Genomic DNA, 57,499 nt, shown 5'->3' on the forward strand with positions numbered 1-57,499 from the left:
TAGCACCCCACCGTGATCGTTGCCTCGTCTATGACACAATAGTAATGGATCGGGAAACAGTCGTTTTATATAATGAGTGACGATCGCAGACCGCTGTTGTTCGTGTTGCTGGGCAGCGCGGTGCTTGTGACGGGTGTCCTCCACCTGTCGTTCGTGCCGCGCTATCTGCCCGACGACGTGCTGTTGACCGTGCTGACCCTCGGCACTGGCTGGGCGACGTACACGCTCGTGTTCTACGCGCTCGGGCGGGTGGTCGCTGCACCTGCCGGACAGGAATTTCCCAATATGCGCGCTGCGGACATCGGAATCGCTGTCCTGCTCGTCTCGCTGCTGTTCTTGTTGGTGTTCGACGCGGTCGGCGTCCCGCTCGAGGGGCTCGTCGGCGTCTACGCCCTGCCCGCGCTCGGCATCTACGTCGGCCTCGCGCTGATCGGCTGGTCGATCGGCCGCCGAACGGAGGCGATCAACGAGATCGCCCGGTAAGTCCGGTCGGCCACCGGACCGCTTACGACGCGTCCTCGTCGGGGTGTGCCCCCGAGTTCGCCACCAGCACCGGGATCTCGCCGAATCGAACGACGTGATCGGTGACGCTGCCCATCGCCAGCCGGTGGACGCCGCCGCGACCGCGCGTGCCCATGACGATCACGTCGGCGTCGATCTCCCGGGCGTACTCGAGCAGTTCGCTCTCGGGTGGACCTTCGAGGACCGTGCCGGTGACCTCGAGGCCCGCCGCCTCGGCGCGGTCGACGATCGCGTCGACGTGTTCCTGGGCCCGTCCGCGCATCGCGTCTTCGGCGCTTGCCGCGTCACCGGGGAGTCGGAGGTCGCCGAGCGGGCCGGTATCGGCGACGCAGGCGACGTGAACTGTCGCGTCGTGGACGGTCGCGAGTTCGATGCCGGTCTCGGCGGCCGCCTCGGCGTGGTCGCTGCCGTCGGTCGGAATCAGAATCGTATCGAACACTGATCGACCCTACGGCGAGACGCGTAAAATTCCTGCCGGAACGGGAGACTGTCGGGTGGATTCGTCCGGTGCGAACGACGATCCTGACGGATCGTGAGCGCTCAGATGAACGCGAGCGGCACCATGACGAGGATTCCGGCGGCGATGCCGCCGGCGAGTTCCGGCTTGCCGCCGCTTGGGAGCCGCTCGCCGATATCGAGCGCTTCGGGGACGAACTCCGTGAGGACGAGGTAGATCATCGCGCCGGCGGCGAAGCCGAAGCCGTAAGGCAGGACCTCGCGGGCGTAGCTGACGAATCCGAACGCGATGACGGCACCGATCGGCTGGGGAAGACTCGAGAAGACCGCCCACCAGACCATCTTCCACTCGGTGACGTCCATCGACCGCAGCGGGATCGAGATCGCCGTTCCCTCGGGGATGTTGTGAATCGAAATCGCGATCGTCATGAACACCGCCAGCAGCGGCACGGTAAAGCCGAGGAATTCGGCCCCACCCTCGAGCCCGAGGTCGGCAAAGGAGACGCCGACGGCGATGCCTTCGGGGAAGCTGTGGACGGTCAACACACCGAGAATGAGCACGAGTTTCTTGAAGTCGGCTTCCTCGTACTGTCGCGGGTCGATCTCGGCGTCCATCAGGACGTCGTGGGCGATGACGACCAGCGCGACGCCGGCGATCATGCCGATCCCGATCTCGAGGGGCGTTCCTTCGGCCAGCCCCTCGTCGATGAGCCCGAACGTCGACGCCGAGAGCATGATGCCCGAGGACAGCCCCCAGAGGACCACGTTGTACCGGTCGCTGATGTCGTCGAAGAAGAAAAACGGGATCGCGCCGAGACCGGTCGCCAGCGCCGTGACAAAGCCGGCGACGAAGACGAGCACGAGGTTCTCCAGCAGTACCATCTACCGAAGTATTCGCTCCGATGTATAAATCGGCGGCGATGGCAGCGGCGGATTTCGTTGTGGTTTCGCCGGGTTCGAACCGGATGAGCGAACTCGAGTGCTCCCCCAGCCGACCGGTACCGTCAACAGCCAGCCGCCGAATAGGTCGTGTATGTCACTGTGGCGCTCACGTCGAACCGGTTACTACATCCTGCTGGTAGCCGTGACCACCGTCATCGCCACGTTCCTCTACAACTACGGGATGGCGACGCTGGAGAACCGCCCACAACCGCTGTACCGGTCGCTCGAGGTCGTCTTTCAGACGTACACGACGACGGGCTACGGGGAGGATGCACCCTGGAGTACGCCCCACATGAACCTGCTGATGATCGCGCTCCAGCTCACGGGGATCGGGCTGATCCTCACCGGGGTCGACGTCTTCGCCGTTCCGTGGCTCCGGAACGCCCTCGAGACGACGGCGCCGACGACCGCTCCCGACGTCGCGGACCACGTCGTCATCTGTGAATACACGTCCCGTGGCGAGGCGTTCATCGAGGAACTCGAGTCGCGCGACCGGGAGTACGTCGTCGTCGAACCCGACGAGGAGACGGCGATGGACCTCCACGAGGCCGACCACCGGGTCGTTTACGGCGATCCGGAGTCGACGACGGTACTCGAGAACGCGGGGATCGAGCGGGCGACGGCGGTCGTGGCCGATTCGGCCGACGACATGAACGCGAGTATCGTCCTCTCGGCTCGCGCAGCGAACCCCGACGTGCGGATCGTGACGCTCGTCGAAGAGCAGCGCCTCGGGGAGTACCACCGGATCGCCGGCGCGGACGAGGTGCTTTCGCCGCGTCAGCTGCTCGGCGAGAGTCTCGCACACCGGGTGCCGACGGCCGTGACGACCGCGGTCGACGAGGGCATCGAGATCGGGAACGATCTGGAACTGGTCGAGCTGTCGATCGCCGAGGGGAGCGAGCTGGCCGGTCGGACTGCCGGCGAGATTCGGCTTCGAGAAGCGTACGGCGTGGACGGCATCGGTGCCTGGTTCGGCGGCACGTTCGAGAGCCCGATCCCGAACGATCGGGAACTCGATACCGAGACGCGACTGCTCGTCGCGGGGGAACCGGATCGGATCGACGAACTCCGGGCGAAAGCGACGTCGACGGTCCTGCCGTTTGCGGCCCAGCACGCCATTATCGCCGGCTACGGTGAGTCCGGCGAGGCGGCCGGCGATGCACTCGCGGAGACGAACACGCGCGTAACCGTCCTCGACACCCTCGAGATGGAGGGCGTCGACGTGGTCGGAGACGCTCGTGACCCGACGACGGTCCGCGAGGCAGGGATCGACGACGCCTCGACGGTGATCGTGACCCTCGACGACGATACGACCGCGATCTTCGCGACGCTCGTCGCGCGAGATCTGAACTCGTCGGCTACGATCGTCGTCCGGGCGAACAACCCGGAGAACGTCCAGAAGTTGTATCGCGCCGGCGCCGACTACGTCCAGTCGCTGGCGACGGTCAGCGGTCGGATGCTCGCCTCGACCGTGTTCGAAGACGAGGAAGTCTTGGCCGTCGACAGACAGATCGACGTCGTGAGAGTTCCTGTCGGCCGGTTGGCAGGCCAGACGGTCGTCGACGCGACTGTTCGTACTCGGACGGGCTGTACCGTCCTCGCCGTGCGCAGAGACGGTGAGACGATCACGGACTTCGATCCGGCATCGTTCGTCTTCGACGCCGACGACGAGGTGATCCTCGCGGGGACGGACGACAGCGTTCGATCGTTCGAAGCGCAGTTTCTCGCCTGAATCCGCCACTGCAGCGTCGACGAACTACAGGAGAGAGCCGAGATCGAGATTCAACTGCTGTTTCGCGAACCGGGCGAGCAAGGACACGTCGTCCGTATCGAACAGGCGTGCGATGGCGCGGATATCGCCTTTGTTCGCTCTGGCTAGCGTGTCGTTGTCGAGTCGCTGCAGATCCCGCATGAGCTTGTCGTAACGTTCGTTCGAGGCGAGATAGAGGAGTTGGGTCATCAACAACCGCCTGTTCGCGTTGGGTGCGACGTCACGGTGCCAGAGGGTCTCGTAGACGTCGAGGTTCTCGGCGGTCGGTTCGACGCTGTCGTGTTTGAGACAGCTATCGGCAGTGGCGGCGGCCGCACGACCGGACAGCATACACTTGTGGATACCCTCTCCCCACAGCGGATCGATGGAGGGCACGGTGTCGCCGATCGCCATGAACCGATCGGTGTGTAACTGGTCGGGTGCCTGAATGTGGGCCGAGCCACGGTGTTGCTTGCCCTCGAGTCGCGTGGCGTTCCGGAAGCGCGGGTCCGTCTCGAGCCAGTGGTCGAGGTAGTCGTCGATGGTGAAATCGTTCCGGCTGTACTGGTCGTGACTGCCGTTCTGGATGTAGCAGAGGCCGACCTTGGCGGTGTCCTCGCCGGTGTGGAAGATCCAGGAGTAGCCGCCAGGAGCGATATTGTGGTCGAGGCGTAGCATCATCGCGTCGTGGAGGTCCGCAAAGCCAGGGCGGTCGATGTCGATCCCTTCGAACTCGTACTCGATGCCGATGGCGTGGTTCTCGCGTTTGAGATCGACGACGCCGAGTTGCTTCGCGAGAGGCGCGCTCGGCCCGGTCGCGTCGATGACGATGTCGCCGTAGACCTCCTCGTCGCCGTTGTAAGTGACGCCGGCGATCTCACCGTTCTCCATGATCGGCCCGGTGACGCGGGCGTCGAACCGGTACTCGGCACCGTCCTCGTGGCTGTCTTTGACGAGGAAGCGTTTGAAGTCGGCAAACTCCAGCACCGCACCGGTCTGCTCGCGAACGTAGTGTTCCGTCGGGGACTCGAGGACGACGCTGTCGGTATACTGCATCACCACGTCGTCGGGGATGCCGAAGGCGGCCATCATGGAGTGGAAGGTCCCTGCGGTGGACTTGTTGCTCTGGCGGGGGAACTCCTCTTCGGCCTCGGTCTCGAGGACGACGACGTCGTACCCTCTGGCGGCGAGATCGCGGGCACATTGTGCGCCGGCGGGACCGGCACCGGCGATGACTACGTCGTAGCGGTCGTTCATGTAATCTGGACTGTAGTGGTCCCTAATTAGTTTGTCCTGTTGCGGTCGACGGTGTGATACGGTCTGCTGTCACTGGTTCCCGACGCACCCGCAGTACGGTCGCGATTGCGCCGGTATTGACGGGCAGCGGCCCGTATGACGGCTACCGCACGATCGTTACGGGTACGGGGGCCTGTCGAGCGACCCGTTCTGCGACGCTGCCGAGCAAGACTCGCGAGAAGCCGGACCGGCCGTGGCTGCCCACGACGATCAGGTCGAGCTCCTTGTCCGCCGCGTAGTCGACGATGGTGTCCGCCGGCTGACCGACGGTCACGTCCGTCTCGATCGAACAGCCACGCTCCGCTGCCCGGTCTTTGGCTTCCGCGAGTAACTCCTTGGCGTCCTCGCGCTGGCGTTCGAGCAGGTCCGACGGACCCACGTGTGCGATCTCGCCGTAGCCGCTGCTCGTCGGATCGACGGCGTGGATGACCGTGATGTCGTCGTCGGCGTGTTCCGTACATGCGAACTCGAGTGCCGCCCACCCCGGCTCCGAGTCGTCGAGGGCGACCAGTAAGTGCATACTGATACGTACGCGGACCAGTTACTTGAGTGTCAGCCACACACTGACCCGGATCGGGCGACCGATACCGCACGCGTCGGCTGACGACGGGGTCAGCGACTCGCGTCGGCTGTCGGCACGGCGGTCGCGATCGACCGGAGCCACGCCTCGCGGTCGTCGGCCTCGATGGCCGCGGAGGCGGCCCCCGTCGCGTCGACGCCGCAGTCGAACGCGCGGGCGACGTCTTCGGCGGTTCGGATGCCGCCGCCGACGAACGTCCGCGTCTCGGCGGCCTCGTCGGCGACCGTCTCGACGAACGTCTCGATCCGTTCGGGATGCGTTCGGACCATCCCCTCGTCGGTGGCGATGTCGGCTGGCCGTTCGAACAGCAGCCAGTCGGGGTCAGCGGCCAGTGCCATCCGGGCCGTCGTGAGCCCCTCGACGGCGACGATCGACTCGAGCCCCAGGTCCCCACAGCGGTCGACGGCGCGGGCGACGGCCGTGAAGGCGGCCTCGTTCTCCGGGTGGGAGACGAACACCGCGTCGGCACCTGCGTCCGCGACCGCCTCGAGGGTGACGTCGCCTATCCCGCTCTCGGCTCGTGGGACGGCGGTCTGGGCGACGATCGGCAGGTCGGTCCGTTCGGCGATGCGCCGGAGATCGGGAAGCTGAGGTGCGACGGCGAAGCGACTACCGGTCTCGTCGCGGACCCGCTCGATCGTCTCGGCGAACGCGAGCGCGTCGTCGCCGGTCGTCCCTGCGTACGTCTTGTAGTTGACGAGGAAAACGGGGTCTGCGAGCCCCATCCGTCTATTCGGAGTAGCCTTCCTGCAGGAACGCGCCTTCGGTCTCGTACATCGAGACGAGTTCCTCGATGAATTCTTCGGGTGTCTCACCCTCCTCGCAGTGGCTTTCGAGTCGATCCATCAGGTCGTCACTGATCTCGAGTGTCTGAGTCATGGATTATCGTCTGCGGGAAACCCGCGTCGGTCGAAGTATCGGCACCCGTCGTCAAATAGACCAGGGGCGCGCGCGACGGATCCCCCGTCTGGACACGAGCGGGATGACCCTTGACCGACAGACCAGCACGGGACGGCCGTCGACTTACCCGGCCGGTCGGCGTAGCCGTCGACATGACGGCACCACTGACCCACGACGACATCGGTAAAACAGTCGTCGACGCCGACGGAAAGGAACTCGGGATTATCGCCAGCGTCGACGACGACAGCGCGGCCGTAGATCCGAACCCCAGTCTGGTCGAACAGGGACTCGCATCGGTCGGCTGGGAGAGCGAGGACAGCGAGGACTACGTCGTTACCGAGGACATGCTCGAGCGGGTCGACGACGAAGTCGTCCTGCGCGGCCGACTCTAATACTACCGGACAGCAGTCAGTGCGGAGTCGATCGCGACAGCCGGCCGTTGCCGGCGGCGTCCGACCGATCGAGCGTCACATAGTTCTGTCCGGCAGTAGAACTCGAGGGGGACAGTCTAGTCGACCGAGCGGTCCTCGAACGATTGTTCGCGCCAGGTCGTCCAGTCGTAGAGGCGTTCGAGTTCGCCGCCCTGCTGGCGGATCGCCACGGCCGTATTGAAGAGGAACGCGGCGACGAGCGTCGTCCCGACGAGCCAGATGGCGTCGGCGAGTGCCTCGTAGCCGGACAGGTGGTTCGTCAGCAGATCGACGAACACGACGGCAGTGACACAGACGATCGCCGGCAGCAGGTGGCGGGTTAGCGCGGCGAAGGTCGTCCCCTCGTGGACGCGGACGGCACGAACGCCGTAGAGCACCGCCCACGCGGAGGTAACGACCCAGCCGACCGCGACGACCAGCCGCGTCGCGGAGGTCTCGACCAGGAACGCACCCCACCACGCGGCGACGAACCCGCCGATGACGACGTAATCGGCCCACGCGGGCAGCAACGGTGAGCGATCGCCCGCGGCCGGCTGGTCGTAGTACATCGCGCGGATCGACAGCGCGAGAAAGAGAATGAAAAAGAGGATCGCGCCGTCGACGAACCGGCCGATCCAGGCGGGCTCGAGCAGTATCGAGGCGATGCCGGCGACGGCGTAAACGATCGCCGCGCCGACCGCGACCAGCAGATACCACTGCTCGGTGGTTGCCTCGACCGCGAGGACCTCACGGATGTAGATGACCGCATAGTAGAGCAAGACGACGGCTGCGACGCCCATCGCGAGGTACGCGAACAGCCGTCCGATCGCGACCGTCGTGGCCGGATCACTGGCATCGAACGTGATCGACGGGATCGGAGCGAACATTATCGAGCGGAACTGGCGCCCGAACGGGTATAAGCATACGTCCCTGTTTCCGCCGCTCGGGAAGAGATCGGCCGATTGCCAGCGAAAAGAGCGATCACGAGACGGGGTCGATCCCCGTTCACGGATCCTCGTCGTAGAGGTCGGGGTTCTCCTCGCCAGCGACGTTGATTCCGGCGAGTGCGCCGCGGCGGGCCGCCCGCGTCAGTGCGTGGTCGACGATCTTGACCGGGCCGGGAACGGGGAACTCCATCTCGGCAGCGGTGGTCGTCCCGGGGGCGACCGGCGCGGTCTCGATGTTCTGATCGGGCTCGCTCAGGAGGTCGCCGTCGCGATAGTAGCGGCTCCAGACGTTCCCGATCGGGTGCAGCGAACTTAGCAGGTTCGGCCCACCGTTGGCGAAGTAGACCCGTGCAGTCTCGCCGGTTTCGGCTTCCATCGGGCCGACGCCGTCTTCGGTGAAGCCGTAGGCCTGGCCGTTGAAGACGACGTAGGTCGGCTCTTCGTCGAGCATCGCGTCGAAGTCGAAGCTGTGGTGACCCTCCTCGCCGACCTCGCCGTCGGTGTAGATCTCGTGCTGGCCGAGGTAGTACTCGTTGTCGACCTCGGGGAGGCCGTCCTCGGGTTCGACGAGGATCGAGCCGAACATACCGGCGCTGATGTGCTGGTCCATGTTCGGGATCGCGCAGTGGTAGATGAACACCCCGGCGTAGTCGGCGGTGAAGCTGATCTGCATGGGGTCGTCGCCCGGTGCGACCGTGGTCGCCTCGGCTCCGCCGCCGGGCCCGTAGACCGCGTGGAAGTCCATGTTGTGTGCGGCCACGTTGAGGTCTTCGGATACCTCGAACGTGAGATTGACCTGATCACCACGGCGGACACGGATCATCGGTCCCGGCACCTGCCCCTCGAAAGTCATGTAGTCGAACGTGACGCCCGGCTCGATCTCGGCGGTCACCCGCTCGGTTTCGATCGTCACGTCGTGTTCGCGGGGCTCGTTCCAGTCGACCGGTGGCGGTATGTCCGTCGGATCACGCGCGATCCGGTCGACTTCAGTGTCTTTCGCCGTCGGTCGTCCATCCTCATCCGTCTCCTCGTTGGTTTCACCACTGTTCTGCTGTGCGTTGCCACCGAGACAGCCAGCCACTGCCACTGCGCCGGTCGCTCCGATCGCCTGCATCGTCTGCCGTCGGTTGAGTTGCGTTTGAGTCATTGTCCTCACTTGGGTGTAGTAGTGGACATTTGATCAACAGTCACGATGTCTCCCACAAGATAGTAATCCATTCGGCGTTACCCCGCATATCGTGGTCAATTAAGTACTCTTCCGGTCGCCGGAGTCGGAACTTCTCAAGAGCGTCTTGACAGCCGACTCTCCCGAGAACTGCTGCCAGCTGTCGCACCTTCTCAAGGTTCTCGGCGACCCCGTACGGTTGCTCGTTTGGATCGTTCGGAGGACGTGCGCGCCACGGCCGCTGGTGGTCCGCTATTCGGTCTCCGACTCGGCCACTGCTTCGAGCATCGTCTGGCGCTCATCGAAGTACGCCGGTGCATCGACGTCGGACTCGAACTCGACGACACGGATTAGGGCATCCTGTCCATCCTCAGCCTTCGCCGAGAGCTCCTCTGCGAGGTCCGTGTAGCCAGCCGCGACCTCCTGAAAGGCCCGCATCCGGGCCTGTTTCGCCTCGACGAGGAGTTGCTTCTCCTCGAGTGTTTCCTGTCGCTGCTCGATCGCCGCGACGTCGACCCCGTTCGTGTCCGGAACCTCCGCGGTCGACGGCGTTTCGGTTCCGGGGACTTCGTCGGGCAGTGCCTCGAGTCGCGATCGGAGGTCTGCCATCTCCTGATCGATCTCGTCCAAGAGTTCGTCGGCTTCTTCGCCCAGCTGCTCGACGCGGCCCGAGAGCAAGCCGGCCTGCGTCCGGCAGTACTCGACGAATTCGTCGACCGCGAGTGTGTCCGCGGCGTCGTCGCTCATAGCCACCCTTGGGACTGCCGGCCGAAGTCACTTTGGTCCGGCCGCGAGCGCAGGCCATGTCTGTTGTACTGTCGGGCGACCAACCTGTATACCGATCGCGGCTCGCGTGCGATCGGCCCGTCAGAGACTGGTATCCGGCAGTATTAGGACCGGGCTCTCCCGAGTGGTGTGTATGAGAACCCACTACGCGCTTGCAGGAGCGGTCGCACTACTGGCGCTCGTTCCAGCGCCGGCCGCCGCACAGCGTGGTCTCAGAGACACCCTCGCAAACCCCACAACGCCCGGGGAACTCGCGCTCGCGTTCGGCGTCTACGTCGCCGTCACGCTCGTCGTCGGCGCGATCGTCCTGACCGTCGACCGCTCGTCCGTGCGGTCGATCGAGACGCGACTCCGCGACGACCCCGTGAGCGCGGGCGTGATCGGGATCGGCGTGCTCGTCGGCGGGTTCGTCGCGTTCGCCGCCATGGGGGCCGTCGTGGCGCTGCTCGTCGACGCCGGCGCGCCTGCCATACTCGAGGGTGCACCGACAGTCGTGGGGATCGGCGTCTCGGTCGGGCTGACGGTCGTCAACACGATCGGGATGATCGTGGCCGGCCTGGTCGTGCTCCGCCGGCTCCGTGACGACCCGGCACCGAACCCGTGGCTTGCGCTCGTCGTCGGAGCACTCGTCGTCCAGCTCCTGTATCTGGTGCCGTTTCTCAATCTCGTCGTCGCCATCTTCGTCGTCGCCCTCGCGACCGGTGCGATCGTCGGCCAGTGGTGGCAGGGTCGAACCGCCGAGTCGTCCGATTCAGAGCCGTCCCAGCAGACGGCCGACAGCTGACGCCGAATGTTGTGTGGCAACACTGGACACGCTATTTGCCTTTCAGACTCGTTAAGTCCGTCCGGCCACTGATACGGATACAATGAATCTGGAACCGCGTCGACAAGAGCAACAGTCCACAACCGTGCACGAACGATGAGCAAGGACACCATCGACGTCCGCGGGGCGGAGGAACACAACCTCAAGGACATCGACGTGACGATCCCACGCGAGGAGTTCACTGTCGTCACCGGCCTGTCGGGCTCGGGCAAGTCCTCGCTGGCGTTCGAGACGGTCTATGCCGAAGGCCAGCGCCGGTATATCGAGAGTCTCTCGGCGTACGCCCGAAACTTCCTGGGGCAGATGGACAAACCCCAGGTCGAGACCGTCGAAGGGCTCTCGCCGGCGATCTCGATCGATCAGAAGAACGCCGCGAACAACCCCCGCTCGACCGTCGGGACGGTCACGGAACTGCACGACTACCTGCGACTCCTGTACGCTCGCGTCGGCACGCCCCACTGTCCGGAGTGTGGCCGCGAGGTCGGCGAGCAGTCGGCCCAGAACATGGTCGAACGCATCCTCGAGTTGCCCGAGGGAACCAAGGCCAAACTCGCGGCACCCGTCGTCCGCGACCAGAAGGGGGCTTTCGAGGATCTCTTCGAGGAACTCGTCTCGGAGGGGTACGCCCGCGTCGAGATCGACGGCGAGGAACACGATCTGACGCTCGACGACCCCGATCTGGACGAGAACTTCGACCACACGATCGACGTGATCGTCGACCGCGTGAAGGTCTCGGTCGAGGACCGGCCGCGCATCATCGACAGCGTCGAGACGGCGCTCGACGAGGCCGAGGGCGTCCTGAAGGTCATCCTCCCGGATGCCTCCGAAGAAGTCGCCGCGGATCTGGGCAAGGAGGCCCGGCGAACCGGTGCGCTCGGCGACGAGACGGAAGAAGACGATCGCTTCGTCGTCGAATTCTCGAAGGACCTCGCCTGTACGCACTGCGGGATCGACGTGCCCGAGATCGAGACCCGCTCCTTTTCGTTCAACTCCCCCCACGGAGCCTGTCCCGAGTGTGAGGGGCTGGGCGAGACCAAGGAAGTCGACGAGGACCTCGTCGTCCAGGACGAATCCAAACCGCTGAAACACGTCTTCGAGCCCTGGAGCTACAACCGGTCGTACTATCAGACGCGGCTCGACGCCGTCGCCGCGCACTTCGACGTCTCGCTCGAGACGCCGTTCGAGGAACTCGACGACGAGATCCAGCGGGCGTTTCTCTACGGTACGAACGAACAGGTGCTGTTCAAGCGAAACACGAAAAACGGCACCCGCCGGAAGAAAAAGCGCTTCGAGGGCGTCATTCCCAACTTAGAGCGCCGGTATCTCGAGACCGACTCCGACTCGACCCGCGAACACATCGAGGACTACATGTCGGTCACGGAGTGTCCATCCTGTGATGGCACGCGCCTCAAACCCGCCTCACGAGCCGTGTTGGTCGACGACACGTCGATCACCGAGATCAACGCGATGAGCATCGGTGACGCCCTGGCGCACTTCGAGTCGATGGAAGCCGATCTCACCGAGCGCGAGAAGGTGATCGCCGAGGAGATCTTAAAAGAGATTCGCGCACGACTCGGCTTCATGGTCGAGGTCGGCCTCGAGTACCTCACGCTGGATCGCGAAGCCTCGACGCTTTCCGGTGGCGAGAGCCAGCGCATCCGGCTGGCGACCCAGATCGGCTCCGGGCTCGTGGGTGTGCTCTACGTGCTCGACGAGCCCTCGATCGGACTCCACCAGCGGGACAACGACCGGTTGCTCGATACGCTCGAGGAACTGCGCGACATCGGCAACACCCTGCTGGTCGTCGAACACGACGAGGAGACGATGCGCCGCGCTGACAACGTCATCGACATGGGGCCCGGTCCCGGAAAGCGCGGCGGCGAAGTCGTCGCCAACGGTCCCGTCGAGGAGGTGAAGGCGACCGAGGAGTCGATCACCGGCGACTACCTCTCCGGGCGTAAGCAGATCCCGGTCCCCGACGAACGGCGCGATCCAGACGGTGCGCTGACGATCCGCGGCGCGCGACAGCACAACCTGGCCGATCTGGACGTCGACATCCCGCTTGGCTGCTTTACGGCGATCACCGGGGTGTCGGGTTCGGGCAAGTCCACGCTCATGCACGAGGTGCTCTACAAAGGACTGGCCCGGGAAATGAACGACAACACGAGCGTAATTCCAGGTGACCACGACGCCCTCGAGGGCCTCGAGGAGATCGAGACGGTCCGGCTGATCGATCAGTCGCCGATCGGCCGCACGCCCCGGTCGAACCCCGCGACCTATACCAACGTCTTCGACTACGTCCGCGAGCTGTTCGCCCAGACGAAACTCGCGAAACAGCGCGGCTACGAGAAGGGCCGCTTCTCTTTTAACGTCAAGGGCGGCCGCTGTGAGGAGTGTGGCGGGCAGGGGACCGTCAAGATCGAGATGAACTTTCTCTCGGACGTCTACGTCCCCTGCGAGGAGTGTGACGGCGAACGCTACAACGACGCCACCCTCGACGTCACCTACAAGGGCAAGACCATCGCCGATGTCCTCGAGATGTCGGTCGAAGAGGCCTACGACTTCTTCGAGTCCTCGAGCCAGATCCGCCGCCGGCTCCAGTTGCTCAAGGACGTCGGTCTCGATTACATGAAACTCGGCCAGCCCTCGACGACGCTCTCGGGCGGCGAGGCCCAGCGGATCAAGCTCGCCGAGGAACTGGGCAAGAAAGACTCCGGCGAGACGCTCTACCTGCTCGACGAGCCGACGACCGGCCTCCACAGCGCGGACGAGCGCAAACTCATCGACGTCCTCCACCGGCTGACCGACAACGGCAACACCGTCGTCGTCATCGAACACGAACTCGACCTCGTCAAGAACGCCGACCACATCATCGACCTCGGCCCCGAAGGTGGCGAACACGGCGGCGAGATCGTCGCCACCGGCACGCCGGAAGACGTCGCGCGTCTCGAGGACTCCCACACCGGCCGCTATCTGCGGGACCTGCTGCCGAAGATCGATCTCGAGGGGCCACGCGGCGAGCGTGTCGAGCCGGTGACGGCACCGATGGACGACGATTAAGCGGCCGACCACGACGAAGTCAGAACGGCTAACTGCGGTCCCGCCGAACCGTCTGTCAGATGACCGGACTGAAGGCCGTCGTTCGCCGCGGGTTCGCCGGCGGTGGGGCCGCGACGCTGCTGCTGGCCGGCCTCTTTGCGGTCGGCGGCGGAACTGAGCCGATGACGCTGCTGCTAGCCGGCTGGCTCGCCGTCGTCGGGCTGTCGTTGCTGCTGGCCGGCCGCCGGGAGCGGCTCACCGTCGGCGGTCGAACCGTCGGCTGGCCCCGCGTTGCCGCGGTCGGTATCTGTGTCCTCGCGGTTGGTTCGGGTGTATTCGGACTCTCGAGACTGCGCCAGTTCGCTGTCGGGAGCACAACGTGGCTGCTCACCGGCCTCGTGACGCTGTTCGTGCTGGGGTATCTCGCCTGGTTCGCCCTCGAGTGCTGGCGCGGTGGCTGGCAGCTCGACGATGCGATGTTTGCCGTCGAGTGACCGCACGGGGCCGCGACCCCGTTGCCAGAGTCGCCCCGAGACACGTGATCGGCAGTACAGCCAAGGCCGTTGCCGATCAATCACTACCTATGGCAGATGATGACACCCGAGACGACGAGCCGACGCCGATCGAGGAAAAACGGACGGACTCGTTCGATCTCGAGTTGTCCGAACGCGTCGAGATCGGTGTGACACGGGGTGAGACGGATCTCGAGATCGGTCCGCCACGTGACTATCCCGATCGGGCCGATGTCTCGGTACGTCCGGAATCGACAGAGGGCCACCGCGTAATCGTGAGCATCGACGCGATGGTGGGGGACCACGGGACGGGCCACGCCGATATCGCGTTGACGCCAGCGGAAGCTCGCATGTTCCGGGATCAACTCGACGAAACGGTGCGCTGGATGACCGAAGACGAGTCCGACGACAGTTGAGTGCAGCGGCTGGCGGCATAGGTCGGCTGTCGACGAAAACAGCGTGGCGATCCGATGCCCGGCGCCTTATTCCTCGGGGCTGGGCGACTGTACGTGCGAGATGTAGCCAGCCAGATCGGACGTCGTGACCATCCCGATCACGCCCTCGTCCTCGTCGACGACGGGGGTGTGGTGAAAGCCGTGTTCGATCATCACGTCTGCCACGTCGCGGATACTCTCCTGGGCCGTCGTCGTGATGACGTCGGTGGTCATGTACTTCGAGACCGGCGTCTGGTCTTTCGGCTTCTGTTCGGCGACGATCTCGACGAAGTCCGTCGTCGTCAGGATCCCTTCGAGGTGGTTGTCGTCGTCGACGACCATGACCGACCCGATTCCGTTGTCGAGCATTTCCTGGGCGGCCTCCTCGACGAGTGCATCCGGCGAGACGGTGTGTAGCGACGTGGACATGACTCGAGCGACGAAAATGTCTTCCATGCTGAACGGTACTGGCTCCCCCTTTATAATGATTATCGGTGCAAGAACGGTCGAGTCGAGTTCGGACTGACTACGAAGACGCACGTGGTCCTTACCTTTTCCGTGACGAGACTCGAGACGGGTCGATTCGACTGCTCGCGATCCCGGTCGGGTGCGGAACATAAGTGTCCAGTCGACGAGATGACAGTATGGACGTCAGCCGCGGAGTCATCGAGCGACTGGTCGACAACGGGATCGATACCGTGTTCGGGATTCCTGGCACCCAGACGCTGCCGCTGAACGAGGCGATCGAAATGCGTGACGACGTTCGGTTCGTCATGGCCCGCCACGAGACCGCCGTCACCCATCAGGCGTGGGGGTACGCGGAAACGAGCGGCCGACTCGCAGCGACGGCCGTCGTTCCCGGTCCGGGCGACATGAACGCCATGAACGGCCTGAAGAACGCGTTCAATGACTGTACGCCGCTCGTTCATCTCGCGGTCGAGACCGACCCCGAGATCCGCGGCGGTGATGGCATCCACGAGACGCCGCCGGAGACCTACGACACTGTCGTCAAGGAAAACGTCCTCGTCGAACGGCCCGAGAGCACGGCTGCCGTCCTCGAGGAAGCCATCGCGATCGCCGAGACACCACCGAAAGGCCCGGTCAGAGTCGGGGTTCCGAAGAGTTTCCTGACGATGGACGTCCCGCTCGCGACGCCGGGGACGTACAGCCGCGAGTCTATCGGGGGCGTTGCCGACCGCGATATCACGGCTGCTGCTGACGTGCTTGCTGCCGCCGAGGAGCCCGTGATCGTCGCCGGTGGCGGCGTCCGCGCTGCCGACGCGAGCGAGGAACTGCGCCGAATCGCCGATCGTCTCGGTGCACCCGTCGTCACCACCTACAAGGGCAAAGGGGTGCTTCCAGACGGGTCCGGCGGCTCCGTCGCTGGAACGCTCGGGGGTAGTGCTGCTCCCGAACTGCTCGCGTGTCTTGCGGACGCCGACGCGGCGCTGGCCGTCGGGACTGATTTCGACGCGGTCGCCACTCGAGCCTGGTCGGTCGACCTTCCGGACGCGCTGGTCCACGTCACGCTCGAGCCCGCCGACCTCGGGACCGGCTACGAGCCGACCATCGGGGTCGTCGCCGACGCCGCCGTGGCGCTGTCAGCCCTCGAGTCGGCCCTCGACGACCGCGGGGTCGCAGCCGATAACGGCGAAGCCGTCGAGCGCGCGAGTGCGGTTCGAGAGGCGACCAGCGACCGTCTGGCGGACCTGCGGACAGAGTCGGCACCGCTCACGTCGGTCAGCGCGCTCGAGACCGTCCGCGAAGCGGTGCCACAGGAAGCCATCGTCACCGTCGACGCCGGCGGCTTTCGCGTCTGGGGGTTGAACGTCTTCGAGGCGGCGGGCCCGCGATCGTACGTCAATCCGGGCTCGTGGGCGACGATGGGAACCGGCCTGCCATCGGGTATCGGCGCACAGCTCGCCAACCCCGACGACGACGTGGTCGTGCTCACTGGCGACGGCGGGCTCATGATGTGTGTCCACGAACTTCACACGGCCGTCACCGAGGACGTGCCGCTGACGGTCGTCGTCTTCGTCAACGAGGACTACGCGATCATCAGCGACGACGCCGACTGCAACTACGACCTCGAGACGGGCGCGTACGGCTGGGCGGACGCACCGATCGACTTCGTGGCTCTCGCCGACAGCCTCGGACTGCGCGCCGAGCACGCGGTGACGCCCGCTGAGATCCAGTCGCGGCTCGCAGCCGCGATCGACGCCGACGAACCGGTTGTGCTCGCGGTGCCGACGGACTCCCACGAGCCACAGGCGAGCGACTGGATGCGCGAGTAGCACGGGACTCGAGTGTACCTACATTTAAATAGGAAATCGAGCATACTCGCTGACGTACGACCGATGGCTCCATCGCCGCCCACCCTCGAGGGAACCTGCAAGCTCCTCTCCGCGCCTGCCCCCGGGAGCGACGTCTTCGCGGCCGTTGCCGCGGAGTACGCCGCGCTCGCCGACGAGTACGGCCCCCGGAACGTGCTGGTCCTGAAGCGACACCCGGCGGGGCTCGACTCGCTGACCGAGGCGCTGGCCGATGCCGACCGCGAGCGAGACGACAGCGGCCCCCGTTCGCCCCGCGTCGAGTCGCTACCGGAACACGCCTCGAAGACCATCGAGGAATACGATCCGACGCTCGACCGCCTCGAGTACGAGGAACGGATCGAACTCATCTCGCTGGTGATCGACGGGGCGAGCCGCGCAGTTCCGGACTACCTCGCGCGGGCAGCCGACCACGAGAGTTTCACGCGCGACGTGGGGCAACTGTTGCTCGCAGCGACTCGCCAGCGGATTCGGCTCGACGACCTCGAGGACCCCCACGACTGTCTGGCCTTTCTGTACGCGATGAACGACCGGTTCCACGCGGAACTCGACGATCGGGGCTACGTCGAGCGGGCCGACGTGGTCCCGCGGGCGGTCGACTTGCTCGAGGCCGACGCCGATGGCCTTCGGACGCGCGTGACCGCCTCCTTCGACGCCGTCCTCGCCGTCGAGTTCGAGGAGTATCGCCAACTCGACCGCCGATATCTCGCCGCGCTCACGCGCGACGCCGAGGTGGTCTGTCTCGGCGAGCGCCACGCCAGCGTCGAACGGACGCGCGTCGAACCCGGTTCGGTCGACGAGATCGCAGCCGACACGGGGCTCGCGGTCGAGCCGATCGACCTCGAACCGATCCGTGACGAGGGCACGACACCGCCACACCAGCCGATCGCGCGATTTCTGGCAACCGGCAAGCCGCCGGATCAGCCCGCAGACGCCGATTCGGTGGGACGAGCACGTCGTCTCCGCACCGGAACCGCCCGCGAACAGGTCAGAGCGGTCGCCACCGAGATCCAGTCGCTGCGCGACCGCCACGGCTGGTCCTACGACGAGTTCGCAGTCGCTGTCCCGCGGATCGAACGGGTCCCCGAGACCAGACGACGGCTCCGCGACGCTGGCGTCCCGACCGCCACGATCGGGACCCCTTCGCTAGCCGAGGACCCCGCCGTGAACGAACTCTACGCCGTCGTCACGTGTCAGTGCGAACGGGAACGCGACGGCGACGCCCTCGAGCGACTCGAGGATGCTGCGGCGCAGAACGCGACCGATCCACGAGCCGTCTCGCTCGACCGCCTTCGGGCTCGCGTCCCCGAGTTCTCGCCCGATCTGCTCGCGGACACCGCCGGCTCGAGCGTCCGGCGCTCGCTCGAGCGCTGGATCCGTCGGACCGACCTGAAAGGCCGGATCGCCCGCGAGGAGGAGTGGGTCGACGCCCGCGAGCAGTACGAGGGCATCCGTCGGGTACTGGAGATCGCCGACTTCGTCGAGGAGACGGACCTCGTCGGGTCGGACTGGCAGGGACTGCGCCGGATGCTCCGGCGGACGATCCGGTACGACGCACCCTACGTCCACGCGGTTGAGACGCGGCCACCGACCGGTGGCGTCACCGTCTGTGCCATCGACGACCTGAAATACGACTCGCGAACGGCAGTCTTCCTGCTGGATCTGATCGACGAGAACTACCCCGGCGAGCAGTTTCTCACCCAGCTATTCCCGACGGCATGGCTCCGAGAGATGTCGACCTACCCCGCAGTCACAGATCCATCCCGTGAAGACGTTTCCGACACGTTCGCGACGGTCGACGTTCGGAAGACGACAGAGTCGTCTTCCGCAGCCCAGCAGAACGCAAAGCGTTCTGCGGACGCCGCCGACGTCGGCGATCCGTTCGAGACCTATCACGCCCAGCGCTCTCGCCGCCGGCTCGCGCTCGGTGCTCGCGCGGCCGACCGCATCCTCTACTGTTGTTCCTACGAACGCGGCGCCGGCGGCCTGCGTCGGAGTTACGACGAATCACGCTACTTGCACCTGATCGATGCGACGCCCGGGCTCACCCTCAAGGATGTCGATGCGGGCACCGACGCGACGATCCACGGCGAGACGAACGCCATCGAGGCGCTGCTCGCCCAGCCACGGGGTGAACTCGAGCGGGTGCTCCGGGAGGCCAGTACCGGCGGCGAGGCCGACCTCGGCGAGACCGAAGCGCTGTTCGAGGAGATCGCGGTCGTCCTCGAGAACGGCGAGATCGACGACGAACTCGCCAAGGCAGTCCGCTCACAGTTCGAATTCGCCGCGGGTGAGGTGGTCCGCGATGACTGACACTGCGACGGGAGGGGACTCGCTCACCGTCGACGGTCTCCAGACCTACCTGCACTGTCCTCGCCGGTACGAGTTCGCTCACGTCCACGGGCTCGAGGGGAGCAGCGACGACACCGTCGACGATCGGATCGCCCTCCTTCGCGTCGCGATCTGTGACGCGCTCCGAAGCGGGGAGACGGACGCCGAAGCTCTAGAGCGCGTCGCTCGTGATCGACTCTCGACGCACTGGATCGACTACGACGAGCGCTTCCACTCCCGTACCCAGCGCCGCCACGAACGGCGGGTACTCGAAGCGACGCTCGCCGCCTACGTGGAGCGTATCGGGGCGGATCACGCCGCGGGACTCGCGCAACTGGACGCCGACGGGGCCCACGACGAACTGATCGGCCCGGAACTGCCGCTCTCGAGTGCGATTTCGCTTCCAGATTCGAACGCGGCAGGCGACGCGGACGCGGTGACGATCGATGCGCCGGTCGACTACGTCACCGGCGACGGCTCGTCGCTCGTCGGCGTCCGGTTCGTTCCCACGCTCGCGCCGCTTGGGCCCCTTCGCTACCGGTCGGACTGGGAAGGCGACGTCGCGGAGCTGTTCACCGACCATTTCGACCCCGATTCGGCCGCGTTCGAGCCCGGCCCCGTTGGCGCGCTTTTCGAGACCGCCGTCGTCCTCGACGGACTCCGAACGCTCCGCGATCGGCTCGAACTCGGGGACCGAACCTGCCGATACCTCCAGATTCCGCTGGCCGACCGGTCGGGGCTGACTGTAAACTGGGTCCAGGATACGGTCGAGACGAGTCTCGAGGTCGCCGATCTGACCGCGGTCTACGTCGACCACCACACGTTCGGCATGACCCACGACCACCGGAACGCGACCGTCGACGATCGGCTCGCGTCGGTCGTTGCGGCGTTGCGGTCGGGACCGTTCGATCCCGCCGACAGCTGGGATCGGATCGCGGAGCACGCCTGTCCAGACTGTGAGTATACGGTCTGCTGTCAGGACCACATCGCAACGGAGGTGCGCTTCGATGGCTGAGCGACCGGGGCCGCGACGACCGGATCGCGACGCCGGTCACGACCGCGACGCGTTCGCATCCGCCGACGAGATCGAGCCCAAAGGCAATCAGACGGCCGTTATCGACAGCCGTGCGGCGTGTACCTCCGTCGACGCCGGTGCCGGCACCGGGAAGACGACGACGATGCTCATTCGGATCGAACGCGCCATCGAACGGGACGAGGTCGATCCCGACGACGTGCTCGTGTTGACCTTCGCGAACGAGGCCGCCGCGAGCATCCGCGAGGCAGTCGCCGAGCGCCTCGATCCCGAGGCCGCGGCGGCGATCGACATCTACACCTACCACTCCTTTTGCTACCGACTCGTCCGCGAGTATGCCTACTATCTGGGGTATTCTCCCGAGTTCGACGTCGTCACCGAGCGCAAACGGCGACGGCTCGTCGGCCGTTTGCTCGCCGACACCGACTACGGCTTCGCGGCTCCCTCGAGACACGACGGCTCGCCGACCGACCTCACGGCCGCGGTCGATCGGTTCATCGGGGCGATGAGCCGCGAGAACGTCACGCCCGAGGAACTGCAGGCGGGGCTTCCCCCGGTGCGAACGCTCGAGCTCTGTCACGAGTTCGTTCTCTGGCTCGAGCAACGAGCCGACGAGACGCTGTCGTTCGATAACGAGGCACTTCGGTATTTCAACCGCGAGGAACACGTCGAGCAGGCCCGCGAGTCGCTGATCGACTACGGTAAACTCGTCTCCTACTGTCGGGAAAAGATCGCTGAAGCGCCGGAACCCTTCCGTGACGACGAGCTGGTTCGCGACGTCGACCGGTACCTCCGGGTGCTCCAACAGTGTGTGACGAACACGATCGACGTGCTCTCGCGTTCCGATCCGACCACGAAGCACTTGCCGCGGGCACTGTTCGGCAACCAGATCTGGGGGACGGCAACGAACCGGATCGAACAGACGCCGTTCGGTCGTCTGAAACACTACGTCGAATTCCTTCGGCTGGCGCGTCACTACGCCGATGTCTACGCGGACTACCACGACACGCTCGAGTCCGAGGGGGCGCTCGACTTCGACGAACTGGTGCGGACGGCGACCGAATTGCTCGACGACGGCCCGATCGCCGACGAGATCACCGGCCAGTGGACACAGGTCTACTGTGACGAGTTTCAGGATACCGACGAGACGCAGTTTTCCCTGCTGACCGAACTCACGGGCGGTCCCGACTGCCCGGACTTACTCGCGATCGGTGACAAGGACCAGGCGATCTACGGGTGGCGTGGCACCGATCGGAAGGGGCTCGATCGACTGGCCGACGCCGCCGACGACCACGAGGCGATCGAGCTCGAGCTCAACTTCCGTTCACGACAGGAGATCCTCGATCTGACCAACGCCTGCGACTACGGCCCGCAGTCCTCGAAAACGCTCCGAGAGGACGGCCGGACGCGAGGAACCTACGACGAGACCGACCCACCGGACCGCGTCGTCAAGGTCGAAAGCGACGCGCTCCCGGGATCGACGGCCGACGGGGTCGCGACGACGGTCTCGCGGCTGTTAAACGGCGCGGCCACGAACGTCCCCCAGCGCGAGCTGGGCGACATCGCAGTCATCGTCCGGACGAACCGCCACGCACAGGCGGTCGCGGACGCGCTCCAGGAGCGACGGATTCCGTATGAGATCTCCGGTTCGCCTCGCGGTGAAATCTCGCCCGGACTCGAGACGGTGCTGTCGTATCTCCGGATACTCGTCGAGCCGGATGCAGACGTCCACCTCCGGCGCGTGTTACTCTCCCGGTATCGGCTCCCGGAAGACGACCTCGCGACGCTGCACGGACAGGACGGGACACTGTGGGATGCAGTGATGACCATCGATCTCGATCGGCTCACACAGCCCGATCGGCTCGAGCGGGTTCGCGACCACCTCGAACAACTCGAACGGTTCCGAGACATCTACCCGCTGTCGGGCTTCCTGCGCCGGTTCCGGGAGCTGACCCGGATCGAGTGGTTCTGTACGACCGAGGAACGGGCCGAGTTCGACCGCATCGAGCGGTTCGTCGAGGCCTACGACTCCGATGGAGTCGTCCAGTCGCTATCGACCGAATTCGTCGACGCGCTCGCTGAGACGCTTCGTGGCGGCGGTAGCGACCGCACCCGCGGGACCAGATCCGCCGACAGCATCGACGTGATGACGGTCCACCAGGCCAAAGGTCTCGAGTTCGACACCGTCCTCGTTCCGTACCTCTCCGACGAGGAGTGGTGTGTCGACGGCGACTACGTCGAGCGGGCTCAGGACCGACTACTGGCCGCAACGCTCGATGACGACGTGGATTCGCCCTTGCTTGCCGATCTCGCCACGGAGCGCGTCGGCGAGGAGTGGCGGGTGCTCCACGTCGCGCTCACGCGCGCTGAGGAACACCTGTTCCTGTTCGGGTCGGAGTACTCGTACGACGGCGATGAAACCGCGCTCGCGGCGTCGACCGCCGAGGCCTGTCTGGCCAGCGACATCGAGTGGTCGGTGACCGGCCAGCGGATGGATCTGTGGTCGTCGCTGACCGAGAGCTTCGAGCGCGTGCGGGAGATCTACCCCGAGACGGTCGTCGATCGAACCGACGAGATCGCTGCCTCGGCCGACGAGAGCCCGGGGACGATCACCTACTACGCTGACTACGGCGATCGGCCGGTCGAGCCGCTCGAGACACGGGAGGCGATCGAGACCGTCCACCGGCTGGGACGGCTACTCCGGGACGGCCAGTTGCTGCCGGCGGCCGACGCGGCGAGCCACGGTCGTCTCGAGGCCGGGAGCGACGCTGAGGGCGGTTCGGAGCCAGCGATACGAGTGCCCGGCAGCCGCCAGCTCTCCGCGTTGACGAACGATACCGTCCGCTTCCCGGTCGAGACGCTCGCCGCTGCAACCGAGCTGCCGGTCGCGATGCGTCACAGCTACTCCGCGATAGACACCCACGAGACCTGTCCACGGAAACACTACCTGGATCACGTCGTTCAGGCGATCGACGATCCGGTCGCCGCGTCAGCGGCCGGTAACGAGGCGACCGAGACGAACGGTGGAACGGTCGCGGCGACTGACGACCCGGCGTCGCGAATCGTCGGTACTGTCTTCCACGACGTCGCCGAGGAGGCCTTCCACCGCGAGTACCGCACCCGCGAGGCGTGGCGCGAGGCTGCGGTTCGACAGCTCACCGCGCGCGACTTACTCGCCCACCGCGAGGCCGTCCTCGCCTGCGTCGACCGCTACTTCGAGGCGAGCGCAGCCGACGTTGACCGACCGGTCGCCGAATGGGAGCCCCTGGCTGCGGAGTTGCCCTTCTCGCTCGAGGACGTCGCCGGCGTCACCGGCGACGTGGTTGGCTACGTCGACTCGGTCCGGCGGCTCCCCGACGGCGGGCTCGCCGTCCTCGACTACAAGGCCACTGCAGAACGGATCGACCCCGATGACGCCGTCCAGCTCGCGCTCTACCGCCGGGCCTGTGCGGACCGGTTCGACGAGCCGATCGCGGCCGTCGGCTACGTCTACGTCGGCAATGTCGACGGCCCTCGTGTCGATCTTTTCGAGCACGACGCGCTCCCGCCGTGGGATTCGGTTCGCGAGACGCTCGCCGCGGTCGACGAGCCGTCGTTCGCGGAGACGACGCCGGGTGAGCACTGTCGGGGCTGTCCGCACCGCTCGCTCGGCTGTGGCCCGGGCGAACACTCTCTCGGATGTGAGGAGAGGGTCGATTGAGCGGCAGCTATCGATGCGGCTCGACGGATCGAGAACAGTTCGTTACTCCGTGTCGGACTCGTCCGGGAGATGGTCGACGCCGCACACTTGCATTACCTGTCGAATGTGAAAATCCTTCTCGCTCGGATCATCGGTTTGTAACGCTTGTTCGAGGTGTTCTCTGCAGTTGTCGGATAGCTTCCTCATCCTCGTGTACTAGTACGGAACCGAGACACTAAACCCATATGATATCTAAGACGTGTGGCGAGCGGCTATTACTGACGAGAATGGTGGTGATGACGATCGATGGTGGGACGGCTACCACTGAAACCGTGACGGATCGCGTGCCGCAAGCGCCGTCCGGACCGCGGCGACGTTCTCGTCGACGTCGTGGACGCGGATGATATCGGCCCCCCGGTCGGCCGCGAGAGCGGTCGCAGCGACGGTCGCCTCGAGGCGCTCGCCGGGTTCGCGGCCGATGTGTTCGAACATGGACTTATGGGAGTGACCGAACAGCACTGGACACCCCAGTGCCCGGAACTCGTCGATGCGGTCGAGTAGTTCGAAGTTCTCGGCGGTAGACTTGCCGAAGCCGATGCCGGGGTCGACGATGATCTGCTCGCGGTCGAGTCCGGCTTTCTCGGCCAGTAGTACCCGTTCGGAGAGGTGCTCGAGGACGTCCGCCACCACGTCGTCGTACTCGATGTCGCGGTCGGGGACGACCGGCGCGTCGATGCTGTGCATCACGACCAAGTGCGCGTCGTGGTCGGCGGCGACGAAGCGCATCTCGGGGTCTTCCAGCCCCGAGACGTCGTTGATGATGTCCGCACCGGCTGCGAGGGTCGCGTCGGCGACGGCGGCCCGGCGGGTGTCAACCGAGAGCATGGCGTCGAGATCGGCGATCTCCTCGATGACCGGAAGGACCCGATCCAGTTCCGCCTCGACCGAGACGGGATCCGAACCCGGCCGGGTGGATTCGCCACCGACGTCGATAACATCCACGCCGGCGTCGACCATCGCCTCGGCGCGGGCCACCGCGTCCTCGAGGGCGTCGTACTGGCCCCCGTCGTGGAAGCTGTCGGGGGTGACGTTCAGGATGCCCATCACGGCCGTCCGATCGGCCCAGGGGACGTCCGACGTGGTGGACTCTCCGACAGAGTGAGCAGCCGAGCGGGTTCGGCCCGTAGCGTAGCCCACCGCGGACGTCGGGCGATCCTCGGCGTCGGCGCCGACGTCGATCGCGAGGCTGTCCCGCAGGTCCCGTGCGACGTCGGTCAGTCCGGGCGGGCGCGACCGTTCCTCGAGGGCGTCGACGAGCGCCTCGAATTGGGCGAGTGTGCCCATCAACACGGCGTCGATGGCCTCGTCGTCCCGGTCGAGCCCGGAGAGGGCACACTCCCCGCCCACGCGGAGCAGTTCCGCTTTGAGAACGGTCGCCTGCCGGTCTCGCAGTTCCGTCCGGACGACTCGATGGATGGCGTCGCCGTCGAGTCGTTCGACGGCGCCGGCAGCGACGTTGGCCGCTTCGAGCGCGTCACGAGCGTCCGCGAGGTCGCGGATTCGTTTTGGTACGTCGGTCCGCGTCCACCGCGAGCGCGCTTCCGCGACCGCGAACAGCGAGCCGGTGACGAGTACGCAGTCGTCGCTGTCGGCCCCCTCGAGAGCGATTGCGAGCGCGTCGGCGACGTCGGTTTCGGAGCGGACCGTCTCGACACCGGTGTCGGCGAACGCCTCGGCGAGGACTGCCCGGTCCTCGGCGCGGTCGAGCGCCGGCTCGGTCGTCACGACGGTGTCGGGCGTCGGCAGTGCGGCGGCCATCGGGCGGTGTTCCTTGTCGTGCATCGCGCCGAAGACGAGGTGGAGGTCGTCGTACTCGTAAGTCGCCAGCGTCTCGGCGAGACGCTCGCAGGCACCGGGGTTGTGCGCGCCATCGAGGACGGTCAACGGCTCGGTGTCGATCACCTCGAACCGGCCCGGCCAGTGGGCGCTTCGCAGCCCGCGCGCGAGATCTGCGCCGGACACGTCGTCGAACTGTCGTGCGAGGACCGCGGCGATCCCGGCGTTGATCGCCTGATGTTCGCCCAGCAGCGGCACCTGCGTCTCGAGGTCCCAGTCGTCACCGTCGACCGAGACGGTCGCTTCGATGTGGTTCGCTCGGCCGCCGTAGGCGACGCGGACATCGGGCCGTGTGTCGGCGTCGGATGCATCGTCGTCGGTCCCGGCGTCCGTTCCGACGGTCACCACGTCACCGGCGACGTCACGAACTGCCTCGAGTGGCTCGCCGGTCACGCCCGTGACCAGCGGCGCATCGTCGGGCGCGACGTGGGCCTTGTCGCGGGCGATCTCCGCTTCGGTGTCGCCGAGGATGCCCGTGTGCTCTAGGGTCACGCTCGTCACCGCGCTGGCGACGGGGTCGACGACGCTCGTCGCGTCGTACTTCCCGCCGATGCCGACTTCGAGGACGACGACGTCGACGTCCTCGCGGCCGAACTGCCACAGCGCCATCGCGGTCATCGCCTCGAAGAAGGTCGGCGACTCGCCGTCGGCGGCCCGTTCCGTGATGTACTCGCGAACGGAATCGACGTACGCGCAGACGGCCGATTGGGGGATCTTCCGGCCGTCGACACGGACCCGCTCGCGGAGGTCCTCGAGGTGGGGCGAGGTGTAGAGGCCGACGGAGTAGCCGGCCTCCCGCAGGGTTCGCTCGAGCATGCGGGCCGTGCTCCCTTTCCCGTTGGAGCCGGCGATCTGGACGAAATCGACGGTCTCGTGGGGATTCTCGAGCTGAGACAGCAACCGGGCCGTCGACTCGGTGCCCGGCTTTGGGCGGAACCGCCGGAGATCGAATAAGAAATCCGCCGCCTCGTGATACTCCATACAGTGACCGAGAGCCCGGTCGTTTTTGATACTGTCGGACAGCAGTCGGTGCAGCGGCAATTACGAACGTCGGCTGTCGGGGCAACAGGCGGCGGTGTTACGCACCCTGAAGCCCCGTCGGCGGCCGGAAGAAGACGCCATCGAGCAGCGCGAGCGACGCGATGGCGGCGCCGCCGAGAACGGCCGCTTCGAAGGGAAAACCGAGCAATCGACTGGCGAGAAACGCGACCAGGAACGCTGCCGGGATCAGTCCCAGCAGGAGATCGTACCGATCGATCATCAATGGCTGATCACCGATTCGAGAACGGTCGACGATATCAGTGATGTCTCTCGCCACCATCGATTCTCACCTCCAGGCGACTGTACGGTATCCTGCCACTAAAATCCGACGGATCTAAGCACTCGAGAAGCACGTAGGAGGTATTTACGCTGATCTCTGGGGTCGAGAGGTTACTCCGCCGCACGCTCCCGTGTGCGCCCTTCGTCCGTCGGGTCACGCGTGATCTCGAGGAAGGCGTCCTCCAGGCTGCGAGTGTCGCCGGTTTCGGCGCGGGTCTTGAGCCGTTCGGGATCGTCCTCGGCGACGAGCCGCCCGTCGTGGATGACACCGATCTCGTCGGCCAGTTCGTCGACGACGGGGAGGATGTGCGTCGAGAGGAGGATCGTCATCTCCCGGTCGGCGAGGTCGGCGATGGTCTCGCGCATCGTCCGGGCCGCACGGGGATCGAGCCCGCTGGTCGGTTCGTCGAGGAAGGCCACGTCCGGTTCGTGAAGCACTGCCTGGATGACGCCGACCTTCTGGCGCATCCCCTTCGAGTAATCCTCGATACGTTTGGCGGCGTCCGCGCGCAGGTCGAAGCGCTCGAGCAATGCGTCGATGCGCTCGGCCGCCTCGGCCTCGGGGATGTCACGCAAGCCGGCAGCGTACTCGAGTTGTTCCCGGCCGGTGAGTTCGTCGTAGACCGGCGGCTCTTCGGGCAGGTAGCCGATGTGTGGGGTGACCGACTCCCGATCCGTGATCGAGTGACCGGCGACACGAGCCGTCCCGGACGTCGGTCGCGTCAGCGTCGTCAGCATCCGCATCGTGGTCGTCTTCCCCGCGCCGTTGGGGCCGAGAAACCCGTATACGGTGCCGCGGTCGACGGTCATCGTCAGCTCGGAGACGGCGGTTGTCTCGCCGTAGCGCTTCGTCAGTCCGTCGGTTTCGATAGCGGGGCCGTCGGCAGGGCGCATACGCGTTCGTTCGGCGGTCTCTCATTAAAGCTATGTCATGTTCGGCCGGCCAGCGGCGCGGTCGGGATGACAGCTATCCAAAGTGTTTACTGACAGCACTACCCCTACCCGACTATGTGCCCCGACGTTGTGCCCTCCCCGCGATCGACTCGAGGTGAGCCGTGATGACACACGCTGCACTGACTGTCGCGGACCTCGACGTCCGCCGGACCGTCCGCGCGATCGTCGGCAACCGGACGAAGTTGCTCCTGATGATCGTGATCGGGGTGGTCGCACTCGGACCGATCACGGTCCTCGGCGTATCCCTCTTGCCGACGCTGGGCGAGCAGGCCGTCACCGCCTCACTCACGACCGACACCGCCACGACGGTGCTCGAGTACGTGACTGGCGGGATCGCAGTGCTGTGGGTACTCCTGTCCGTGATGACGGTCATGCGAACTGTCACGGCAGTCGCCGCCGTCGACGAGCCCGCGTTCCTCCTGCTGTCGACGACAGTTCGCAACGCCGTCGTCGGCATCGTCGCCGCCGAGGTCGCGCGCTACGTGCTCGTCGTGCTTCCGCTCACTGCACTCTTCGCCGGCGCGTTCGCGGTCGGCGCGGGAACGCCGATGCCCGTCGTCACCGCGACGCTGACGGTTGCGCTCGTCGTCGTCACTGCCGTTCCGGTCGGGTTCCTCGTTGGCATCTGGGTACGCCATCTGATCACCGTCTACGAGCCGATCGCTCGCTATCGAACGCTGCTGTTCGCCGCGTTCTGGCTCGCCTACTTCGGCGCGATCGCGACCGGCGGCCTCAATGCGGTCATGGGTACGCTGTTTACGGCGCTACAGACGAGTCCGCTGGGCTGGCCCGGCCATCTGCTAGCGACCGGGATCCCCGGCCTCGAGCCCTCGATACCCGCGATCGCCGGGGCCGTCGCTGGCGCCGTCTGCCTCGTGGCCGTCGCCATCGCGGCTGCCGTCCCCGCCGCAGATCGCCACTGGTTCGCGGATCCGGCTCGTACTGACGACGAACCGGTCGGCGAGGAGTCGTCGTCCGATCGGCTCACCGCGCTCCTCGCGGGGCGCGTCTCGCGGCCCGTTCGAACCGTGACGGTGACGGCGATCCGCCGGACGAAACGTGCCCCGATTCGACTGGCGTACGCCGGCTATCCGCTGTTGGGCGCGCTCGGGTTCGTCCAGCAGATCATCGAACTCGGGACGGTCCCCGCGTTTCTGGCCGTGCTCTTCTGTCTGTACGCCGTCTGGGCCGCCGGCGTCCTCTTTACGCTCAATCCGCTGGGCGATCTCGGGCCGGCCCTGCCCGCCGTCGTCACGTCGACGCTGACCGGCCAGCAAGCGATTCGTGGCCGTATCCTCGCCGGCGCGCTCGTCGGCGTCCCGCTTGCGCTCGTCGTCTCGCTGGCCGTCGGGATCGCGAGTCCGCTCGGACTCGAGCAGACCGCCGCCCTGACCGCCGCGACCGTCGCCGGGGCGGTCGCGACACCGGCACTTGCGACCGGGATCGGCTCGGCGTTTCCTCGCTTCGGGAGCGTCAACGTCACCAACAACCGCGAAGCGGTGATGCCGAGCAAGACGGCGTTTGTCATCTACACGATCGCGATCGCGCTTCCCGCCGGGGCAGCCGCCGGATTGTATCTCGAGGCCCCTGCGTTGATCGCCGGGCTGATTGCGTCGGTGTCGACGTGGACGCCGCTACCGTCGGTGGCGATCGCTGCTCGGACCATTACCGTCACGGCCTGGACCGTCCTAATCGGCGGCCTGCTCGCGCCAGTTATCTCCTACCTGTACGCAGTCGAGCGATTCGACTGGTACGATTTCGACTAGTTCGAGCGTGGCTTCCGCTTCTGTACGTGTCGAAACAGACGGAACAACGACACGGTACGACGGCTGTCACTCAGAAATCGTCACGAGAAGACAGTAAGAGCAGAGAGAACTGGGACTCGAGCGACCGACGCGCTTACTCCGCGTCGCCCCACTTGGCGACGTTCTTCGGACGGTCGGTCACGGCAGCGACCTCGAGGTCACCGTCGAAGCTCTCGAGGGCTTCGACGTAGGCCTCGGCGCTGGCCACCGTCGACAGGTAGGGAATCTCCTCTTCGACGGCCATCTCCAGCGAGTCGCGGTCGCGGCTGACGATGAAGTCGACCTCGTTCTCGCGGATCGCCTGTGGCACGTCGTCGAATTCCTCGACGTCGAAGAACTGGTCGAAGCCGTCGACGTCGAGGTCGACCACGGCGGTGCCCTCGCTGACGGCGTTGTCGGCGGCCTGCTGGGCCTTCCAGAAGGCCGTGCCGAAGTCACTCGCCGTGCCCATGACTTCGCCGGTGGACTTCATCTCCGGGCCGAGACGTGGGTCCGAACCTGGCAGGCGGTCAAAGGGCAGGACGACCTCCTTGATCGAGGTGTGTTCGGGGATCTGCTCGTCCGTCTCGAGCGTCTCTAAGGTTTCGCCGGCCATGACCTTCGCGGCGAGTTTGGCGATCGGGACGCCGGTCGCCTTCGAGACGAAGGGGACGGTACGCGAGGAACGCGGGTTCGCCTCTAAGACGTACACTTCGCCGTCACGGACGGCCAGCTGGACGTTCAGCAGGCCCTTCGTTTTGAGGGCTTCGGCGATGTCCTCGGTGACCTCGCGGACGCGTTCCAGGGTGTCCTCGTCGAGCGAGCGCGGCGGGATCATACACGCGGAGTCGCCGGAGTGGACGCCGGCGGTCTCGACGTGTTCCATGATGCCGCCGATGATGACGTTGCGGCCGTCCGAGACCGCGTCCACGTCGAGTTCGACCGCGTCCTCGAGGAAGTCGTCGACGAGGATCGGTTTCTCGGGGCTGACGCGGACAGCTTCCTCGATGTATGTCTCGAGTTCCTCGTCGTTGTAGACGACGTCCATCGCGCGCCCACCCAGCACGTAGGAGGGGCGCACGAGAACGGGGTAGCCGATGTCGTGGGCCAGCTCGAGGGCCTCCTCCTTCGAGAAGGCGGTGCCACCGTCGGGCTGAGAGATACCCATCTCCTCCATCAGGAGGTTGAAGCGGTCGCGGTCCTCGGCTAAGTCCATCGCTTCGACCGAGGTCCCCATGACCTCACAGTCGAGGTCGCGGCGCTTCAGTTCGTCCTCGAGCGGTTCGCCGATGTTGACCGACGTCTGCCCGCCGAACTGGACCATCACGCCGTCAGCGCCCGTGGCTTCGGCCACGTCGGCGACCTCCTCTGCGGTAATGGGCTCGAAGAACAGCCCGTCGGAGGTGTCGTAGTCCGTCGAGACGGTCTCGGGGTTGTTGTTGACGACGTAGGCGTCGATGCCGAGTTCGCGCAGCGCACGGACCGCGTGGACCGAACAGTAGTCGAACTCGACACCCTGGCCGATACGGATCGGGCCGCCGCCGACGACGATCACGCTCTCGATGTCGCGGTCGACCTCGAGCTCGCCCGAGGCGGCGTCGCCGACGAGCGGGCCCTTCTCGAACTCGTTTTTGCGCGAGGAGTAGTAGTATGGCGTCTCAGCCTTGAACTCGCCCGCGCAGGTGTCGACCTGCTTGTAGGTGCGGCCAGGGACTTCCGTCTCGACGGTTTCGACGTCCGAGCCGGCTGCCGCGGCGATGGTGGCGTTGGTGTGGCCGGTGATCGCCGCTTCGGTGAAGTCACCCTCCTGTGCGGCGACCGTCGAGTCGGCGATGTTCTTGTAGCGTTCGGTGTACCACTCGAAGATGCCCGTCAGGTCGACGATTTCCTCGACCGTGTAACCGCGGTCGAAGGCCTCGAACATCGCGTACGGGCGGTCCGGCGACGGGCGCTCGAGATAGTGGTCCTCGAGTTCCTCGTCGCTTACGTCGTCCCAGTCGACGTCGGGTTCGTACTCTGAGGAGCGAAGGGCCTTGAGGAGGCTCTCCTCGAAGGTGCGGCCGATGGCCATCGCCTCGCCAGTCGACTTCATTGCCGTCGTCAGCTCGAAGTCGACGTCGTCGAACTTGTCTTTGGGCCAGCGGGGCACCTTGGTGACAACGTAGTCGATCGCGGGTTCGAACGCCGCGGTCGTCTCGCCGGTGATTTCGTTCTCGATCTCGTGGAGGCGCTTGCCGAGTGCGACCTTCGCGGTCACGCGGGCGATCGGGTAGCCCGTCGCCTTCGAGGCCAGCGCGGAGGAACGCGAGACGCGCGGGTTGACCTCGACGACGCGATACTCGCCGCCGGGCGTGCCGTCGTCGTGCCAGGCGAACTGGATGTTACAGCCACCCTGAATGCCGAGTTCGCGGATAACGTCGAGCGCGGCGGTACGCATCTCCTGGTGACCCTCGTCGGGGACGATCTGGGATGGCGTGACGACCGTCGACTCGCCGGTGTGGATGCCCATCGGGTCGATGTTCTCCATGTTACAGATGATGATACAGGAGTCGTCGGCGTCGCGCATGACCTCGTACTCGTACTCGACCCAGCCGGCGATCGACTCGGTGATGAGCACCTCGCTGTTGCGCGAGAGGCGCAGGCCCTTACGGACGCGCTCTAAGAGTTCGTCGAACTCGTGGACGACTCCCGATCCGGAGCCACCCAGCGTGTACGTGGTGCGGGCGATGACCGGCAGGCCGCCGACCTCGTCGACGGCGTCCTGGACGCGTTCCTCGAGGTCCTCCTCGGTCAGTTCCGAGACCTTCTCGCCTTCGTCGAGGGAGATGGTGGTCGACTTGGGAACCGGCTGGCCGATCTTCTCCATGCGCTGGCGGAAGAGGTCACGGTCTTCCGTCGCGTAGATCGTATCCAGCGGCGTCCCCATGATATCGACGTCGTATTCTTCCAAGACGCCTTCCTCTGCGAGTTCGGCGGTGACGTTCAGCCCGGTCTGGCCGCCGAGGCCGGCGATGACGCCGTCGGGGTTTTCCTTGCGGATAATCTCCGAGATGGCGTCGGTCGTGATCGGCTCGATGTAGACCCGGTCGGCCATCTCTGGATCCGTCATGATCGTCGCAGGGTTCGAATTGACGAGCACGACGCGGGCACCCTCCTCCTGGAGCGCCCGGCAAGCCTGTGCACCGGAGTAGTCGAACTCGGCTGCCTGCCCGATCTGAATCGGACCGCTCCCGATCAACAGGATCGTGCGTCCATCTCCCGTCTCGCCGTCTACGGCGGTGTCCGTACTCATTTGTCTTGTCGAAGTGGAGTTCGTACATCGTAATAAGCCCCACGATACAGTACGAATCTCGAAACGGCCTTTCGAAATTCGAACTCGAGAGGACTTCAGTCCCGAAACGCACCGAGTGTCCGACCAGCGGCCGGTTCTGTCGATCGGGTGTGATCCTCACTCACGCTGCTGGGCAACGATCGAGGCTCGTCACGGAGGAACATCGGCAACACGAAACCTGGTCTCGATCGTCGCGTCTCGGCTCCGAGCCGATCAGATCGGTCGGTCGTACTCGCTCTCGAACTCGCGCTCTCGCCGGTACTGATCGACGAACTCGCCGACGTCGAACTCGAGCATCTGAGATTCGAACTCGGTGACCGCGGCGTCGTCGTCGGCGTGGCTGATCGCATGTTCCATGAGCTCGACGACGAGTTCGACGACGATCTCGTGGAGTCGCCGAGCGTCGAAGTCGGTGACCCACAACAGAGTGTAGCCGACGGCCCCGTCGTCGCTCGCATCGTGGATGGCGACGTCTTCGGGGAACTCCTCTAAAACGACGCCCATCAGATGGGGCGTGCCGAACTCCTCGAACTCGTCGTCGGTGTCGATCGTCTCCTGGAGGATGGCCACGAGCGACTCCGGGAAAAATCGTGACGGCGGGTGAACGTCGGTCACGACGGCGTGGACGTCACCGCAGGAACAGCGGTACTCGCGCATGCCCAGATCGATCTCGTGGGGGTCGACGGTCTCCCCGCAGGGCAACTCGAGGTCGTCGCTGCCGTCGGAACCTGGACCGCGGGGTGGTGTCATTGCCAGTTTTTCGGATGGACAGGGGATAAGGGCGACGACATCGGCAGATCGATTGATGGACTCCGATCGCAGTCAGGGGTATCCAGTCTGTCTCAGGGCCAGTCGTCGCGGACCTGTTCTGCCTCGTCGTCGTCCTCGTCGGCGTGGGTCGCCAGGATCCAGTCGGCCGCCTCGGCGGCATCCTCGACGGCGAGATACTCCCAGTCGACCGCATCGGCGAGTTCCTCGTCTTCCTCGCTGGCACCGATGTAGACGTAGCGGTCCGTGTCGAACTGGTCTTTGACGCCCTCGAGGCTCTCCTCTTTCCCGCGGGGGCCGGAGAAGAAGTCCTGTCGGACACGGTTCTTCCGCGTGAAGTTCGTCACGACGTAGGTCGGCTTCTCCGAGACGACACCGATGTACTCGGTCCAGCCTCTGGCGTCTTCGAACACGCGTTCGGGCGAGGCGAGTGCTTTCAGCGCCTCGAGTTCGAACGCCAGCGTCATGTCGCTATCGCCGTTCATATGCCATCGAACGCGCGCACGTGGGAAAACGACTTCGATACCGCACCCACGCTGCACACGACGTGATACGGACTCCTATCAGTGGGCCCACGACCGCCTTGCGGGCGCACCGATCGCTCGTGATAGCAATCCGTATCAGACCCGTTCGACACGGAAGTAGTCCGTGAAGACGATTACCTCGCCAGGCTCGAGCCCAGTCCCCGCAGCCGGAACGGGTCGATCAGCGGAAATAGCCTCGTACACGGCCTCCAACGCGTCCGAATCGAGCTGGTCGACGTGACGAACGGTCGCATCCGGCGTGACCGATTCGACACGCTCGAGGCGGAGGTCACCGTGGTCGAGTTGTACTGATCGACGGCTGGGTTCGCTGGCTGCCATGTTCATTGTTACCGAATGTATTTAGTTGACTTAATAGTTCCGGCTCGGTGACCACTGACCAGTGTCGATGGCAAGCGTGCAAGCTGGCCGGCTGGCGGCAACGCTTGCGGTTGCGCGGACGTGCTCGGAGCTATAGCGACGAAGCGAAGTGGCTCAGCGGTGGGAACAAAAAACGGATCGCGTCGACAGAACGATGCCGGATTACTGTTCCTGTGGCGCTGCGAGCTCGTCCAGATCGACGGACTGCTCGAGCAGTACCTCGGCTTGGTCGGCGACAGTGCGCTGTTCGCGCATCAGCTGCTTGAGCTGGCTCTGGGGCGAGAGATCGCCGATGAGGACGCCGCCGACGACCTTCCCGTCCTTGAAGGCGATGCGTCGCCACTCGGTGTCGCTGTACTTGCGTTCTGCGTACTCGTCGCCGAGCGTCGGGTGACCAAAGGAGAGGAACGGGAAGTCGAAGTGCGTAATGGAGTAGGAGGATACCCACTCGAATTCTTCGGCTTCCTCGTCGGCAGCCATGTTGACCGCGGCGACCCGGCCCTGCTCTTTGGCCGAGCCCCACGAGCCGTTCTGGGCCTGCTCGCCGAGCAACACGTCGTAGAAGCGGGTGATGTCACCGGCCGCGTAGATGTCGTCGACGCTGGTCTGCATATACTCGTCGACGATAATGCCGTTGTCCTCCTCGAGACCGACCCCATCGAGGTACTCGGTGTTGAAGTTCAGGCCGATCGCGGCGCCGACGAAGTCACACTCGTAGCGGTCGCCGTTGGGATCGACGGCGGCGGTGACGTGCCCGTCGTCGTCGGTCTCGAAGTGATCGACTCCGCTGTCGAAGACGGGTTCGACACCGACCTCGCGCATGCCTTCGTGCATGATCTCGGCACCCTCTCCTGACAGCGCGTAGCGCCACCAGCGGTCGCCACGCATGAGGTAGTCGGCCTCGATTCCCTGTGCCCCACAGACGGCCGCGAAGTCGATGCCGAGAAGCCCGGCACCGACGATGACACCCGTGTCGGCTTGTTCAGCGTGCTCGCGGATCGCACGTGCGTCCTGGAACGTCCAGAAGTGATGGATTCCGTCGGCGTCGCTGTTCTCGACAGGGAGCTGTGTCGGCGTCCCGCCGGTCGCGACGAGCAGCTTGTCGTAGGGAATCTCCTCGCCCTCGTGGGTGTTGATGACCTTCGCGTCGGCGTCGACGCTCGTTACGAAGGTGTTCAACGAGAGATCGATGTCACGTTCGTCGTACCACTCCTCGTCGTGAATCGAGATAGGTGCTTCGGGGAGTTTTCCTTTCGCGTGTTCTTTGATCAGAATGCGGTTATACAGTGGCTCCCCCTCATCGGTGATGACGGTAATCTTCGCGTCCGGGTCTTCCTCCCGGAGGGTCTCGGCGGCCGAACTACCCGAGATCCCGTCACCGATGATGACGTACTGAGTCATATCCAGACCGTTCGTAACCCGGGTTAAAGTGGATTGCTATCTCGTCTATTTTGCCGCACTCGCATTGAAGACACAACGATAGTAAACATAATCACGTAATAGTTGACAGTATGTATCTATCATCAACTTTCAGGCAGCATTCCTCGAGAAAGCACGGGTTCGTGTCGGCTACTCTCTACTGGTATCAGTCGCACCGATCGTCTCCCGCCGCAGGACTGCACCCCCTAACAATGTTGTCCGAACTGTTCTTTAGGAGGTGTGCGTAAAGCGCGGACATGAAGCTCCGCCAGAACGCGAAACACTTCGCTTACCAGAAAGCCCTCGAGACGCCGGGTGTCCGCTCGGTCGCCAACGCGGGGCTGGTCAAACTCCACACCAAGATCTTCACCGGGAAAGCCGATCCCGCCCACGCCGAGGACCGCCGGGACCACCTCGATGGCTTCTTCGATGCGACGATGGACACTTACCTGCGCGCGCTGCAGGACGGCTACTCCGAAGCCGAGGCCCGCGAGATCACTCATATCCAGGCCAACTTCGATTTCTATAATCACGGCTGGACCGAGATGATGGAGTTCCCTGCCGACGAACTCGAGGCCCACTACGACCGCTACCGCGAGTTCTTCGAGCGATGGGATATCACGATCGCCGACCCGCTCGGCCAGTTCGCCCCACCCGAGGGCGTACCCGAGGCACCCTCAACGCCAGAGCGACTCGAGGACCCCGAGCATCCCCACGCGGAGGGTGGATTCGCCGACGACGTCTACGTCGAGACCGAAGACGGCGACCTCGTCGTCGGCGGTCAGGACGAACCCGAGGACGTCGATGTCTCGGGGGTCGTCGAGAAGCACGAAGACAGCTGAATCCAACTCGATAGTTTCTGTCGCCCATCGTCCGGGCCACGCCGGTTCCCAAGCCGCTAAGTGCGCAGAGACGCGATGTCGAGCAACGATTCATGGCCCTGAACGCGAACGATCGTTCGATCGCGGGCTTTACCATGGCGGGCCACGCGCTGGTCCACTGGTTCGAGACCTCGATTCCGATCTTCCTGGTCGTCTGGCTGGCCGAGTTCGACGTCGGCGTCGCGCTGTTCGGGATCGTCGTCGCGCTCGGCTACGCGCCGTTCGGACTGGGGGCACTCCCCGGCGGCATTCTCGCCGACCGCTACGGCACCAAGCGGCTCGTCTTGCTGTGTATCGCCGGGATGTCACTGTCGTTTCTCGTCCTCGCCGTCGCGAGTTCTATCTACGCCATCGCGGTCGGACTGATCCTGTGGGGGGTCGCCGCCAGCGTCTATCACCCTGCCGGCCTCGCGCTCATCAGTACCGGCGTCGAGGATCGCGGCACTGTTTTTGCCTGGCACGGGATCGCCGGCAACGCCGGCATCGCGCTCGGTCCGTTCGTCGCCGCCACGCTGTTGATCTTCCTCGAGTGGTCCGTCGTTGCCGCTGTCCTCACCGTGCCGGGTCTGCTCGCAGTCCTTTACGGCCTCAGTGCGGAGTTCGATCCGACTGCGGCCGTCTCGAACGATGCCGACGCAGGCCCCGACGAGGCACTGTCGCTGTCGGAGGTCGCCGGGAACACGCGAGCGCTGTTCGCGAGTGCCTTCGCCGTCGTCTTCGTCCTCGTCACCTTCGAGGGGCTCTACTATCGAGGGACACTGACCTACCTCCCCGAGATCCTCCACGGCCTGTCGGCGATGGACGGGCTCGCGCTGCCGGCAGGTCTCGAGGGAATCGAACCCGCCGACTACATCTACGTCGGCCTGCTGGTCGTCGGCATGGCGGGCCAGTACGCCGGTGGCAAACTGACCGGCCGGGTGACGCCGGCGCGCGGACTCGCAGGCATTTTCGTCGTCCTCGCAGTCCTCGGACTCGCGTTCGTGCCGGTGACCGCGACGGGCGTCGGGCTCGTCCCGATCGTCGTCCTCTGTGCCGTGCTGGGCTTTTTCCTGTTTGCGATCCAGCCGTTCTATCAGAACGCCGTCGCACTCTATACGCCGCCGGACGCCCGCGGGCTCTCGTATGGCTACACCTATCTCGCCGAGTTCGGCTTCGGCTCGGTGAGTATCGCACTCGGTGGCTTCGTCCTCGGCCGGTTCTCGCAGACGGTGTTTTTCGCGATGATCGCTGCGTTCGCGGGGATCGGTGGCCTGCTTGCGGGCGCGTTGCTGGTCGGTGGTGATCGGTTCGTGGCTGCAGACGGGGCGCTCGAGGCGAACGCGGACGACTGAGAGCGTCTGTCGTTACATCGACGCGACCGGAAAAAGTGAGTGGGCGCTCAGATCCAGTCCGGCTCGACGTAGTCGCTTTCGGCCTGCTCGTCGGGCCAGATGACGTTCTGGACGCCGTCGCCGTTCTCGTCTTCGACCCACTGGAAGTACACCGGGTTGACGTTGTCCTCGCCGTAGACCACGTCGTGGGCGAACTCGTGATCCGCCCCGTAGAACTCGATCGTGCCGGTGGTGCCGGTCACCGAAATGTCCTCGAGCGTGCTGACGAGTTCGTCGGAATCGAGCGTGCCGGCCGCTTCTGCCGCCTGTGCGAACACGTGAACCGCGTCGTAGCTGCTGTAACCGGTGTAGACGGGGCTGTTCCCGTCGTAGCGATCCTGGTACTCTTGGATGAACGGCTGGGTCTTCTCGGTGTGATCGCTGGTTGGCGTCACGTTGGTGTAGCCGACGGCGTACTCGCAGTCGCCGCCGACCTGGTCGTAGTACAACGGCGATTGCATCGGCATGTGGACGCCGCCGAAGGCAAACGGCTGCTGGGTGCGGTTCCAGTCGACCAGCGACGTGGCACCGGTGTGAGCGACCGCCTCGAGGACCGCGTCGGCATCCGTCGTCGCGATTTCGTCGTAAATATCGGTGAAGTCGTCCGTCGCGGGTGGATACTGTTCCCAGAACGTCACGTCGCCCGAGAGCTCGTCCTCGTAGACGTCCCACAGCGATTCGGTCCAGATGTAGTCCTCGACGAGGACGGCAAAGGACTCCCAGCCCAGCTCGCCGCCCATCGCGTCGAGGAAGTCGAGCTGGTGGGCCGCGAGGTCGTGGCCGTTGAGCGGGCCGACCCGGAAGTGATACTTGTATTCGTCGTACTGTTCGCCGATCAACTCGCTGGGCGTCATCGTCACCGCGCCGGCGGTCAGGTGGATCGTCTCCTGTTCGGCGACGTCATCGAGGATTCCCTCGAGAACCTCACTCGTGGCGACGCCGACGGTGACGTCGGCACCCTCCTCGAGGACGAGCCGCTGGTACTCGCGGCTGCCCTCGCGTGCGCTCCGGTTCGAGTCGCCGACGGCCAGTTCGACCTCGCGACCGAGGATACCGCCGTCGTCGTTGAGTTCGTCGACGGCGATCTGTGCCCCCCGGACGTTCGATTGGCCGGTCGTGTCGCTGTCCGGTCCCGGTGCGAGCACGCCCACCGTAATCGGCTCGGTGTCGTCGTCCCCAATGATCGCGCCGTAGGTATCGAGACAACCCGCAAGCGAGAGGCCGACAGCCCCACCCGCCGTCGTCTTGAGCACCTGCCGGCGCTCGAGCCCGCGTCGTCGCCCGGCACCGCCGTCCCCCGTGGTTTCGTGTTCGCGACTAGAGTCGTCCATATTGAACGGTCATTTCGACCTCCATTTCTTAATGCTTGCGGAGAATATCATACAAATATAACATAGTGCATTGACATATAACGAGGGAGAGATGAGACGGACGTGAGCGATCGGCCCGAGGATGAGGCGACCTGTAGATGCCAGCTATTTTGAACGTTTGGCCGAGAACGGCGCCCGATAGTACCAGATACGTTATCACAGCATAGTTTTCTGGAAATTGAAGTACTGAACTGAGCTACGTATCGTCGTTCGTCTCCCGCGTCCGATTATCACCTCCGATAACAGCGGATTATAATTTATGTACCGACGAAAGAACGCGTCTCTTATCTATGGATTTCGCTCGACGGCTGGTGCCGGCGGCCATCCGACGCAGGTACGCGGTCAAGTTCGGGATCGCGTTACTGCTGCTCGGATTGTCCGTCGGATTGATCGGCTACGTCGCCACTGCAGGGATCACCACTCAGATGGAAGACCGGGTCGAAACCGACCACGCGTCCGCTGCTGGGCAGGAAGCACAGAGCCTGCAGATGTGGAACACGCAGAACGAACACACGGTCGAGACGATCGCCAGATCGGACGTCGTCGCCAGTGACGATCCGGCGGCGATCGAACAGCAGTTCCTCGACTGGGAGGAACATCTCGACACCGACACGTTCGACATCTCGTACGTCGATCTGAACTCCGGAACGGTCACGGCAAGCACCAACGAGGCGTTCCGCGGTGGGTCGACGACTGACCTCGAGAACGTCCCCGAGAGCGCCTACGCCGACGCCACCCAGACCGTTCCCTGGGTGTCGGATGCTTACCTCGCCGAGAACGAACTCGGCCAAGAGCGGGCCGTCCTCACCTACGTCCAGCGCTCGGCTGCAAACGAGGACCGGGCGATCGTCTACACTGTCGACCTCGAGGCGTACGCGAACAACCTCGAGAGCGACGACGGGACGACGACGATGATCCTCGACGGCGACGACGAGGTGATGCTCGACGACGTGGGCTACGGCGAGAACCACGAAACGCTCGGACAGACATACAGCGGCGACAGCGCGCTCCTGACCACCGCACGAACTGACGGAGCGACGACCCAGCGGATCGACAGTTCGTCGCTGACGTTCGAAACCGACGCCTACGATTTCGCGGACGACGAGTACGTCACCAGTTCGGCCCGCGTGTTCGGGACTGACTGGGTCGTCGTAACGCACGAACCCGCAGATCAGGCGTTCGGGTTCGTCACCACGATCAACGACTACGGGATCTACGCGACGATCCTCGGCGTCCTCATGATCGGCATGGTCGGTGCCGTCCTCGGCCGGAACACGGCCGTCTCGATCGACCGACTCACCAACAAGGCCGGCCAGATGGAAGAGGGCAACCTCGACGTCGATCTCGAAACCAAACGGATCGACAACATCGGCCGCCTCTACGACGGCTTCGACTCGATGCGCGACGCGCTGCGCGAACAGATCATGGAAGCCGAAACCGCACGCGAGGAGGCCGAACGCGAGCGCAAACGCGTCGAGGAGATCAACGGCCACCTCGAGGACAAAGCCGCCGAGTACTGTGCGGTCATGGGCAAGGCCGCCGACGGCGACCTCACCGCCCGCGCGACGGTCGCAAGCGACAACGAGCAGATGCAACAGATCGGGGAGGACTTCAACGAAATGCTCGACGAAATCGAGCAGACCATCGCCGAGCTCAACCGGTTCGCGACCGACGTCGCAACCGCCTCCGAGCAGGTGACCGCCTCGAGCGAGGAGGTCCGCTCTGCATCCCAGCAGGTGACCGGTTCGGTCCAGGAGATTTCGGACGGTGCGGACCGCCAGAACGAGTCGCTGCAGTCGGTCAACCAGGAAATGAGCGGCCTCTCGACGACGACCGAGGAGATCGCCGCCTCGTCGAACGAGGTGGCCGACATCGCCGAACGGACGGTCAACACCGGGCAGGAAGGGAAAGAAGCCGCCCAGACGGCGATCACTGCCATGGACGAGATCGAAGCCGAGGCCGGCGACGCCGTCGAGGAGATGCGCCGCCTCGAGGAAGAGGTCCAGCAGATCGACGAGCTGATCAACACGATTTCGGAGATCGCCCGCCAGACGAATATGCTGGCGCTGAACGCAAACATCGAGGCCTCTCGCTCCGCGAGCGGTAGCGACGACGAAGGGTTCTCCGTCGTCGCCAAGGAGGTCAAGGCCCTCTCCGAGGACGTCGCGCAAGCGGCCGACGAGGCAGAGGACCGCCTCGAAGCGATCCGAGAACGCACAGAGGAGTCCGCCGCCGAGGTCGAGGGCACGAGCGCGGACATCGAAGACGCGACCGAACAGGTCCAGGAAGCTGTCGAAGCGCTCGAGGAGATCGCCGATCTCGCCCAGGAGACCAACATCGGTGTCCAAGAGATCTCCGCAGCCACCGAGGAGCAGGCAGCCTCGACTCAGGAGGTCGTCGCGATGGTCGACAACGCGGCGACGATCTCCGAGGAGACCACCGCGGAAGCCGAGAACGTCGCCGCCGCGGCTGAACAGCAGACCACTGCACTCACTGAAGTCACGGAGTCCGCCTCGAGTCTCTCCGAGCAGGCCGCACAGCTCTCCGAGGCGCTCGACCGGTTCGACACCGATGTCGACAGCGACGAGGTCGACCTCGAGTCGACGTTCGACGTCGACGCGGAACTATCGGCGACCGACACGTCGTTCGACATCGACGAGGCTGGGCCGGACGACCAGACCGGCGGCATCACGCTCGATACAGATCTCGAATCCACCGACCGCGAGTCGGACGGGCTCGCGTTCGACGACGCGGACGACCCACTCGAGACGACTGCAGAGCCGACCGACGACACGACTGAGCCCGATCAGTCGGCCGTGGAGGCACTCGAGAACGGCCCAGTCGACGAGGGACTCGAGACCGCCACATCCGAGGACGAACACGATACGGCATCCGCAGGCAGCGACGCCGACGAGATCGGTGCCGAAGAGATCCTCGGAATCGAATCGCGTGAGGACGCCGATACCGACGACAGTGACGTCGAGTCAACGGGCGCGGCAGATGCCGTCGGTGACGACGCATCGGATCCGCTCGCGGACGACGCTGATCCGCTGGCTGAAATCGACGATACCAGCGATGAGACGGACGCCGAGTTCGAATCGGCGGCATCGAGTATCGAGACCGCTACTGGCGAGGACACTGCACAGCCGCTTGGGCCAGTCGACGAGTCGGATGCTGACGAGACGGCTGCACAGCCGCTTGGGCCAGTCGACGACGACCTTGACGAGTCGGATACTGACGAGACGACCGCACAGCCGCTTGGGCCAGCGGATGATGAGCGCGGCAATGAGGACGCTGACGACGACGGCCTCGACACTGATGAAGCGACGGCCGGCAACGACGAGGACGGGACGACTGAGAGCGACGACGAGGACGATACGACCGAGAGCGACGACGTGTTCACGTTCGGGACGACCGACGACGAGTAACCAGTTCGTTCTCCGTCGCTGATATTACCGCCACCACGTTTCTCACACCGATCGTACTCGAGGTGCTCTCGCTATTCGCGAGGGGCATCGCACTGCGATTGGGTGGACTGTTTTCCGGGAGGAAGAACTGTCGTCGCCACGCGACCCGGTCTCCGGTGCTGTCGAACTGACACCGTGCGTCGTCTTCGTTCGCTACCTTTTTGACTGCCGTCTTGAAAGGAATCGGCATGCTCACCGTGCGGGCACCGGCGACGAGTGCGAACCTCGGGAGTGGCTTCGACGTCTTCGGCGTCGCTCTCGGGACGCCCGCCGACGTGATTCGGGTCGAGCGCGCCCCGGAAACGACGATTACGGTTACGGGTGCCGGCAGCGAGTACATCCCGGAAGATCCCGCCAAGAACACTGTCGGTGCGGTCGCCGAGGCCCTGGATGCCCCGGCGCGCATTCAGATCGACAAAGGCGTCCGTCCCTCCTCGGGGCTTGGCTCGTCGGCCGCGAGCGCGGCTGCCGCCGCCGTCGCGCTCAATGCCCTCTACGACCGCGGCCGCTCACGGGAGGAGCTCGTCCCCGTCGCTGCCGAAGGCGAAGCGCTCGTCTCCGGCGAGGCACACGCCGACAACGTCGCTCCAGCACTCCTCGGCGGGTTCACCGTCGTCACCGACGACGGCGTGACGCAGGTCGACGCCTCCGTTCCCGTCGTCGCTTGCCTTCCCGAAATCTCCGTGTCGACGCGCGACGCGCGCGGGGTCGTCCCCGACTCGGCCCCGCTCGAGGACGTCGTCGACACCGTTGGTAACGCCGCCACGCTCACCGTTGGAATGACGCGCGACGACCCCGACCTCGTCGGCCGGGGGATGGAAGACACCATCGTCACGCCAGCACGCACCAAACTCATCGACGGCTATGATCGGGTTCGCGAGGCCGCCCTCGAGGCCGGCGCGACCGGCGTGACCGTCAGCGGTGCCGGGCCGGGCGTGCTGGCGGTCTGTCACCGCCAGGATCAGCGCGCGATCGCCGCAGCGATGGTCGACGCCTTCGACGCGGCCGGCGTCGAGAGTCGGGCCTATCAGACCGCCGTCGGCGAGGGTGCAACGCTGTATCGCTGAGTCGATGGGACTGATAACCGACGGCGTCCTCGCAGTGATCGCGCTGGCAGCGTTCGTCGGCGGCCTCCTCGTCGCGGGGGCGCCACTGTCGGTTCCCTCGGTTGCGGTCGGTGGTCTCGGAACGCTCTGCTTCGAGGTGATCGCGTACAGTCACAGCGAACTCGTCCGAGAGTACTGGGAGCGCCCGGCCGTCCAGCTCGCAACGCTCGCGGGTGCGTTCGTGATTGTCGGCGTCGGCATCGTCATCGCACCGTCGCGGCTGCTCTCGGTGGGGATCGGTGCGCTGGTGACGTACTTGCTGATTCTCTCGATCGTTCTCGTGGCGGCTGCTCGGTCCTGACCGGTCCGCGCCGAGAGCGCGAACAGCCCGGTAACAAGTACCTACTGTCCGTTAGGCCAGCTGTTACGGCGAGTATCACGATTGATAACTATCCGTGACAGTCAGGAATCGGTGCCCGTATGCGGCGGGTGTTCGACACGCGACGGGCCGGGGGAGAGTCGGGGGACGAGCCAGTAGACCGGATTTCGGATGGATCGGGGACGGACCGTTATCGGGGACAGGCGCACGTACTCGGACTCGTCCTGCTGATCGGTGCTGTTGCCGTCGCGAGTATCGGAATCGTCGTGTTGGGCTCGAGCAGTCTCGAGACACAGCAGACGACTATCGAAGCCGAATACGCTGAGCAATCGCTGCTCGAGTTCGCACATACTGCCGAGACGACAGTCGTCACCGATCGCGGTCCGTCGGACGTGTCGCTCGGCCCGTTCGACCGCGGTCACGTCACCATGCGGGACGACGCCGGTCGTGTGACCATTACCCGCGTCAACGGCTCGGGAAGCGACGAGGTGCTGTACAATGAACCGCTCGGGACGCTGGCGTACGTTAATGACGACACCGAAATCGCCTATCAGGGCGGTGGTGTCTGGCGAACCGACGGGGCTGGTGCAGCGATGGTTTCCGCACCAGGGATCGAGTACCGTGACGGAACGCTCACGTTCCCGCTCGTTCAGCTCGGCGGCGACCGGGTTGGCGGGAACGCCATCGATGGAACCGTCCGACAGGCAGCCACCCCGACGCAGATCGCTCTCGACGATCGATCGGGCCACGATCGGGGAAGCGTCACGACTCGGATCGATGTCGAGAGCGAGTACTGCGACGCGTGGGAACGGGAACTCGAGGACTCGCTCGAGGGGAGCGTGATCGAAGGGTGTGAAGAGGGCGAGCCCCAACGCGTTCGGATCCAGCTACTCACTTCGGAGAACGGCAGAAGCCTCGGCGGTGCCGTTATCGGCGAAACAGTCACGGCCAACCCCAACGGAGGCTCGGGGAAACACCTTATCGACGGGGACGTAAGAGCCGGCACCATTACCATCGACGAGTCGATGGTCAACGGCACGCTCTCTCACGAAAACTACGACTACCCGTCGGCCGACGAAGAGATCGATCGCGCGCTCGAGGCGTGCGACGAGTACGGGGAGTTAAACGGGACTGTCACCCAGCCCGGAGTCCACTGCGTCAACGAAATCGACAGCAACCACCACTTCGATACGTCAAACGGCGACATAGACGTCGTAGTCCGGGAGTCGTTCGACCTGCCACACGGAAATGGCAACCTCAGTGTCACGGGGAGTAACGATCTCACGATCTACGCCGACACAGGCTTCGAAGTTCGGGGAAACGCTGCGATCGGGAACGAATCCAATGCCTCACAGACGCGACTCGTATTCTCCTCGAAATCCACCGTGCAGACGGCAAGCGGAACGCCGGAGATTAACGCGCTCCTCTACGCACCGGAGTCGACCGTGACGCTCAATGGAACCCCGACGGTCGTCGGAACCGTCGTCGGCGACGAGGTAAGCCTCGGAAGCGCCGCCGTTGAGATTCGGGACGACGGTAGTCTCACGACCCTCGAGTACATCCCCGGCGCTGGACCACGCGTTCCGTACGCTACGGTCACCGCATACGAAGCCAAACTCGACGATTGACACGCGGTCACTGGCTCTACTTTCGTCTCCGGACCCGGGTTACACGGCCTATTTTGGCACATCTTCTTTGACGGATACTCACCAGTGCTACGGCCTCTCTGCGACGGTCCGCCAGCGCCGGCCGTAGATCCGCGGGAGGGCATCGACCTTCGCGTGTCGGACGTTCGTTGGGACGGTCGAAACTCTCGTCGAGACGCTGGCCGGGAGCGGGCCGTACGGAACTGACGACACAGCGGTCGGGTTTTTCGAGACCGGCTTCCGGCCGGCGTAGCCGGGGCCGCGCTGTGTCGACTCGTACAGGTTCTCGAATTTCGAATGACCGTCGATGACGCCGTTCCGGGCCCCTTTTGCGGCTTTTTTCGCTTCTTGCTGAAGCGCCGCGTTCGTCGCATCCGCTTTCACGTCGTCGACGAACTTCCTGACTTCGGCTGCCGCCTCGGAATCGCCGGTCGAATCGAACGCGTCGGGACCGACGACGTCCTCGAGTTCCGTCTTGAGCTGTCGCAACTCCTGCAGGAAATCGGAGATATCGACAGTGTTCCAGAGTTCTCGCAGTTCGATGAGGTCTCGGATCGTACTGAGATCCAGTGCCACGTCCAGATCCTTCTCGCGGATCGCGTCCGGGAGTCCGTCTTGCTTGATGAGATTCGGCAGCGCCGACGCGTCGACGGCGTCCGGCAGTCTCTCGAAATCTATCGTTTCGAGAAGATCGTCGACTTCCTCGACGACGTCTAGAAGTTCTTCGACCGCCGCCCGCGTCCCGGCCGATCCGTTGGGTGCGGTTTCCCGGAGCAATTGCTCGGTTCCCGCTGTAATTCGATCGACGAGTTGCTCGACGCTGGTCGGAGATGTTGCCTGACTCATGCCGTCAGTAGGTTGGAGACGGGGAAAACGGGCGTGCTTGCCGATCAGTCGTCGTTCCAGCGAACCGGCAGACGAGAACGGGTTCGTCGTCAGTCAGCTAAACGCCGCGACCCTGCAGCTTCTCCTCTTCGGGGAGGTCGACGTTCGCGTCGCCTTTCATGCTCTTGCCGAGGTTCTTCGAGATTTCCGCGAGCGCCTCGGGGTCGTCCCAGTTGTTCGTCGCTTCGACGATCGCTTCGGCCATCTCCGGCGGGTTCTCCGCGCCGAAGATCCCGCTGCCCACGAAGATGCCGTCGCACTCGTGGTGCATCATGAGCGCGGCGTCGGCCGGCGTCGCGATGCCACCCGCCGCGAAGTTCACGACCGGGAGCCGGCCCATCTCTGCTGTCTCGTGGACGAGGTCTGCAGGTGCCTCGATCTCGCGGGCGAAGGCCTCGCGCTCCTCGTGGCTCATTCCCTCGAGCTTCCGGATCGCACCCTTGATGGTGCGCTGGTGGTGGACGGCCTGATTGACGTCGCCGGTGCCAGCCTCGCCTTTGGTGCGGATCATCGCCGCGCCCTCGTCGATCCGGCGCAGGGCTTCACCGAGATTGCGCGCGCCACAGACGAACGGCGCGGTGAAGTCGCGCTTATCGATGTGGTAGGCGTCGTCCGCGGGCGTGAGGACTTCACTTTCGTCGATCATGTCCACGCCGACGGCCTCTAAGATCTGGGCTTCCTTCGTGTGGCCGATCCGGGATTTCCCCATGACGGGGATCGACACGGAATTGACGATCTCCTCGACGTCTGCGGGGTCTGCCATCCGGGCGACGCCGCCGCGCTTGCGGATGTCCGCGGGGACGGCTTCCAGCGCCATCACGGCGACCGCGCCGGCCTCTTCTGCGATACGGGCCTGTTCGGGGTCGACGACGTCCATGATGACGCCGCCTTTCTGCATCCGGGCAAAGCCGCGCTTGACGAGATCGGTTCCGCGTCGCAGTTCCTCGAGATCGGTGTTCTCGGTCATACTGCGCGGTTAGGAGCCACTACACTTACGCGTGTTCTTTGGAGCGGACCTGGCCGCAATTGCTGAAATCGCCCTCGAAATGCCCAGAGTCGACAGTTTCGCGATACGGATTCACCGAGTCGTATCACTCGATCATCCACTCGCCGGCGAACAGACGCGCCCGCACCTGCGAGCCATACACCCGGGCCAGCGGCCGTTGCCACAGGCCCAGTTCGCGTGCCAGTGCCGGCGCGACCTCGAGGCGCGTGCCGATAGACGGGCCGAGCCCGATTGCGACCTCCCCGTCGATTTTAGCCGTCGTCCGCAGGAGTCCGTCGTCTTTCGTCGTGTAACTCGCCATGGTCCAGTCGCGCGCTCGAGGGCTGAGCCGGGGCCGGGTGACCTCGAGCCGGACGGCCTCGCCACCATACCGTCCACCGGCGACGACGGTACGGATCCCGTTCGGCCCGTCGGTCACTGTGACGTCGGCTCGTTCCTTCGGATAGCCCCAGATCTCGCGGCCGAGTGTGACCGCGGGCTCGGTCGTCACCGGGAGCCAATGGACGTAGCCGCCGAACGTGCCATCCGCGAGCTGTGCGACGGGAACGTTCGTTCGACTATCATGGACTGTCGGGACGATGACTGCGAACTCGTCATAGGGCTCGAGCCCCGTCGCGTCACCCTGTTCGCCGCCAACGCGGTGGTACTGAATCCCGACGAGCGCGACACACCCGACGCCAGGTGCGATCGCGAGCGACGAGAGTCCGTCCGGCAGGATCGCCTCGAGTCGACTCCGTCGAGCAGGAACGGTGACGCCACCCATCGCGAACGAGAGCTCGAGCGGGAGTTCGATCTCGTGGCCGGTCGACAGCCGGATACGAGCCCGCTGGTCGGTCGCTGTCATGACCGACGGTACGAGGTGGGCGATCGTAGTGGTAGGGGATCACGGCTGCGGGCAGCGATAACCGCTACTGTTTTGCAGGTTCCGGCCGTCGCGCCGGACGATGACTGCCTCGACCTCGAGTGGCCAGCTGTCCGACCGCGAGCGCGCCGACGGCGAGTCGCTGCCAGCGTATCTCACGCCATTGCCAACGACGCTCGAGGACCTGGGCCTGCGGTTTGCGTGGCTCGTAGTGGCGATCAACCTCGCAGGGACGGCGTTTGGCTTCTGGTACTATTCGGGGCAGTTCGCCGAGACGACGGCCGTGCTCTGGCCCTGGGTTCCGGACAGCCCGCTCGCAACGCTGTTTGTGGCGCTGGCACTCGCCTGCTGGAAGCTGGGCCGCGAGCAGCCGTGGCTCACCGCCCTGGCGTTTTTCGGCAACATCGTGCTCGGCCTGTGGACACCCTACACGTTGCTCGCGTTCGCCGATTCCTACACGTATCTCTCGCCGCTGATGTACAACTTCCTCTTCTGGAGCCACCTCGCGATGGTCGTCCAGGCGCTGGTCCTCTACCGGATCTCGGAGTTCCCGGTGTGGGCTGTCGCTGTCGCCGCCGTCTGGTACTGGAGCAACCTGCTCGTCGACTACTTCGTTCCGATCGTCGGCGAGCCCCACCACACGATCATCCCGGTCGCGCGTGATGCGGCCATGTTCCTCGAGGCCGACGCGCTGGGCGTCATCGCTGCGGGTGAAGTGACGTTCGTTCTGCTGGCGCTGTTTCTCGCGCTCGCGATCCGCGTGAAAAAGTGCGAGGCAGTCCTGGATCGGTCCTAACCCTGCCGTCACCGCGCCAGCGACAGGTCGTCGTCGGCCGCAAGCTCGAGGTACGGATCGAGCGAGAGGGCCCTGGCCCGCCGTTCGACCGTTCCGGTCTCGGCGTCGTATCGCAGGACTCCCGCATCGAGGAGTTTCCGGAGGTGATTGTGGTGGAACTCGACGGTGAGCCGGTCGATCCGTTCGGGCGTCGGCTCGCCGTCACGGTGGGCGAGCCAGTCGACCAGGTCCGCGAGGCTGACCGCCCCCACTTTCCGGGAGAGGTAAGACAACGCGTACCGGCGGTGGTCCTCACACAACAGTTCGAAGATGGCAGCCGGAGTGAGACTGTCGTCGGCGTCCGTACGGTTTGCGTTCGCTGTATCTGTCTTCATGGTGCTCTGTACTCGGCTTACGCGGCGCGACCGACCCGTCGGCTCGTCTCGACTTCAGCAGAGCACAATCCGGAATTTCTCGAGGCAGTTATAGCCTTTCTGCTCGGTGGACCGGATCCGAGCGGCATCGGTCAGTAGCAAACGACCGTTCAGAAGAAGCGCTCTTCGAGTGGAGAGTGAGATTCGTCCGTCGCTACTGACGGACGAGCGCCCCTACTCGAGGATGACGACCGCCGACTCGGTCTCGATCATCTCGCCCTCGCCGGAGTAGGTCCGCTCGAGTTCGACCTCGAAGAGGTCGTCCTCGAGTTCCTCGCCGGCGACGCGCAACACGCCTTCGTCGTCGTCGAGCTCGTAGTCGCCGCTCTCGATGCCGGCATCGATCTCGCCGACCTTCGAGCCGAACTTCGGTCCAAGCGTCGAGTAATCGAGATCGATTTTGGCGACTTCGGTCGTGATCTCCGGTTGCTCTTCGAGCACGGTGAGCTCCTGGACGTGCATCACGTTCTGGATGGCGTCCTCGAAGCCGTCGACCGGCCCGTAGACCGACACCGACTCGAGATCGGCGTTCAGCGGCAACTGGTTCTCGCTCTTGTAGCGGCGCAGCGCGGAGATGACCTCCATGGCGGTCTCACCGGCCTCGAGGTCGGCCTCGTGGCCTTGCGGTTCGGGCCAGTCGCGGACGTGGATGCTGCTCGTCTCGAGGGCCGCGTCGTCGGCCACGTAGATCGCCTGCCAGATCTCCTCGGTCACGTGGGGCAGGAACGGCGCCCACAGCTCGAGGAACGTCCGGTGTGCGGTCCGCAGCGCGTACTGCGTCGAGGGGTTGTCCTCGCGGGTCTTGGCGATCTCGAGGTAGTCGTCACAGAAGGTGTTCCAGAAGAAGGTACGGAGGCGATCGCGGGCCTTCGCGAACTCGTAGGCCTCGAGGTGGGCCGTCAGATCCTCGACGGCGTCGTCGAGTTCCGCGAGCAGCCAGCGGTCGATGGCCTCGAGGTCGACGGGTTCGTCAGGGTCAGCGGGCGCGAGCGTGTCGACGAGTTTCGAGGCGTTCCAGAGCTTGCGTAGGAGCTTTTCACCTGCGGTCAGGTCTTTCTCCTGATACGGGAAGTCGTCGCCGACGGCGGCGCTTGCGGCCCAGAACCGGACGGCGTCGACGGGGTACTCCGCGAGCACCTCGTCGGGCTCGACGACGTTGCCCCGCGATTTGGACATCTTCTCGCGGTTTTCGTCCAAGACGTGGCCGTTGATCATCGTCGCGTCGAAGGGCACCTCCCCGGTGTGCTCGTAACACTTGACGATGGTGTGGAACAGCCAGAACGAGATGATGTCGTGGCCCTGCGGGCGCAGGTCGAACGGGTAGAGTTCCGGGTTGTCCATCGTGAACTCCTCCGTGTCGTCGTCCCAGTCCCAGCCCGCGTTGATCAGCGGGGTCAGCGAGGAGGTCGCCCACGTGTCGAACACGTCCTCTTCGGGGTCGAACTCGTCGCCCCCACACTCCGGACACGCGTCGACCGGCGGCTCGTCCGAGAGCGGATCGACCGGCAGGTCTTCGCGCTCGGCCATGATCGGGTGGTCGCAGTCTTCACAGTACCAGACCGGGAACGGGATGCCCGAGTCGCGCTGGCGGGAGATCAGCCAGTCCCACTCGAGGCCCTCGATCCAGTGCTGGTAGCGGGTAAACATCTTCTCGGGGTACCAGTCCATCTCCCGGCCGGCCTCGAGGTACTCGTCTTTGTGGTCCAGAATCTCGACGTACCACTGTTTGGAGACGCGGAACTCGACGGGGGTGTCACAGCGTTCGTGGACCTGCACGGCGTGGGTGATCGAACGGCGGTCACGGAGGTATCCCTCGTCGTCTAAGTCCTCGACGATGGCCTCGCGGGCCTCCTCGGTGGACATGCCTTCGTAGTCGCCGGCGAGGTCGGTCATCGTCGCGGACTCGTCAATGGCCACGCGCAGCGGCAGGTCGTGAGCCTGGTACCACTCGATGTCGTTCTGGTCGCCGAAGGTACAGCACATCACGACGCCGCTGCCTTTCTCCATGTCGACGCGTTCGTCCGCGATGATCGGCACCTCGTGGCCGAAGATCGGAATGCGCGCCGTCTCGCCGACGAGATCCTGGTTCTCATCGTCGTCGGGATGGACGAACACCGAGACACACGCCGGCAGGAGTTCCGGGCGGGTCGTCGAGATGACGAACTCCTCTCGCGGGGCGTCTTCGCCGACGAGTTCGAACGCGATGTCGTTGAAGTGCGACCCCTTCTCTAGATCCTCCATCTCGACTTGCGAGATGGCGGTCTCGCACTCGGGACACCAGATCGCGGGTGCTTTCTTGCGGTACTCGCGTCCCTTCTCGTAGAGGTCGAGGAAGGAAAGCTGCGAGATACGCTGAACGCGCGGTTCGATCGTCTTGTAGGTGTTGTTCCAGTCGATCGAGGTCCCGAGCGCCTGCATCTTCTCGGTGAACTCGGCCTCGTAGTCCTGACAGACCTCTCGACAGAGGTTCTGGAACTCGCGGCGCTCGTAGTCCTGATGGCGGATGTCCAGTTCCTTCTCGGTCAGCCGTTCGCTCGCGATCCCGTTGTCGTCGTAGCCAAAGGGAAAGAGCACGTCGCCGTCGAACATCCGCTGGAACCGGGCGGCGAAGTCCTGCAGGGTCGAGCCGTAGAGGTGGCCCATGTGCAGGCTGCCCGAGACCGTCGGCGGCGGCGTGTCGATCGCATACACCGTGTTCGGGTCCTGCTTTTCGTCACCCTCGTAGGCGTAGACGTCCGCGTCGATCCAGCGCTGCTGCCAGCGCGATTCGACCGTTTCGGGGTCGTAGCCACCCTCGAGGCTCGGCTCGTCCTGTTCGGCCGTGTCCATGCTCATGCTCTCACCGCCCGCCGTGGGCGTCGTCGGTGCGTCGTCGGGAACTGTGGTTGGCGCTCGTCCATATGAGTCGTTGCTCGGTGAATGCTGGTCGGCGACAATACATCCGTCGAAACGGGGTAGTGAATGCGGGGCTACGGGGCCCCTACGAAAACGGTGCCACGCGGGCCGTCGAACGGTCGGACGGTCACCGCGACGCACTGCATCATACGTGTCTCTTGCCCCGTGAACGGTGTTAGGTGTTTCGTCGCCCGGCGTCCGACCGTGTCCGGGTTCGTCCGTACCGACGATCGTGAGGCAATCGAGCGTGATCACACCGTTGTCGTCGTCCGTGCCGACCTCAACCCCGCGGACTGGGAGGCTGCTGGCCGCGAGAGCAGAGCGCAAAAGTATCCTGCGGGCTCTAGCAACTCGCATGAGTTCCGATGGCGACCGCCTCGTGGGGGCCGATCGACTGTGAGCGTTCTGCCACGACTGCGGGCGCGCGTCCGCGATCGATTCGATGAGTGGCGCTGGTGGTACGCGCTGCGCGTCGGCGGTGCCCCGGAATGCGCCGTCTGTGGGAACGAAGCGGCGTGGATCGCCGAAACGGAGAACGAACCGCGCTGCTTTCAGCACATCCCGGCCGAAGGAGAGGCGGCGATCCGCGACGTGCAGCCCGAAGACTGTTTTACCGACTGGGACGAGGCCTCCAGCGAATAGCGCAGCCGGCCCACGACACGACGCCGGTATGGAATCCCGTCAGGCGTCGCCGTCGGAGTGGGCCCGTACCCATAGTTCTCCGATCCGGGAGAGTCTGGTCCGGTATGACTTGCCGTGTTCCTCACGCTCGATGTACCCTTTGCCGCCAGGGCCCAGCCGATCGACGTTGTAGATGACCTTCGACCGGAAGCTGTCGGTGTACTCCTCGTTGAGCTCGCGGGCCAGCGACTCGGCGAGTTCCGAGACCGAGTCGAACTCGCCGTCCTCGCCGAGTTTGTACAGAATAAGTTCCTCGAACGGTTTGACGTTCGAGAAAGATGCGACCGGCAACTCGACGATGTGGTTCCCGTCGATCTCTTTGGCGCCGATCGTCGTCCCGCGTTCGTCGAATTCGGCCAGCAGATCGCGGGCGCTCTCGAGGCGGTCGTCGAGACGGTCGGCCTCGGGTTCGATGTCGGCCCCACGGAGTTCCTCGAGTAGCGCGATCTGCTCGCGGAGTTCCTCCGCGAGTTCGGTCTCCAAGTACTTCTCGGGGGCGGTGTAGTAGGTATGGATCCCCTCGCGGTCCTCCTCCCGTTCGACCATCAGCGAGTGGGCGGCGTTGGCGAAGGCGAAGCTCACCGTCCGGGGCATCGCGGCGACGTTGACCCAGACCTCGTTGCCGGCGTCGAGTTCGGCGGTGATGAGCTCGTAGGCCTGTTCGAAGGCCTCGTCGTAGTCGTAGACGTCCTCCAGGACGAACCGCTCGGTATCGGCTCCCAGCAGGTTCCGGAAGTCGGTCTCGAGTTTCTTCGAGAGGTGCCGGGAGTACTCGACGTTGGCCTCGCTGCCGACGGCCCCCTCGAGGAGAATGACGCTGTCGACGTCGATCTGATCGCGCACGAGCGGCGCGATCAGCCGGTCGTAGTCGAAACCGACCGGGACGATGTGGGTTTGCATGGTCGACACTGAGGCAGGAGCCGTTACAAAACCTCCGAGTCGGTATCAGCGTTACTCGATGAGCGGCATGACGATACCGAACACGAACGGCGAGGCGAAGCCGATCGCGAAGCCGATGATCGTTAGCGCGAAAAACAGCGTGTTCTCCCACTGGGGAAGCGATCCGAACATCGCGTGGCCGACGAGCTCGCTGCCCGTCCCGATGACGAACAGGGTGAGCCCGACGAAGAAGCCGGTCTTCGCCAGCTCCGAGTAGTCGCGGCCGCTATAGTGTGCCATAGCGATGCATCGACGCTCGATTACGTAATCGTTTCGAGAGCAGCGCGGTCAGTCGTCCGTCTCCTCGAGCTCGAGTCCCCGAAACAGATCCACGATCGCCTCCCGGTCGCGGGTCGGGTTAATATCGAGGGCGGCCTCGAGGGTGGCCGGCTCGTCGGGGGCCTCGAGGGGCACCAGGCCGCCGGCCATCACGTACGTGTCGGCGGCGGGCCAGACGGCGACGTGGGCTTCGGCGTCGATCGCGTCGGACTCGCCGTCGGACGGATACGCGGCCTCGAGCACGGTGAGGTGGCCAACGACACCGTCCGGCCGGTCGATGTACTCGCTGGTTCGTTCGTCGCCGACGGCGATGTCGTCGTCTTCGATCGTCTCGACGAAGCCCTCGCGGGCTTTCGGGGCAGCCATCTCGAGGGCGTCGCTCGGGGAGAGGCCAATGGTCGAGAGGGACGGGCTCACCTGCATGTCGACGGTAAACAGCGAGCGGGCCGGGATCGAGCCGTCGTCGCGGAGGCGCTCGAGCGCGTCGGCCGTCGGCCGATGTTCGAAGACGGTCGTCTCGGCAGTGATCGTCACCAGCGAGATGCGTCGGTCGTCGGTCTGCGTGCCGAGCCGGCGCCAGTCGTCGGCGACCGCAGGCGGGAGATCGATCGTCATGGTCGCCGGCTACGCAATCGGGACCGTTCAGGGTGGCGATTCGGCTCGGTCATACGGACTCCTATCAGTCGGCACCGAGGCCGTCGAAGTAGATCGCGCGCTGCTCATCGGCCGCCGGCGAGGTAACCAGCGAGACGGCGACAGTGATGAGGAGTCCAAGTCCCATCCCGACGAGACCGGCCGACCAGCCCGCGTAGGACCCCGGCACGGTGGCAACGAAGAGACTCGCCATGTAAAAGCCCTGACTCGCGAGGATGCCGGCGGTGATACCGGCGCGCGTAATCTTGCGCCAGTAAAGGGCGAGCATCACCGGCAGCGCGAGCTGGGCGAAGCCGCTGAAGGCGGCGTTCCCGAGGTCGAACAGGGTTGCAGGCTGGAACAGGCTGGCGAGGAAAGCGGCAGTCGCAAAGACCACGACGCCGCCGCGAGCCAGCAGGCCTTCCCGGCGGTCGGCGAGGTCTCGCTCGACGAACGGTCGGTAGAGGTCCCGCGTAAAGTACGACGAACCCGACAACAGCATCGAGTCCGAGGAAGACATCATCGCGGCCATCGCGCCGGCGATGACCAGCGCGGCGAACCACGTCGGGGTATACTCCGCGAGGATCAGCGGTAAGACGTTCGCTCCCTCGGGAATCGCGACCTCGAGGCCGGCGGCCCACGCGCCGAGCATGAACGAGGGGACGAAGAGTAGCACACAGAGGATCGGCCAGAGGGCGAAGGAGCGCTTGAGGACGGTTTTCGAGCCTGCGGCGAAGAAGCGCTGGTTGACCTGCGGGAACATCGCGACGCCGAAGCCGATCGTGATCGCCGTCGAGAGTATCCACTGGGGTGTGTAGTAGCTACTGCCAAGCGAGAGGAACGTGGCCGTCTCGGGGTTCGACTCGAGGGCTGCGGTCGCCGCGCCGGGACCGCCGACGGCTGCGAGCACCCACAACAGCGCGACCCAGGTGGTCACGAGCATGAACGCACCCTGGAGGGTGTCGGTCCAGGCGACCCCGCGCATGCCGGCTGCGACGACGTAGAGAATCATGAACACCGTGATCAGGCCGGCTCCCAATTCGTAGGACACTGCGCCGTCGGTGAGCGCCTCGAGTGCCGTACCGGCACCGACCTGCTGGAGCATGACGTAGGGGAACAGCCAGAGCAGGCTGACGCCGGCGACGAGCCCGCGGAGCCACCGCGATCCGAAGCGGTCGCCGAGCATCTCGCCGAGAGTGACGTAGCCGTACTGCTGGCCGAGCAGCCATTGCTTGTAGCCGATCACGTACCAGAGGATGGCGAAGATGATCCCGTCCATCAGGCCCATGACCAGGATCCACTCGGGCCCCTGCGCGTAGGCGATGTTCGGGCCGGCGAAGAAGGTAAACGCCGACAGCAGCGTCGCGAAGGTCGTAAACAGCAACACGACCGTGCCGAGCGTGCGGCTCGCGAGGTAGAAGTCCTCGGCGGTCCGCTCGGTCAGGCGGTAGGCGACCAGCCCGATCGCGAGCGCGAGCAGGAGGTAGCCGACGATGATCGACAGCTGCAGCGTGACCGCTCTCACGGCGAATCACCGCCGGTTCGTGGCTCTCGAGCCCGATCGGGACGGTCCAGCCGCTTGCCGCCGGAGCCGTCGTCGCCCGTCGATTCGATGCCGATTCCCCAGGCACGCTGGGCGAAG

The 57,499-nt window shown here is 65.0% G+C and carries 50 protein-coding genes (2 of these 50 only partly in view); 21 read left to right on the forward strand and 29 right to left on the reverse strand.

The annotated features are described in order from the left end of the window. Together ACFR99_RS07505 and ACFR99_RS07510 are read left to right on the forward strand one after the other, a co-directional pair. Positions 1-3 carry the end of a phosphopantetheine adenylyltransferase gene (locus tag ACFR99_RS07505; protein ID WP_390285914.1) on the forward strand. 465 nt of this gene lie to the left of the window's left edge, so only the last 3 of its 468 coding nucleotides appear in the window; the start codon falls outside the window, past its left edge; its stop codon occupies positions 1-3. Between the two features lie 69 nt (positions 4-72). Continuing rightward, a complete protein-coding gene (locus tag ACFR99_RS07510) occupies positions 73-483 on the forward strand; it encodes a hypothetical protein (protein ID WP_390285916.1) in 411 nt (136 codons plus the stop codon). 22 nt (positions 484-505) lie between these two features. On the opposite strand, the gene ACFR99_RS07515 is transcribed toward ACFR99_RS07510, so the two are convergent. Beyond that, on the reverse strand, positions 506-961 hold the full coding sequence (locus tag ACFR99_RS07515) for a universal stress protein (protein WP_390285918.1): 456 nt from the start codon (positions 959-961) through the stop codon (positions 506-508). 101 nt (positions 962-1,062) lie between these two features. Beyond that, positions 1,063-1,860, reverse strand: a complete 798-nt coding sequence (locus tag ACFR99_RS07520) for a ZIP family metal transporter (RefSeq protein WP_390285920.1) — start codon at positions 1,858-1,860, stop codon at positions 1,063-1,065. A gap of 151 nt (positions 1,861-2,011) precedes the next feature. On the opposite strand from ACFR99_RS07520, the gene ACFR99_RS07525 reads away from it, so the two are divergent. Further along, entirely contained in the window at positions 2,012-3,652 is a 1,641-nt protein-coding gene (locus ACFR99_RS07525) for a potassium channel family protein (RefSeq protein ID WP_390285923.1), read from the forward strand. A gap of 24 nt (positions 3,653-3,676) precedes the next feature. Here the strand turns inward: ACFR99_RS07525 and ACFR99_RS07530 are convergent, their stop codons facing one another. The 4 genes from ACFR99_RS07530 to ACFR99_RS07545 form a co-directional block, all read right to left on the reverse strand. Then, complete coding sequence (locus ACFR99_RS07530) at positions 3,677-4,927, reverse strand: digeranylgeranylglycerophospholipid reductase (protein WP_390285926.1); 1,251 nt, start codon at positions 4,925-4,927, stop codon at positions 3,677-3,679. A 142-nt stretch (positions 4,928-5,069) separates the two neighbouring features. Then, the gene (locus ACFR99_RS07535; protein ID WP_390285928.1) at positions 5,070-5,486 is read right to left on the reverse strand and encodes a universal stress protein; all 417 of its coding nucleotides are present in this window, start codon (positions 5,484-5,486) and stop codon (positions 5,070-5,072) included. A gap of 92 nt (positions 5,487-5,578) precedes the next feature. Further along, complete coding sequence (locus ACFR99_RS07540) at positions 5,579-6,271, reverse strand: triose-phosphate isomerase (protein ID WP_390285930.1); 693 nt, start codon at positions 6,269-6,271, stop codon at positions 5,579-5,581. Positions 6,272-6,275: 4 nt separating this feature from the next. Then, the gene (locus ACFR99_RS07545; RefSeq protein WP_390285932.1) at positions 6,276-6,425 is read right to left on the reverse strand and encodes a DUF7557 family protein; all 150 of its coding nucleotides are present in this window, start codon (positions 6,423-6,425) and stop codon (positions 6,276-6,278) included. Between the two features lie 173 nt (positions 6,426-6,598). Here ACFR99_RS07545 and ACFR99_RS07550 point away from each other — a divergent pair, with 173 nt between their 5' ends. Next, entirely contained in the window at positions 6,599-6,838 is a 240-nt protein-coding gene (locus tag ACFR99_RS07550; protein WP_390285934.1) for a hypothetical protein, read from the forward strand. Between the two features lie 116 nt (positions 6,839-6,954). Here ACFR99_RS07550 and ACFR99_RS07555 read toward each other — a convergent pair whose 3' ends face one another. The 3 genes from ACFR99_RS07555 to ACFR99_RS07565 form a co-directional block, all read right to left on the reverse strand. Then, positions 6,955-7,746 (reverse strand): hypothetical protein, encoded by a 792-nt coding sequence (locus tag ACFR99_RS07555; protein WP_390286393.1) that lies wholly within the window; start codon positions 7,744-7,746, stop codon positions 6,955-6,957. Positions 7,747-7,861: 115 nt separating this feature from the next. Continuing rightward, a complete protein-coding gene (gene nirK / locus ACFR99_RS07560; RefSeq protein WP_390285936.1) occupies positions 7,862-8,950 on the reverse strand; it encodes a copper-containing nitrite reductase in 1,089 nt (362 codons plus the stop codon). 270 nt (positions 8,951-9,220) lie between these two features. Beyond that, on the reverse strand, positions 9,221-9,715 hold the full coding sequence (locus ACFR99_RS07565) for a hypothetical protein (RefSeq protein WP_390285938.1): 495 nt from the start codon (positions 9,713-9,715) through the stop codon (positions 9,221-9,223). A 172-nt stretch (positions 9,716-9,887) separates the two neighbouring features. On the opposite strand from ACFR99_RS07565, the gene ACFR99_RS07570 reads away from it, so the two are divergent. From ACFR99_RS07570 to ACFR99_RS07585, 4 genes are all read left to right on the forward strand, one after another. Further along, positions 9,888-10,538 carry a DUF8173 domain-containing protein gene (locus tag ACFR99_RS07570; RefSeq protein ID WP_390285940.1) on the forward strand — a complete coding sequence of 217 codons (651 nt, stop codon included), beginning with the start codon at positions 9,888-9,890 and terminating at the stop codon, positions 10,536-10,538. 135 nt (positions 10,539-10,673) lie between these two features. Next, on the forward strand, positions 10,674-13,637 hold the full coding sequence (uvrA, locus tag ACFR99_RS07575) for an excinuclease ABC subunit UvrA (RefSeq protein WP_390285942.1): 2,964 nt from the start codon (positions 10,674-10,676) through the stop codon (positions 13,635-13,637). A gap of 59 nt (positions 13,638-13,696) precedes the next feature. Beyond that, entirely contained in the window at positions 13,697-14,110 is a 414-nt protein-coding gene (locus ACFR99_RS07580) for a hypothetical protein (RefSeq protein WP_390285944.1), read from the forward strand. Between the two features lie 89 nt (positions 14,111-14,199). Then, positions 14,200-14,544 carry a hypothetical protein gene (locus ACFR99_RS07585; RefSeq protein ID WP_390285946.1) on the forward strand — a complete coding sequence of 115 codons (345 nt, stop codon included), beginning with the start codon at positions 14,200-14,202 and terminating at the stop codon, positions 14,542-14,544. 66 nt (positions 14,545-14,610) lie between these two features. Here ACFR99_RS07585 and ACFR99_RS07590 read toward each other — a convergent pair whose 3' ends face one another. Then, complete coding sequence (locus tag ACFR99_RS07590) at positions 14,611-15,018, reverse strand: CBS domain-containing protein (protein ID WP_390285949.1); 408 nt, start codon at positions 15,016-15,018, stop codon at positions 14,611-14,613. 188 nt (positions 15,019-15,206) lie between these two features. Between ACFR99_RS07590 and ACFR99_RS07595 the strand changes: the two genes are divergently transcribed. The 4 genes from ACFR99_RS07595 to ACFR99_RS07610 all read left to right on the forward strand — a co-directional run bounded on the left by ACFR99_RS07595 (position 15,207) and on the right by ACFR99_RS07610 (position 23,956). Further along, the gene (locus tag ACFR99_RS07595) at positions 15,207-16,856 is read left to right on the forward strand and encodes a thiamine pyrophosphate-binding protein (protein ID WP_390285951.1); all 1,650 of its coding nucleotides are present in this window, start codon (positions 15,207-15,209) and stop codon (positions 16,854-16,856) included. A 63-nt stretch (positions 16,857-16,919) separates the two neighbouring features. Continuing rightward, positions 16,920-19,205, forward strand: a complete 2,286-nt coding sequence (locus ACFR99_RS07600; protein ID WP_390285953.1) for a PD-(D/E)XK nuclease family protein — start codon at positions 16,920-16,922, stop codon at positions 19,203-19,205. After that, positions 19,198-20,238 carry a PD-(D/E)XK nuclease family protein gene (locus ACFR99_RS07605; RefSeq protein ID WP_390285955.1) on the forward strand — a complete coding sequence of 347 codons (1,041 nt, stop codon included), beginning with the start codon at positions 19,198-19,200 and terminating at the stop codon, positions 20,236-20,238. Before ACFR99_RS07600 ends, ACFR99_RS07605 begins: the two co-directional genes overlap by 8 nt. After that, positions 20,231-23,956 carry a UvrD-helicase domain-containing protein gene (locus tag ACFR99_RS07610; RefSeq protein WP_390285957.1) on the forward strand — a complete coding sequence of 1,242 codons (3,726 nt, stop codon included), beginning with the start codon at positions 20,231-20,233 and terminating at the stop codon, positions 23,954-23,956. Before ACFR99_RS07605 ends, ACFR99_RS07610 begins: the two co-directional genes overlap by 8 nt. A 297-nt stretch (positions 23,957-24,253) precedes the next feature. Here the strand turns inward: ACFR99_RS07610 and folP are convergent, their stop codons facing one another. From folP to ACFR99_RS07625, 3 genes are all read right to left on the reverse strand, one after another. Next, a complete protein-coding gene (folP, locus tag ACFR99_RS07615; protein WP_390285959.1) occupies positions 24,254-26,812 on the reverse strand; it encodes a dihydropteroate synthase in 2,559 nt (852 codons plus the stop codon). A gap of 97 nt (positions 26,813-26,909) precedes the next feature. Beyond that, positions 26,910-27,092 (reverse strand): DUF8015 family protein, encoded by a 183-nt coding sequence (locus tag ACFR99_RS07620; RefSeq protein ID WP_390285961.1) that lies wholly within the window; start codon positions 27,090-27,092, stop codon positions 26,910-26,912. A gap of 170 nt (positions 27,093-27,262) precedes the next feature. Continuing rightward, complete coding sequence (locus ACFR99_RS07625) at positions 27,263-28,045, reverse strand: ABC transporter ATP-binding protein (RefSeq protein WP_390285963.1); 783 nt, start codon at positions 28,043-28,045, stop codon at positions 27,263-27,265. A 164-nt stretch (positions 28,046-28,209) separates the two neighbouring features. Between ACFR99_RS07625 and ACFR99_RS07630 the strand changes: the two genes are divergently transcribed. Next, on the forward strand, positions 28,210-29,871 hold the full coding sequence (locus tag ACFR99_RS07630) for a hypothetical protein (protein WP_390285965.1): 1,662 nt from the start codon (positions 28,210-28,212) through the stop codon (positions 29,869-29,871). 133 nt (positions 29,872-30,004) lie between these two features. On the opposite strand, the gene carB is transcribed toward ACFR99_RS07630, so the two are convergent. The 5 genes from carB to ACFR99_RS07655 form a co-directional block, all read right to left on the reverse strand. Then, complete coding sequence (carB, locus tag ACFR99_RS07635) at positions 30,005-33,181, reverse strand: carbamoyl-phosphate synthase large subunit (protein ID WP_390285967.1); 3,177 nt, start codon at positions 33,179-33,181, stop codon at positions 30,005-30,007. Between the two features lie 252 nt (positions 33,182-33,433). Further along, the gene (locus ACFR99_RS07640; RefSeq protein ID WP_390285969.1) at positions 33,434-33,970 is read right to left on the reverse strand and encodes a DUF5815 family protein; all 537 of its coding nucleotides are present in this window, start codon (positions 33,968-33,970) and stop codon (positions 33,434-33,436) included. A 92-nt stretch (positions 33,971-34,062) separates the two neighbouring features. After that, complete coding sequence (locus ACFR99_RS07645) at positions 34,063-34,473, reverse strand: DUF7124 domain-containing protein (protein ID WP_390285971.1); 411 nt, start codon at positions 34,471-34,473, stop codon at positions 34,063-34,065. Positions 34,474-34,608: 135 nt separating this feature from the next. After that, a complete protein-coding gene (locus ACFR99_RS07650) occupies positions 34,609-34,857 on the reverse strand; it encodes a DUF7979 domain-containing protein (protein WP_390285973.1) in 249 nt (82 codons plus the stop codon). A gap of 195 nt (positions 34,858-35,052) precedes the next feature. Further along, a complete protein-coding gene (locus ACFR99_RS07655) occupies positions 35,053-36,291 on the reverse strand; it encodes an NAD(P)/FAD-dependent oxidoreductase (protein WP_390285975.1) in 1,239 nt (412 codons plus the stop codon). Between the two features lie 275 nt (positions 36,292-36,566). Here ACFR99_RS07655 and ACFR99_RS07660 point away from each other — a divergent pair, with 275 nt between their 5' ends. Further along, entirely contained in the window at positions 36,567-37,151 is a 585-nt protein-coding gene (locus ACFR99_RS07660) for a DUF6149 family protein (RefSeq protein WP_390285977.1), read from the forward strand. A gap of 92 nt (positions 37,152-37,243) precedes the next feature. Continuing rightward, positions 37,244-38,521: an MFS transporter gene (locus tag ACFR99_RS07665; RefSeq protein WP_390285979.1), complete on the forward strand. Its 1,278-nt coding sequence runs from the start codon at positions 37,244-37,246 to the stop codon at positions 38,519-38,521. Between the two features lie 47 nt (positions 38,522-38,568). On the opposite strand, the gene ACFR99_RS07670 is transcribed toward ACFR99_RS07665, so the two are convergent. After that, a complete protein-coding gene (locus tag ACFR99_RS07670; protein WP_390285981.1) occupies positions 38,569-39,891 on the reverse strand; it encodes an ABC transporter substrate-binding protein in 1,323 nt (440 codons plus the stop codon). Between the two features lie 329 nt (positions 39,892-40,220). Between ACFR99_RS07670 and ACFR99_RS07675 the strand changes: the two genes are divergently transcribed. The 4 genes from ACFR99_RS07675 to ACFR99_RS07690 all read left to right on the forward strand — a co-directional run bounded on the left by ACFR99_RS07675 (position 40,221) and on the right by ACFR99_RS07690 (position 46,450). Beyond that, the gene (locus ACFR99_RS07675; protein WP_390285983.1) at positions 40,221-43,358 is read left to right on the forward strand and encodes a methyl-accepting chemotaxis protein; all 3,138 of its coding nucleotides are present in this window, start codon (positions 40,221-40,223) and stop codon (positions 43,356-43,358) included. 227 nt (positions 43,359-43,585) lie between these two features. Then, positions 43,586-44,464 (forward strand): homoserine kinase, encoded by an 879-nt coding sequence (locus ACFR99_RS07680; protein ID WP_390285986.1) that lies wholly within the window; start codon positions 43,586-43,588, stop codon positions 44,462-44,464. Between the two features lie 4 nt (positions 44,465-44,468). Beyond that, positions 44,469-44,804 (forward strand): hypothetical protein, encoded by a 336-nt coding sequence (locus ACFR99_RS07685; RefSeq protein ID WP_390285988.1) that lies wholly within the window; start codon positions 44,469-44,471, stop codon positions 44,802-44,804. Positions 44,805-44,923: 119 nt separating this feature from the next. Beyond that, positions 44,924-46,450, forward strand: coding sequence for a DUF7289 family protein (locus tag ACFR99_RS07690; protein WP_390285990.1), 1,527 nt, complete (start codon positions 44,924-44,926; stop codon positions 46,448-46,450). A gap of 87 nt (positions 46,451-46,537) precedes the next feature. On the opposite strand, the gene ACFR99_RS07695 is transcribed toward ACFR99_RS07690, so the two are convergent. From ACFR99_RS07695 to ACFR99_RS07705, 3 genes are all read right to left on the reverse strand, one after another. Next, complete coding sequence (locus ACFR99_RS07695) at positions 46,538-47,314, reverse strand: hypothetical protein (RefSeq protein ID WP_390285992.1); 777 nt, start codon at positions 47,312-47,314, stop codon at positions 46,538-46,540. Positions 47,315-47,411: 97 nt separating this feature from the next. Next, a complete protein-coding gene (pdxS, locus tag ACFR99_RS07700) occupies positions 47,412-48,320 on the reverse strand; it encodes a pyridoxal 5'-phosphate synthase lyase subunit PdxS (RefSeq protein WP_390285994.1) in 909 nt (302 codons plus the stop codon). Between the two features lie 124 nt (positions 48,321-48,444). Further along, on the reverse strand, positions 48,445-49,203 hold the full coding sequence (locus ACFR99_RS07705; RefSeq protein ID WP_390285996.1) for an acetoacetate decarboxylase family protein: 759 nt from the start codon (positions 49,201-49,203) through the stop codon (positions 48,445-48,447). Between the two features lie 100 nt (positions 49,204-49,303). On the opposite strand from ACFR99_RS07705, the gene ACFR99_RS07710 reads away from it, so the two are divergent. Continuing rightward, entirely contained in the window at positions 49,304-50,017 is a 714-nt protein-coding gene (locus ACFR99_RS07710) for a DUF1405 domain-containing protein (RefSeq protein WP_390285998.1), read from the forward strand. Positions 50,018-50,025: 8 nt separating this feature from the next. Here ACFR99_RS07710 and ACFR99_RS07715 read toward each other — a convergent pair whose 3' ends face one another. Both ACFR99_RS07715 and ACFR99_RS07720 read right to left on the reverse strand, forming a co-directional pair. Beyond that, positions 50,026-50,391: a DUF7344 domain-containing protein gene (locus ACFR99_RS07715; protein WP_390286001.1), complete on the reverse strand. Its 366-nt coding sequence runs from the start codon at positions 50,389-50,391 to the stop codon at positions 50,026-50,028. Between the two features lie 213 nt (positions 50,392-50,604). After that, the gene (locus ACFR99_RS07720) at positions 50,605-53,259 is read right to left on the reverse strand and encodes a valine--tRNA ligase (RefSeq protein WP_390286395.1); all 2,655 of its coding nucleotides are present in this window, start codon (positions 53,257-53,259) and stop codon (positions 50,605-50,607) included. Between the two features lie 462 nt (positions 53,260-53,721). Between ACFR99_RS07720 and ACFR99_RS07725 the strand changes: the two genes are divergently transcribed. Beyond that, complete coding sequence (locus ACFR99_RS07725; RefSeq protein WP_390286003.1) at positions 53,722-53,967, forward strand: hypothetical protein; 246 nt, start codon at positions 53,722-53,724, stop codon at positions 53,965-53,967. A gap of 39 nt (positions 53,968-54,006) precedes the next feature. On the opposite strand, the gene ACFR99_RS07730 is transcribed toward ACFR99_RS07725, so the two are convergent. The 5 genes from ACFR99_RS07730 to ACFR99_RS07750 form a co-directional block, all read right to left on the reverse strand. Continuing rightward, positions 54,007-54,906 carry an HFX_2341 family transcriptional regulator gene (locus tag ACFR99_RS07730; protein ID WP_390286005.1) on the reverse strand — a complete coding sequence of 300 codons (900 nt, stop codon included), beginning with the start codon at positions 54,904-54,906 and terminating at the stop codon, positions 54,007-54,009. 51 nt (positions 54,907-54,957) lie between these two features. Further along, positions 54,958-55,185, reverse strand: a complete 228-nt coding sequence (locus tag ACFR99_RS07735; RefSeq protein ID WP_390286007.1) for a DUF7860 family protein — start codon at positions 55,183-55,185, stop codon at positions 54,958-54,960. A 48-nt stretch (positions 55,186-55,233) separates the two neighbouring features. Then, the gene (locus tag ACFR99_RS07740) at positions 55,234-55,839 is read right to left on the reverse strand and encodes a DUF6517 family protein (protein WP_390286009.1); all 606 of its coding nucleotides are present in this window, start codon (positions 55,837-55,839) and stop codon (positions 55,234-55,236) included. Between the two features lie 64 nt (positions 55,840-55,903). Further along, positions 55,904-57,382 carry a sodium:solute symporter family protein gene (locus ACFR99_RS07745; RefSeq protein ID WP_390286011.1) on the reverse strand — a complete coding sequence of 493 codons (1,479 nt, stop codon included), beginning with the start codon at positions 57,380-57,382 and terminating at the stop codon, positions 55,904-55,906. Next, a protein-coding gene (locus ACFR99_RS07750) for a DUF3311 domain-containing protein (protein ID WP_390286013.1) crosses the window boundary here: on the reverse strand, positions 57,379-57,499 show its 3' portion. It continues 164 nt past the right edge of the window; 121 of the gene's 285 nt are visible here — the last part of the coding sequence; its start codon lies off the right edge, out of view; its stop codon occupies positions 57,379-57,381. The genes ACFR99_RS07745 and ACFR99_RS07750 overlap by 4 nt, the downstream gene beginning before the upstream one ends.

Source organism: Haloarchaeobius amylolyticus (genome assembly GCF_042678045.1).
Lineage (GTDB): Archaea > Halobacteriota > Halobacteria > Halobacteriales > Natrialbaceae > Natrinema > Natrinema amylolyticus_A.

Excerpts from the sequence above, each read along its gene's own strand:
- ACFR99_RS07510 (WP_390285916.1), top strand. The coding sequence starts at position 73 with ATGAGTGACGATCGCAGACCGCTGTTGTTCGTGTTGCTGGGCAGCGCG.
- ACFR99_RS07520 (WP_390285920.1), bottom strand. The coding sequence starts at position 1,860 with ATGGTACTGCTGGAGAACCTCGTGCTCGTCTTCGTCGCCGGCTTTGTC.
- ACFR99_RS07525 (WP_390285923.1), top strand. The coding sequence starts at position 2,012 with ATGTCACTGTGGCGCTCACGTCGAACCGGTTACTACATCCTGCTGGTA.
- ACFR99_RS07530 (WP_390285926.1), bottom strand. The coding sequence starts at position 4,927 with ATGAACGACCGCTACGACGTAGTCATCGCCGGTGCCGGTCCCGCCGGC.
- ACFR99_RS07535 (WP_390285928.1), bottom strand. The coding sequence starts at position 5,486 with ATGCACTTACTGGTCGCCCTCGACGACTCGGAGCCGGGGTGGGCGGCA.
- ACFR99_RS07540 (WP_390285930.1), bottom strand. The coding sequence starts at position 6,271 with ATGGGGCTCGCAGACCCCGTTTTCCTCGTCAACTACAAGACGTACGCA.
- ACFR99_RS07545 (WP_390285932.1), bottom strand. The coding sequence starts at position 6,425 with ATGACTCAGACACTCGAGATCAGTGACGACCTGATGGATCGACTCGAA.
- ACFR99_RS07550 (WP_390285934.1), top strand. The coding sequence starts at position 6,599 with ATGACGGCACCACTGACCCACGACGACATCGGTAAAACAGTCGTCGAC.
- nirK (WP_390285936.1), bottom strand. The coding sequence starts at position 8,950 with ATGACTCAAACGCAACTCAACCGACGGCAGACGATGCAGGCGATCGGA.
- ACFR99_RS07565 (WP_390285938.1), bottom strand. The coding sequence starts at position 9,715 with ATGAGCGACGACGCCGCGGACACACTCGCGGTCGACGAATTCGTCGAG.
- ACFR99_RS07570 (WP_390285940.1), top strand. The coding sequence starts at position 9,888 with ATGAGAACCCACTACGCGCTTGCAGGAGCGGTCGCACTACTGGCGCTC.
- uvrA (WP_390285942.1), top strand. The coding sequence starts at position 10,674 with ATGAGCAAGGACACCATCGACGTCCGCGGGGCGGAGGAACACAACCTC.
- ACFR99_RS07580 (WP_390285944.1), top strand. The coding sequence starts at position 13,697 with ATGACCGGACTGAAGGCCGTCGTTCGCCGCGGGTTCGCCGGCGGTGGG.
- ACFR99_RS07585 (WP_390285946.1), top strand. The coding sequence starts at position 14,200 with ATGGCAGATGATGACACCCGAGACGACGAGCCGACGCCGATCGAGGAA.
- ACFR99_RS07590 (WP_390285949.1), bottom strand. The coding sequence starts at position 15,018 with ATGGAAGACATTTTCGTCGCTCGAGTCATGTCCACGTCGCTACACACC.
- ACFR99_RS07595 (WP_390285951.1), top strand. The coding sequence starts at position 15,207 with ATGGACGTCAGCCGCGGAGTCATCGAGCGACTGGTCGACAACGGGATC.
- ACFR99_RS07600 (WP_390285953.1), top strand. The coding sequence starts at position 16,920 with ATGGCTCCATCGCCGCCCACCCTCGAGGGAACCTGCAAGCTCCTCTCC.
- ACFR99_RS07605 (WP_390285955.1), top strand. The coding sequence starts at position 19,198 with ATGACTGACACTGCGACGGGAGGGGACTCGCTCACCGTCGACGGTCTC.
- ACFR99_RS07610 (WP_390285957.1), top strand. The coding sequence starts at position 20,231 with ATGGCTGAGCGACCGGGGCCGCGACGACCGGATCGCGACGCCGGTCAC.
- folP (WP_390285959.1), bottom strand. The coding sequence starts at position 26,812 with ATGGAGTATCACGAGGCGGCGGATTTCTTATTCGATCTCCGGCGGTTC.
- ACFR99_RS07620 (WP_390285961.1), bottom strand. The coding sequence starts at position 27,092 with ATGATCGATCGGTACGATCTCCTGCTGGGACTGATCCCGGCAGCGTTC.
- ACFR99_RS07625 (WP_390285963.1), bottom strand. The coding sequence starts at position 28,045 with ATGCGCCCTGCCGACGGCCCCGCTATCGAAACCGACGGACTGACGAAG.
- ACFR99_RS07630 (WP_390285965.1), top strand. The coding sequence starts at position 28,210 with ATGACACACGCTGCACTGACTGTCGCGGACCTCGACGTCCGCCGGACC.
- carB (WP_390285967.1), bottom strand. The coding sequence starts at position 33,181 with ATGAGTACGGACACCGCCGTAGACGGCGAGACGGGAGATGGACGCACG.
- ACFR99_RS07640 (WP_390285969.1), bottom strand. The coding sequence starts at position 33,970 with ATGACACCACCCCGCGGTCCAGGTTCCGACGGCAGCGACGACCTCGAG.
- ACFR99_RS07645 (WP_390285971.1), bottom strand. The coding sequence starts at position 34,473 with ATGAACGGCGATAGCGACATGACGCTGGCGTTCGAACTCGAGGCGCTG.
- ACFR99_RS07650 (WP_390285973.1), bottom strand. The coding sequence starts at position 34,857 with ATGAACATGGCAGCCAGCGAACCCAGCCGTCGATCAGTACAACTCGAC.
- ACFR99_RS07655 (WP_390285975.1), bottom strand. The coding sequence starts at position 36,291 with ATGACTCAGTACGTCATCATCGGTGACGGGATCTCGGGTAGTTCGGCC.
- ACFR99_RS07660 (WP_390285977.1), top strand. The coding sequence starts at position 36,567 with ATGAAGCTCCGCCAGAACGCGAAACACTTCGCTTACCAGAAAGCCCTC.
- ACFR99_RS07665 (WP_390285979.1), top strand. The coding sequence starts at position 37,244 with ATGGCCCTGAACGCGAACGATCGTTCGATCGCGGGCTTTACCATGGCG.
- ACFR99_RS07670 (WP_390285981.1), bottom strand. The coding sequence starts at position 39,891 with ATGGACGACTCTAGTCGCGAACACGAAACCACGGGGGACGGCGGTGCC.
- ACFR99_RS07675 (WP_390285983.1), top strand. The coding sequence starts at position 40,221 with ATGGATTTCGCTCGACGGCTGGTGCCGGCGGCCATCCGACGCAGGTAC.
- ACFR99_RS07680 (WP_390285986.1), top strand. The coding sequence starts at position 43,586 with ATGCTCACCGTGCGGGCACCGGCGACGAGTGCGAACCTCGGGAGTGGC.
- ACFR99_RS07685 (WP_390285988.1), top strand. The coding sequence starts at position 44,469 with ATGGGACTGATAACCGACGGCGTCCTCGCAGTGATCGCGCTGGCAGCG.
- ACFR99_RS07690 (WP_390285990.1), top strand. The coding sequence starts at position 44,924 with ATGCGGCGGGTGTTCGACACGCGACGGGCCGGGGGAGAGTCGGGGGAC.
- ACFR99_RS07695 (WP_390285992.1), bottom strand. The coding sequence starts at position 47,314 with ATGAGTCAGGCAACATCTCCGACCAGCGTCGAGCAACTCGTCGATCGA.
- pdxS (WP_390285994.1), bottom strand. The coding sequence starts at position 48,320 with ATGACCGAGAACACCGATCTCGAGGAACTGCGACGCGGAACCGATCTC.
- ACFR99_RS07705 (WP_390285996.1), bottom strand. The coding sequence starts at position 49,203 with ATGACAGCGACCGACCAGCGGGCTCGTATCCGGCTGTCGACCGGCCAC.
- ACFR99_RS07710 (WP_390285998.1), top strand. The coding sequence starts at position 49,304 with ATGACTGCCTCGACCTCGAGTGGCCAGCTGTCCGACCGCGAGCGCGCC.
- ACFR99_RS07715 (WP_390286001.1), bottom strand. The coding sequence starts at position 50,391 with ATGAAGACAGATACAGCGAACGCAAACCGTACGGACGCCGACGACAGT.
- ACFR99_RS07720 (WP_390286395.1), bottom strand. The coding sequence starts at position 53,259 with ATGGACACGGCCGAACAGGACGAGCCGAGCCTCGAGGGTGGCTACGAC.
- ACFR99_RS07730 (WP_390286005.1), bottom strand. The coding sequence starts at position 54,906 with ATGCAAACCCACATCGTCCCGGTCGGTTTCGACTACGACCGGCTGATC.
- ACFR99_RS07735 (WP_390286007.1), bottom strand. The coding sequence starts at position 55,185 with ATGGCACACTATAGCGGCCGCGACTACTCGGAGCTGGCGAAGACCGGC.
- ACFR99_RS07740 (WP_390286009.1), bottom strand. The coding sequence starts at position 55,839 with ATGACGATCGATCTCCCGCCTGCGGTCGCCGACGACTGGCGCCGGCTC.